Here is a 55,718-nt window from a genome sequence, read left to right as displayed (position 1 = left end):
ACCACCCGCTGTAAGCGCGGCCCGGCCGGCTGGCCGAAAACGCCCGCGGCGGGGGAACCCGGCCGCGGGCTTGGCGTTTCCCCCGCGCAAAGCGGAGAGGGGGATGCATGCCGCCGGATCGGGAACACCGCAGCCACATGTTTCCCTTTGCCGCACCCGCCGACAAGGGCGGGGCCAAGGTGGCCAACTGGGCCGTGATCGGCATCTTCCTCATCCTGCTGTTCAGCTTCTTCGCGCAAGCGCGCAGTTTCCTGATGCCGGTGACGCTGGCGATCCTGCTGTTCTTCGTCTTCGTGCCCTTCCGCCGGCTGATGGAGCGGCTGGGCATCGGGGCCATCGTCACCGCGGCCATCGTCTCGCTGGGCCTGGTGGTGGCGGTGGTGCTGATCGGCTTCGCCATCTCGGGCCCGGCCAATCGCCTGATCGAGAACGCGCCGCAGATCACCGAGCGGCTGGAACAGCGATTCGCCGAGATTCGCAGCAATTTCCATGGCCTGGAACGCGCCGCCGAAAAAATCGACGAGATCGCCGGCGGCGGCGCGGCCCCGCCCGGGCCCGCCACATCGCCCGGCGAGACGCCGCCGGATGCGACGCTGACCGGCACGCTCAGCGCCATCCCCGCCCCCGGCACGCCGCAACCGCCCGACCAGCAGATCCAGGTCGAGGTGAACGCCACCCCCGAGACCTCGACCCTGGCCAGCGTGCTGAACCTGGGTCCGGCCTTCGCCGGCCAGATCATCTTCACGCTGTTTTTGCTGTTCTTCCTGATCTCCTCGGGCGACCTGCTGTATCTCAAGATCGTGCAGAGCTTCGATTCCATGCGCGAAAAGCGCGCGGCCTACCTGGCGCTGCGCGAGATCGAGGACAGCCTGGGCGCCTATCTGGGCGCGATCACCCTGATCAATGCCTGCCTGGGGCTGGCCATCGGGCTGGCCATGTGGGTCTGGGGCATGCCCAGCCCGGTGCTGTTCGGACTGGCGGCCTTCCTGCTGAACTTCATCCCCTACCTGGGCTCGGTCGCCGGCATCGTCATCGCGACGCTCGTCGGGGTCTTCGTCTTCGACGACCTGTTCACGCCGCTGATGATCGGCCTGACCTACCTGGGCCTGACCGCGCTGGAAGGACAGCTCATCACCCCCTATCTCGTCTCGCGCCGCTTGCAGCTGAACACGGTGGTGGTGTTTCTGACCGTCGCGCTCTGGGCCTGGCTTTGGTCGGTGATCGGCATGATCGTCGCCGTGCCGCTGCTGGTGGTGATGCGGGTGCTTGCCGAACATATTCCCGGCCTGCAGAAATTCGGCAATTTCCTGGCCGGCGAGGATCCGCCTGCGCTGGAGGACGAGGACGAAGAGGAGGCGCGCGAACTGGTCGAGGCCGGCGGCAATGCGCAGGATGCCGCCCAGGCCGGCACCGCCACGATGGTCCTGGCCACCAAGGAGTGATCGCGCTCTGGATCACGCCGCAAAACATGGCATCATCGCGACGCCATCCATGGACGAATCGCGACAGATGCCCGAACCCGACCTTACGCCCGACCCCAGCCAGCCGCGACTGCGCATCGGCTTCCTGCTGACGCCGCGCTTCACGCTGTCGGCCTTTGCCACCTTCGTGGACGTGCTGCGGCTGGCGGCCGACGATGGTGACGGCTCGCGCCCGATCCGCTGCCGCTGGCGGGTGCTGTCGTCGGACATGGCGCCGGTACAATCCTCCTGCGGGATACGCATCGAGCCGGACGAGCGGCTGGGCGACCCCGCGCGCTTCGACTATATCATCACCGTGGGCGGGCTGATCGACGGCGGCCCCGGCCTTTCGCCGGAACAGGGCGCCTTCCTGCGCCGCGCCGCCCTGGCGCGGGTGGCGCTTGGCGGGCTTTGCACCGGGGTCTTCGCCATGGCCCGCATCGGGCTGATGGACGGCTATCGCTGCTGCGTCAGCTGGTTCCATCACCAGGATTTCCTGGCCGAGTTCGAGCGGATGCGCCCGGTCTCGGACCAGATCTTCGTGGTGGACCGCGACCGGCTGTCCTGCTCGGGCGGGGTCAGCGCCGCGCATCTGGCCGCCTTCCTGGTCGACCGCCACCTGGGCCGGGCCGCCGCGCGCAAGGCGCTGTCGATCCTGATGATCGACGAGCCGATGGCCGGTGACCGCCCGCAGCCCGGCCTGCCGCTGGAACTCAACGCCCGCGACCCGCTGGTGCGCCGCGCGCTGCTGGCCATGCAGCAGAACCTGCATGCGCCCTTGTCCATCGCCCGCATCGCCAGGGATCTGGGCGTCGGGCGGCGCAAGCTGGAACGGCATTTCAACGCCGACCTGGGCATCCCGCCCGCCGATGCCTCGATCCGCATCCGGCTGGCGCAGGCGCGCATGCTGCTGGCGCGCACCGACCGCACCGTCACCCGCATCGCCGAGGAGACCGGCTTCTGCGACGCCTCGCACCTGATCCGGGTCTTCCGCGAGACCGAGGGCACCACCCCCGACCTTTGGCGCCAGAACCGCGTCCCCCTGGCGCAGGACGCGCCCTGACCGGCCGTTGCACGGCGCCACCCGGCAACGTGCCGGGCCGCGCCCGATAATGCGTGGCGATTTCGGATGAGGAGAGGGTGAGATGCCGAACAAGGCCACGGTCAGGGGCGTTTTGATGGATGCGACGCTTGCGCCGATCGCTTCGGGCAAGATCGTCGCGACGCTTCAGGGCTCGGACATATTCGACGGCGGGCTGCGGGTGGTGACGCAGCAGGTCGAGGCGACGACGGATGCGCAGGGCGGCTGGTCGCTGGATCTGATCGTGAACGGCGAGGGGGAGCGGGCGGGCACGACCTGGACGATCGCGGGCTACAACCAATATGTGGCCAAGGTGTTCGAGGCGAAATCGCTGTTTTTGGCCTCGGCGCTGGCGACGACGCTGGGCGATCTGGAGCGGAGCAGCGCGCAGAACCTGCGGGCCGCGCGCGAGGGCAACGCGGCGCGGCTGATCAGCGTCCCGGATTACGACCGCTACCTGGCCCTGCCCGAAAGCCAGAGGCGGCCGAACGACCTGGTGCTGGTCAAGCCGCAGTAGCGCCTCGCCGGGTGGGCGGTGCAGGGCGGTCCCGCTTGGCGGGGCCGCCTTTTTTCATGCGCGGGTTCGCGGCGATGCGCCGCACGCGGCACATGGGCGCCGCGACCGCCCCGGCAGGATGGCAACACCGGCGCGGGCAAAGGGAACCTTCGCACCGACCTCTCGTTGAACTCGGCGGCAAACGGCCTATTCTGCAACCGGGCCCTTGTTCCATCACGAAAGGACGAAGCCGGATGACCAACCAGACGCAGGCCAGCGCCCAAGCTGCCTTGGACGAAATCCAGACCGTGACCGCGGTCGTCCTGCCCGAACCCCCCGCCGCCGCGCCGACGCTGACCGAGGCAGAACCCGCCGTCGCCGAGGAAATCCGCAAGCGCATGGCCGAGGTCGACATCCGCGATTCGGGCTCGATCGTGCATTTCGGCGCCCGCGCCCAGAACGAATTGCAGGAAATCAGCCAGGCCATGCTGGCGGATGTCAAGAACAAGGACGTTGGCCCGGCCGGCGAATCGCTGCGCGAGATCGTGACCACCATCCGCGGCTTTTCCGTCAGCGAACTCGACGTGCGGCGCGAGCGCAGCTGGTGGGAAAGGCTGCTGGGCCGCGCCGCACCCTTCGCCAAGTTCGTGGCGAATTACGAGGAGGTGCAGGGCCAGATCGACCGCATCGCCATGGACCTGGACCAGCACCAGCACCGGCTGCTCAAGGACATCAAGTCGCTGGACCTGCTTTATCAGCGCACGCTGAACTTCTATGACGAACTGGCGCTCTATATCGCCGCGGGCGAAGAGAAGCTGGCCCAGATCGACCGCGACGAGATCCCCGCCCGGGAAGCCGCCGTCGAATCCGCGGCCGAGAACGACAAGGTCATGGCGGCGCAGGAGCTGCGCGACCTGCGCTCGGCCCGCGACGACCTGGAGCGGCGGGTCCACGACCTCAAGCTGACGCGGCAGGTGACGATGCAGTCGCTGCCCTCGATCCGGCTGGTGCAGGAAAACGACAAGTCTCTGGTCACCAAGATCAATTCGACGCTGGTGAACACCGTGCCGCTGTGGGAGACGCAGCTGGCCCAGGCCGTCACCATCCAGCGCAGCGCCGAAGCCGCCCGCGCGGTCAAGGAGGCGAACGACCTGACCAACGACCTTCTGACCGCCAACGCCAAGAACCTGCGCGAGGCCAATGCCCAGATCCGCACCCAGATGGAGCGTGGCGTCTTCGACATCGAGGCGGTGCGCACCGCCAATGCCGAGCTGATCTCGACCATCGAGGACAGCCTGCGCATCGCCGACGAGGGCCGCACCCGGCGCGCCGCCGCCGAGGAAGACCTCAAGGCGATGGAGGCCGAGTTGCGCAAGACGCTCGCCTCGGCCGGCGCCCGATCCGCAACCCCCGCAGCCAAGACGCCGTGACCCTGCCAGCCCGATCCCACCTGCCTCTTTCCGCAGCCCTCGCGGCGCTGGCGCTGCTTGCCGCCTGTACGCCGGAGCCGCCGGCCGAGGCGCCGCCCCCCGCGGTCGAGGCACCGCCGCCGCCCGAACGCCCCGACCCGCCGGTCGACCTGGCGGCGCTGCGCCGCGAGCGCGCGGAAAGCGCCCGTGCCGCCAAGGCGCGCGCCGAGGCCGCCGCCGCCTCGCCCGCCAGCCGCAACATGCGCGACTATCTTGCCGGGGTCGAGCAGGCGCTGATCGCCCGCGGCAGGCTGCGCACTGACAGCGGCGACGAAATCGCGCTGACGCCGGAAAAGCTGGCCGACACCTTCATCGAGGTCGCGCTTTACGACGAATATGTGCGCGAGGGCGGCAAGCTGGTCTCGCGCCCGACGCCGGCGCCCTTGCGGCGCTGGCAGCAGCCGGTGGCGCTGCGGCTGGAATTCGGCGATTCGGTCGCCCCCGACCAGCGCGCCCGCGACCGCGCCGAGATCGCTGGCTTCGCCGCCCGGCTTGCCCGCATCAGCGGCCATCCGGTCGCGCTGACCGGCGGCGCCGGCAATGTCACCGTGCTGATCCTGAACGAGGACGAGCGCCGCGCCATCGGCCCGCGCCTGGCCGCGCTGGTGCCCGGCATCCCGCCCGGCGACATCGCCGCCCTGCGCGATCTGGCGCCGCAGAACTATTGCACGGTCTTCGCCTATTCCAACGGCAATTCCCCGGTCTATGCGCAGGCGGTGGCGCTGATCCGGGCGGAGTTGCCGCCGCGCATGCGCCGGTCCTGCATGCACGAGGAACTGGCGCAGGGCATGGGGCTGGCCAATGACAGCCCCCGCGCGCGCCCCTCGATCTTCAACGACAACGAGGAATTCGCCTATCTGACCCGGCATGACGAGCTGCTGCTGCAGATCCTCTACGATGCCCGGCTGCGCCCCGGCATGACCGAGGCCGAGGTCCGCCCCATCGTGCTGCAAATCGCCCGCGAACTGCTGGACACCGAAGCATAGGCCCGCCGCTCGGGTCTTGACGCCGGGCGGCTGCGGGGCACTATCGCAGGCAGGCGTCCCGCAGAGCGAAAGGCAGCCCCCATGAGCATCTTCGACATTCTCGGCGGCGAGTTCATCGAGATCATCGAATGGACCGACGACACCCGCGACACCATGGTCTGGCGCTACCCGACCGTCGGCAAGGCGATCAAATACGGCGCCAAGCTGACCGTGCGCGAGGGCCAGGCCGCCGTCTTCATCCACGAGGGGCAGCTGGCGGACGTGTTCCAGCCCGGCCTCTACATGCTCGAGACGAACAACCTGCCGGTCCTGACCCGGTTGCAGCACTGGGACCACGGCTTCCGCAGCCCCTTCAAGTCCGAGATCTATTTCGTCAACACCACCCGCTTCAACGACCTGAAATGGGGCACCAGGAACCCGGTGATCGCGCGCGACCCGGAATTCGGCCCGGTGCGCATCCGCGCCTTCGGCACCTATTCCATGCGCGTGACCGACCCCGGCCGCTTCATGACCGAGATCGTCGGCACCGACGGCGAATTCACCCGCGACGAGATCAGCTTCCAGCTGCGCAACATCATCGTGCAGGAGTTTTCGCGCATGATCGCCGGCTCGGGCATCCCGGTGCTGGACATGGCGGCCAATACCGGCGATCTGGGCCAGATGGTCGCCAAGGCGATCGGCCCGACCGTCGCCGCCTATGGCCTGGCCATCCCGGAATTCTACATCGAGAACATCAGCCTGCCCGACGAGGTGGAAAAGATGCTCGACAAGCGCACTTCGATGGGCATCGTCGGCGACCTGAACCGCTTCGGCCAATATGCCGCATCCGAGGCGATGCTGAACGCCTCGAACCAGCCCGGCGGCATGGGGGCGGGAATGGGCGCGGGCATCGGCGCCGGGCTTGGCGCGGGCATGGGCGCCGCCATGGCGCAGCGCGGCCCCTGGGGCGCCGTGCCCCAGCAGCAGGCGCCGCAGACCCCGCCGCCGCTGCATCCCGAAACCGTCTGGCACATCGCCGTGAACGGCCAGGCCGACGGCCCCTATGGCCGCGCCCATCTCGGCCGCCTGGTGCGCGAGGGCGGCTTCACCCGCGAAACGCTGGTCTGGACCCCCGGCCAGGACGGCTGGAAACCGGCCGAGGAGGTCGCCGAACTCGCCCAGCTCTTCACCGTCGCGCCGCCGCCCCCGCCGCCGATCCCGAAGGCGGAGTAAGCCGCCGGAATGCCGACCCCGCCCTCGGAATACCGCTATCCTTGCGAGAATTGCGGCGCCAGCCTGGAATTCTCGCCGGGCCAGCAAAGCCTGGTCTGCCCCTATTGCGGGCATGAAAGCCATATCGGCCCCGGCCCCGCCCGCGCGCCCTCGCGCCAGGCGCAGCAGGGGCCATGGGGCGAAAGCGCCATCCTGCTCGACCCGGCGACCGGGCGGGCGCTGCAATGGGACGGCGGGCACAAGGCGCCGCAATTGCAGGAACTGCCGCTGGAACACGGGCTGTCGCTGGACCGGCACAGCGACCTGACCGAGACGATACGCACCCTTTCCTGCCCGAATTGCGGCGCCAAGGTCGAGATCACCAGCGACCGCCACGCCTCGGCCTGCCCGTTCTGCGCCACCGCCGTCGTCACCGACACCGGGACGACGCGCCACATCAAGCCGCAGGGCGTGCTGCCCTTCGTCATCACCGAGGCGCAGGCGAAAGCCGCGCTCGAGGACTGGCTCAAGGGGCTCTGGTTCGCGCCGACGGGCCTGACCGCCTATGCCCGGCGCGGCAAGAAGATGAGCGGGGTCTATTCGCCCTTCTGGACCTTCGACGCCGACACCGCCTCGCGCTACAGCGGCGCCCGCGGCGACTGGTATTACGAAACCGTCTATGTCACGCAGATGGTGAACGGCCGCCAGCAGCGGGTGGCGCAGCAGGTGCGCAAGACGCGCTGGACCCCGGTTTCGGGCCAGGTGGCGCGGAATTTCGACGATGTGCTGGTGCTGGCCTCGACCTCGCTGCCGCGCCGCATCACCGATGCGCTGACGCCTTGGGATCTGTCGCATCTGGTGCCCTACCGGCCCGAATACCTCGCCGGTTTCCTGGCCGAGGGCTATACGATCCCGCTGGGCTCCGGCCATGACATCGCCCGGCAGGAAATGGCCGGGGTAATCGCCATGGACGTGCGCCGCGCCATCGGCGGCAACGAACAGCGCGTCACCGGCATCGAGACCCGCTTCGCGAACGAGACCTTCAAGCATATCCTGCTGCCGGTCTGGACCGCCGCCTATCGCTACAACGGCAAGAGCTATCGTTTCGTGGTCAACGGCCAGTCCGGCCGCGTGCAGGGCGAACGGCCCTGGTCTGCCTGGAAGATCGCCCTTGCCGTGCTGCTGGCGCTGGCGCTGCTTCTGGCGGCGCTGTGGCTGAACGAGCGCGGCGGTTTCATCCGCATCGGCGCGGCCCCGATCACGCAGGATATTTCCATCGCCGACAGTTACCGCTATCAGGAGACAGGAACGGGCTGACGAAGGAAGGGGAGGGCCATGATCCTTTGCGCCGGGGAATCGCTGATCGACATGGTGCCCGAGGGCGCCAATTACCGGCCGCTGCCCGGAGGCGCGGTCTACAACACCGCCATCGCGCTCGGCCGCATGGGGGCGCAGACGGGCTATCTCTGGCCGATCTCGCGCGACACGTTCGGCGAGACGCTGCTGCGCCCGCTGGCCGAGGCCGGGGTGGATACCGGGCTTTGCCCGCGCAGCGACCGGCTGACCACACTGGCCTTCGTGACCCTGACCGGTGGCGAGGCACGCTATTCCTTCTATGACGAGGGCTCGGCCGGGCGCATGTTCGCCCCCGAAGACCTGCCCGAGATCCCCGATACCGTCTCGGCGCTGTTCATCGGCGGCATCAGCCTGGTGCCGGACCCCTGCGGCGCCGCCGTCGAGGCGCTGGTGGAGCGCGTGCGCCACCGCGTGCCGGTGATGCTGGACCCCAACATCCGCCCCTTCTTCATCGCCGACGAGACGGCCTATCGCGCCCGGCTCGACCGGCTCATCGCCATGGCCGACCTGGTCAAGCTCTCGGGCGACGACCTCGACTGGCTGATGCCGGGCGCAAGCTTCGAGGAGGCCGCCGCCGCGATCCTGTCCCGCGGGCCGCGGGTGGTCTTCCAGACCGGCGGTTCGGCCGGCGCGCGCGCGCATTGGTCGGGCGCGCCGCTCTCTGCCCGGGCGGTGCGGGTCGAGGTCGCCGACACGATCGGCGCCGGCGACACCTTCAATGCCGGCGTCCTGGCCGCGCTGGACCGCGCCGGGGTGCTGACGCGCCAGGGGCTGGAGACGCTGGCGCCGGAATCCATCGCCCAGGCGCTCGCGCTCGGCACAAGCGCGGCGGCGATCACCGTCTCGCGCCCCGGCGCCGACCCGCCCTGGGCGCATGAACTGGCCGCCCTGCCGGGCTGAAGGACGGCAGCGCCGGCGCTTTCACCGTTTCCCAAATACCCCGGCGCAAGGCGGCAACTCCGGCGCCGCGCGCCTTCCGGGCAACCCGTCCGGCAAGCCGCTGGCGGGGGGCGACAGCCGGGCCGGGCATTTCCGGACAAGGCGTCTTGAAACCCCGGCCGCCTGTCCCAAGATAGAACCACCGAACCGCGGCAACCGTCAGGAGACCGAATGCCTGCACAAGGCAAAGGCCCGCCTTCCGGCGATCCCGATCCCGGTCCGGCGGCCGGGAACCAGGATCTGCGGCCGGGAAACGGCCCGCCTTGGCGGCGTGAGCATCTTTCGGACGTGCTGACCCGAATCGCCGGCGACACCAGCCGCGACAGGCTCAGCGTCACCGACCTGCTGATCCTGCTGGAGGGGCGTGCGACCGCCGGGCTTCTGCTGCTGTTCGCCTTTCCTAACATCCTGCCCATGCCGCCGGGCACCTCGGGCATCCTGGGCCTGCCGCTGGTCTATCTCTCGTTCCAGATGATGCTGGGCCAAAGGCCCTGGCTGCCGCGCTTCATCGCCCAGCGGTCGCTGCCGCGCGCGGATTTCGCGGCGATCCTCGCGCGCTGCGCGCCCGCCCTGGTCCGGGCCGAAAGGCTGCTCATCCCCCGCATCCTGCCCCTGTCCTCACCCTTGGCGGTGCGGCTGGTGGGCGGGCTTTGCCTGGGACTTTCGATCGTGCTGCTGCTGCCGATCCCGCTCGGCAACATGCTGCCGGCGCTGGCCCTCGCCATCCTCGCGCTTGGCGTGCTGGAGCGGGACGGGCTGTGGATCGTCGGGGGCGGCCTGCTGGCCATCCTGGCCTTTGCCATCATCTGGGGCGTCATCTGGGCATTCATCCGCGGCCTGTCCCTGCTGTTCGCCTGAGCCATCCGGGCCGGGCGATCACCCGCCGGAAGATGCCAGGGACGGCGGCACAGGCCGGAAAGCCGAAGGCGGGCCGCAGCCGGAACAGCCGGACATGCCGCGCGGCCGGGCCGGACGAAAAGCGCCATGGTGCCGGCGACCTCCTCCAGCGTCACCGCCTGCAATGGCCCGGTATCAGGGTCGCCAGCCCGCGGATCAACCCGCCGGCCACCCAGCCGCTTGCCGGCTGGAAAGGCCGAGACCTGATGCCGGTCCACCGCAATGACCGGGAAACGCAGCGCCCGACGCGTCCCCGCCGCCGCACAGGCGCGAAACTGGGCCTCGGCCCCGGCGACCGGGACGGCCGAGGCATCCTGGCAAGCATTGTCCCGGAGCGTGCCCACGCAGCCTACCGCCGCGTCGATGTCGCGAAGATGCGACTGCCGGCCTCCGACCCGGTGGCCTGCCGGAAATCCGCACAGACCCGGTGCGAGACCGTGCCAGGCAGCGCCGGCACAGCGCGGCGAACGGCTATCCAGGACGGGACGAACCTCCGGCAGGCGGCATTGTGCAGCGCCGGGCCGCGGAGCCGGAACAATGTCCGCCCAGGGTGGTTATACACGCATAACGTGTCCGAAGATCGCCGGCGCAACCCCGTTCAAGGCTGCCGCGACCCGCATTTCGATCGTGCTTTCGTCAAGGTTTTTCCAGTCGTGCCGCAGGCGTTCTTCCATCGCACCAGGAGGAAAACACCATGCCGCACCGGATCCCGCCCCCCCGAGGCAAGGCGCTTGCAGCCTGCCTGCTGCTTGCCGCCTGCACCGCGACGCCGACCGCAGGCCCGGACAAGGGCCATGACATACAGGTCTCGTCGCCGGGCCTGGTCGAGTGCAGCGCCCCCAGCCCGCAGGTCGTCCAATCCGGCCTGAACGCGACCAACCGCGCGCGCAGCCGGGCCGGGCTGCCGGCGCTTCAGGCCGATGCCCTGCTGTCGCAGGCCGCCGCCGCCCATGCCTGCGACATGGCGCAGCGCGGCCGGATGAGCCATGCCGGCAGCCGCAGCAGCGGCCCGGCACAAAGGCTCAAGGCGCTGGGATATGCGCCGCGCATCACCGCCGAGAACATCGCCGCGGGGCCCTATGGCACCGAACAGGTGCTGGGGGAATGGAACAGCTCCAGCGGGCATCTGGCCAATATCCTGATCCCGCAGCTGCGGCAGTTCGGCATCGGCCATGCCACCGGCGCGGATGGCCGGACCCGCTTCTGGTCGGCGGTCTATGCCGCCCCGGCCGGGCGCTGAGCGCAGGGGATCGGCCGCAGCGCCGCCGCCCTATCGCGCCGCGGCCTGCATGCCCTGGCCTGCCTGAACCGCGGTGACGGCGGCCGCGTCGACGATGTCCTGCACCGAGCAGCCGCGCGACAGGTCGTTGGCGGGTTTAGCGAGGCCCTGGAGGATGGGTCCGATGGCGGTAAGGCCGCCGAGGCGCTCGGCAATCTTGTAGCCGATATTGCCCGCGGCCAGGTCGGGAAAGACAAAGACGTTCGGCCGCCCCGACAGCCGGCTTGCCGGCGCCTTCCTGGTCCGGATCGCCTCGTCCAGCGCCGCGTCAAACTGCATCTCGCCGTCCACCTCCAGCTCGGGGGCGGCGGCGCGGATCAGCGCCAGCGCCTCGCGGATGCGGCCAAGGCTCGGGTGATCGGCCGAACCCGCGGTCGAGAAGGACAAAAGCGCCACCCGCGGCTCCTCGGCCAGCAGCCGGCGGCAGCTTGCGGCGGCCGAAAGCGCGATGGCGGCCAGTTCCTGCGCATCGGGCTGGATCACCAGCCCGCAATCGGCGAAGATCATGCCGCCCTTGATCGGCGCATCGGGTCCGCAGGACAGCATCAGGAAAAAGCTGGACACGATCCCCGCATCCGGCGCCCGGCCGATGATCTGCAACGCGGCGCGGACGGTATCGGCGGTGGTGGCGACGGCGCCGCCCAGCGTGCCGTCGGCCTGGCCCAGCCGCACCCGCATCGCCGCCTGGCGGATCGGGTCGCGCATCTCGTCGCGCGCGCGCTCGGCGGTCATGCCCCTGGCCGCGCGCAGCCGGTGCCAGTGGTCGGCCAGTTCCGCCAGGTCCGGCGCGCCCGCCGGGTCGATGCGGCCGGCGCCGGGGATCCGGGGCCCGCCCATCAGGGTGACGCGGGCCAGCCCCTCGGCCAGCAGCCGGCGGGCGGCCTCGGCCACGCGCGGGTCGTCGCCCTCGGCCAGGATGATGTGGCGATCCAGCGCCCTGGCGGTCTCGTGGATGCGGTCGAGCGGTTTCATGGCGTTACCCCAAAAGATGCAGGCCGGCGGTGACGAAGACGGCCAGGAACACGGTCTCGGCCAGGATCAGCGCGATGGCGCCGGTGCCGACCTCGAGCATCTTGCCGAGCGAAGTCTTGATGCCGACCGCGGCAATGGCGATCAGCAGCGCCCAGCGAGAAAGCTGGCCGGCGAAATCCGAGACCCCCTGCGGGATCAGCCCCAGGCTGTTCAGCCCCGCCAGCGCCAGAAAGCCGATGACGAAGCCCGGCAAGAGCGGCGGCGCCTTGCCGCCATCGGCATCGGCCAGCCCGCGCGCCCGGATCGCCAGCGAAAAGCACAGCACCACCGGCGCCAGCATGGAAACGCGGATCAGCTTGACCAGTGTCGCGGTCTCGCCCGTCTCGGGGCCGATGGAAAAGCCGGCGCCGACCACCTGGGCCACGTCATGGATGGTGCCGCCCAGGAAGACGCCGGAATCGCGCGCCGTGAAGCCGAAAAGCCCGGCCAGCATCGGGTAAAACACCATGGCCACGGTCGAAAGCACGGTAACGGACAGCACGGTGAAGACCAGGTCGCGCTCGGATTTCTCGTACCGCGGCAGAACGGCGGCGATGGCCATGGCCGCCGAGGCGCCGCAGATCGCCACCGAGCCGCCGGTCAAGAGCGCAAAGCGCCAGCCGCGGCCGACCAGCCGGCTGGCGGCAAGGGCAAACAGGATGGTCAGCACCACGCCCGCCACCACCAGCGCGATGGCGCCCGGCCCCAGCGCCGCCAGCATGCCGGCCGAGATGCGCGCGCCCAGAAGCGCCACCCCCAGCCGCAGAACGGTGCGGGCGGTAAAGGCGATGCCGGGGGCGGTGCGGGTGCCGTCCTCGGCCAGGAAGTTCAGCGCCAGGCCCAGGAGCAGCGCCAGCAGCATGGCGGGGGCGCCGTAATGATCCGACAGGAATTGCGCCGTGGCCGCGACCAGGGCCGAGACGGCGAAGCCCGGAAAGGCTTCCTCGATCAGGCCGCGCGAAGGGATCATGGTGGAAATCATCGTCCTCACCGGGATGCGGGGATGGGCCGGGGCGCTTGCCGCGCGCCGGGCGATGTCATGGGGGTCGCGGGTGGCACCGGGCCGCCGAAGGGGGCTCTGCCCCCCGCGCTTGCGCGCGCCCCCCGGGAGTATTTGGGAAACGGTGAAAGGCAGGGAGCGCCGCTGCCTTCCGCCGCCTCCCCCCGGTCAGGCCGCGCCCTGCTGCGGGCGCATGTCGGCCGGGTCGATGCCGGCCACAACCACCGGCTTCTTCATCGCGTCGCGGCGGAAGGGCTCGCCCAGTTCCTGGTTCAAGAGCACCTCGATGAAGGTGGTCTCGCGGTTCTTCATCTGCCGCTCGACCGCATCGTGCAGCGCCGCGGTCAGTTCGTCCTGGCTCTTCACCTGCACGCCCCGCAGCCCGCAGGCCTCGGCGATCTTGGCATAGGAGGTGTCGCGGTCCAGTTCCGTGCCGACGAAATTGTTGTCGTACCACAGCGTCGTGTTGCGCTTTTCCGCCCCCCATTGGTAGTTGCGGAAGATCACCATGGTGATCGCCGGCCAATCGTCGCGGCCGCAGGCGGTCATCTCGTTCATCGAGATGCCGAAGGCGCCGTCGCCGGCAAAGCCGATCACCGGCACGTCGGGATTGCCGATCTTGGCGCCCAGGATCGCCGGGAAGCCGTAGCCGCAGGGGCCGAACAGCCCCGGCGCCAGGTATTTCCGCCCCGCCTCGAAACTGGGATAGGCGTTGCCGATGGCGCAGTTGTTGCCGATGTCCGAACTGACGATGGCCTCCTTCGGCACCGCCTGCATGATCGCCCGCCAGGCCTGGCGCGGGCTCATCAGCCCGGCGTCGCGCTTGCGCGCATCCGCGTTCCAGACCGTGCCGGGATCGTCCTCCTCGTGGTCGAGGCTCGACAGTTCCTGCGCCCAGCGGGATTTGGTCTGCGCGACCAGCGCCTTGCGCTCGGCGCGGCCGGCATCGCCCGCCTGGGGGGCAAGCTGCGCCAGGATCCCCCGCGCCACCTTGGCCGCGTCGCCCTGGATGCCGACGGTGACCTTCTTGGTCAACCCGATGCGGTCGGCGTTGATGTCGACCTGGATGATCTTCGCCTCTTTGGGCCAATAGTCGATGCCATAGCCCGGCAGGGTCGAGAACGGGTTGAGCCGCGTCCCCAGCGCCAGCACCACATCGGCCTTGGCGATGATCTCCATCGCCGCCTTCGAACCGTTATAGCCCAAGGGGCCCATGGCCAGCGGGTGCGAGCCGGGGAAGCTGTCATTGTGCTGGTAGTTCGAGCACACCGGCGCATCCAGCCGCTCGGCCAGCCGGACCAGATCCGGGATGGCGCCCGACAGCACCACGCCGGCGCCCGACAGGATCACCGGGAACTGCGCCTCGCTGAGCAGCCTGGCCGCCTCGGTCACCGCCTGCTCGCCGCCCGCGGGACGCTCGAAACCCACGACCTGCGGCAGTTCCACGTCGATGACCTGGGTCCAGAAGTCGCGCGGGATGTTGATCTGCGCCGGGGCCGAGTTGCGCCAGGCCTGCATGATCACCCGGTTCAAGACCTCGGGGATGCGCGAGGCGTCGCGCACCTCTTCCTGGTAGCAGACGCAATCGGCGAAGATGCGCATCTGCTCCATCTCCTGGAAACCGCCCTGGCCGATGGTGCGGTTCGCCGCCTGCGGCGTGACCAGCAGCAGGGGCGTGTGGTTCCAGTAGGCGGTCTTGACCGGCGTCACGAAGCCGGTCACGCCGGGGCCGTTCTGCGCGATCGCCATCGACATCTTGCCGGTCGAGCGGGTGAACCCGTCCGCCATCATCCCGGCATTCGTCTCGTGCGCGCAGTCCCAGAAGGTGATGCCCGCCTTGGGGAACAGGTCGGACACCGGCATCATCGCCGAGCCGATGATCCCGAAGGCATGCTCGATCCCGTGCAGCTGGAGGGTTTTGACGAAAGCTTCCTCGGTGGTCATTTTCATGGCGATGGCTCCTTATTTGCGCTCGTCGCGGAAGTGATAGAGTTTGTAGAGGCCCCATTGGCCGAGGCGCCGGAACGGCGTCCGCCAGCCCTCATGCGGCAGTTCGGTGTTGAAGATCGGCAGGTCGGGCACCGCCTCGCCGGCGACCAGCTGCGCCATGCGCCGCCCGGCCATGGCGGAATACATCACGCCGTTGCCGCCGTAGCCCAAGGCGTAGAAGGCGCCGGGCAGGTCCGGCAGGCCGGTGATGCGCGGCATCATGTCGTGGCTGACATCCACCCAGCCCCACCAGCTGTAGTCCAGCGCGATGCCGCGCAGGGCCGGGAACTTGCGGGCCATCCCCTCGCGCAGCGCGTCCAGATGCGCCGGGTTCGCGGCATCGCGGCCGGTAATCGCGGCGCGCGAGCCGATCTGCAGCCGGTTGTCGGGCAGCAGCCGGTAGTAATGCCGCAGCGTCCGGGTGTCGGTCAGCGGCGAGCGTTTTTGGATGCCGACCGCTTCCAGTTCGTCGGGCGTCAGCACGCGGGTAACGATGCTGTTCGACATGATCGGCATCAGCCGGTCCCGAAGCCGCGGATGCAGGCTGCGCGGCGCATAGGCCGCCGTCGCCACCGCCACCCGCTTGGCGCGCACCGTGCCGCCCGGCGTGCGCAGGTGATGCAGGCCGTTCCGGTAGTCCCAGCCCTGCACCGGGCTGTCGACATGCACCCTGGCGCCCAGTTCGCGGACGACGCGCAGATAGCCGAAGGCCAGTTTCGCGGCATGGATACCGACGCCGTCCGCCTCCCACATGGCGCCATGCGCCTCCTGGTCGCGCACCACCTCGGCATGCAGCTCGTCGCGCGAGATCATGCGGGCATCGTAGCCGAAGGTGTCGCGCAGCAGCGCCGCCTCGCTTTCCAGGGCCGGCAGCACGCTGGCCTTGTGGGCGATATAGTAATGCCCGCCATCCTGCGGATCGCAGTCGATCGCATGGTCGCGGATCAGGCCGCGGAACAGATCGAAGGCCTCGCAGACCTCGGCATGCAGGCGCTTCGCCACCTCGAGGCCCCAGCGTTCGATCCACTGGCTGCGCTTGAGCCGACCCGAGCTGATCTGGGCCTGGCCGCCGTTGCGGGTCGAGCAGCCATAGGCAACGCCGTTCGCTTCCAGCACCACGGCCTTGATGCCGTGCATCTTGGCCAGGTGAAGCGCGCAAGACAGGCCCGTATAGCCCGAGCCGATCACCACCACATCGGCATCCATGTCGCCCGTGACCGGGCCGTCATCCGGCGGCGGGGTGCCGGCGGTGCCGATCCAGTAGGTCGGCGCGTAATCGCTGCGCGGGCCCAGGCTGCGGGCCGTGATGGGGTCGTAGAACGGGTCGTAGGGCTGGGCGCCCGCTCGTTTCTCGATCGCCTGCATGGCGGGCCTCATTTCTCGACAAGGGCGGGTGCAGAGGCGGGGATGGCCGGGCGCTGCTTGCGGATCGCCTGCTTCTCGACGATCCGGCCGCCCGCGATGCGGAACAGGTCGACGCCCTGCACCTCGGTCCGGCTGCCGTCCGGGTTGGTGGCGCGGAAGGTCCATTGCGAGACGCCGCGGCTGCCGTCCTCGGACAGGAAATGCGTGTGATCGGCCCATTCGACGTCCGGCATCGTGGTCCAGACCGCCTCGAAGGCCCTGGCGATGGCCGCCTTGCCCTCGACCTTGTTGCCGTATTCATGCTCGCCGGCGACGGTGTAGAACACGCAGTCCTCGGCGAAATGGGTCATCACGCCGTCGATGTCGTGGCGGTTGAAGGCGTCGAAGGTGGCCTTCAGGTCGTCGGCGGTCAGTTTGCGGGTCATCGGTGGATACTCCTTTCCCGGTCGGCGGCGCGCAGGCGCGCCTCCGGGACGTTTGCGGTGAATGGTGGCGGGTCAGGTCCGGGGCGGGATCAGACCTTGCCCTTCCAGGGGATCAGTGCCCGCTCGATGCGGCGGATCAGCAGGTCGAAGGCAAAGGCCAGGATACCGATCACGATGATCCCCATGATCACGGCGTCGCTGGCCAGGTATTCGGCCGAGTTCAGCACCATGAAGCCCAGGCCGCGATGGGCGGCGACCATCTCGGCCGCGACCAGCGTCGTCCAGCCCACGCCGATGCCGATGCGCATGCCGGTAAAGATCTCGGGCAGCGCGGCCTTGAGGATGACGTGGAAGATCACCTGCAGCTTGCTGGCGCCCATGGCGTAGGCGGCATGGATCTGCTCGATCGAGACCGAGCGCACGCCGGCGCGCGCCGCGATGGCCATGGGGGCAAAGATCGCCAGGAAGATCAGAAAGACCTTGGGAAACTCGCCGATGCCCAGCCAGATGATGATCAGCGGCAGATAGGCCAAGGGCGGCAGCGGGCGGTAGAACTCGATGACCGGATCCAGCAGGCCGCGGATCACCCGGTTCACCCCCATCAGGATGCCGACCGGCACCGCGATGGCCAGCGCCAGGAAGAAGGCGCCCAGCACCCGGCCGAGGCTTGCCAGCGTGTGCTGGGCCAGGGTCGAGTTCGACACGCCCTCGGTCGCGGCCAGCACGAACTTGCCCCAGACCGCGGCGGGCGAGGGCAGGAACAGCGGCCTGACCCAGCCCATGCCGGTGACCAGGAACCACAGCGCGATCAGCGCGACCGCCGTGGCCAGGCTGATAAGCGCGCTGGAGCCGTCGCCGGGGGCGCCATAGGATACGCCGGGCCGGGCCGGGCGTGCTTTCGTCAGCCGGTCAAGCATGGATCTTTTCCCGCTCGCCGGCGCGTTCGTCGCCATAGATGATGCCAAGGATCTGCTCCCTCATCTCGATGAAATCGGGGCTGGACTTGATGGCGCGGGCATTGCCCTCGGCCAGGAAGCGGCGGTTGAAGTCCAGCTCGTAGGTGTGGGTGATGCGGCCCGGCCGCGGCGACATGACGATCAGCCGCGAGCCGAGAAACAGCGCCTCCTCGACGCTGTGGGTGATGAAGAAATACATCTTGTCGGTCTGCTGCCAGATCTGAAGCAGCAGTTCCTGCACCGTCTCGCGGGTCAGCGCGTCCAGCGCCGCCATCGGCTCGTCCATCAAGAGCATGGCCGGGTCGCAGGTCAGGGCGCGGGCGATGCCGACGCGCTGCTGCATGCCGCCCGAGAGGTGATAGATCATGTGCTTGTGGAAATCCTGCAACCCGACCAGCGCCAGGTTTTTCACCGCGCGCTCGCGCCGCGTCCTGGCGTCCACGCCCTGCAGCTTCAGGCCGAACTCGACATTGTCGATCACGTTCAGCCAGGGCAGCAGCGCGTGTTTCTGGAACACCACGCCACGGTCGGCACCGGGGCCGGTGACCGGCCGCCCGCCTAGGGTGATCTGCCCGGCCGAGGGCGCCATGAACCCGGCCATCAGGTTCAGAAGCGTGGTCTTGCCGCAGCCCGAGGCGCCCAGCGCCACGACGAAATCGCCGCTCTTGACCTCCAGGTTCACGCCTTTCAGCGCGGTGACCGGGGCACCCTTGTGGTGGCCGGGGTAGATCAGGCTGACGTCGGAAACTTTCAATGTCTGCATATCAGCGGTCTTTCCGAGAAAGGGGTTACAGGCAGGCGGGATGCGGCCCCGAGGGGGCCGGCCGCCTATTGTGCCGCGGCCTGGGCGAAGCTCGGGTTCACGAAGGGCGCGTAATCCTCCAGCGCGGCGTCGATCTGCTTCTGCTCGACCAGGAAGCGGGCGCTTTCGCCCAGCGCGCGGACCGCGCCGCCGGTCAGCCAGGTCTCGGATGCCTGCTCGGCCGCGTCGGGAAAGGACAGCATGTTCAGCGCCTCGATCGTGCCGGCGGCATCGCCACCGATGGTCTTGACGATGCCTGCGACCTGCGGCGAATCCTCGGTCCAGGCCGCCTTGTCGGCGTTGTAATCGGCATAGGCCCCGGCCAGCGCCCTGGTAAAGGCGACCATGAACTCCGGGTTCTCGGCGGCGAATTTCTTGTCCGCCACCAGCCCGTCAAAGGTCGGCACGCTGGCCGCGCCGATCTGTTCGCTGTCGGCGATCACCGTGCCTTCCTTCATCAGCTCGGTCAGCACCGGCGGCCAGACATAGGCGGCATCGATGTCGCCGCGCTGCCAGGCGGCCAGGATCTGCGGCGGCTTCATGTTCAGGATGTTGACGCCGCGCGGGTCGATCTTCCAGACTTGGTCCATGCCGACGAGCAGGTGGAAATGCGCGGTCGAGACGAAGGGCACGGCGACCTTCTTGCCGGTCAGATCCCCCGGCGCCTCGATGCCCGAGCCGTTGCGGGCGACCAGCGCCTCGGACTTGCCGATATTGTCGAGGATCCAGAACAGCTCGAACTCCACCCCCCGCGTCGCCGCGGCGGCGATCCCGGTCGAGCCGATCACCCCCACCGGCACGTTGCCCGAGGCCAGCGCGGTCGAGATGTCGCCCCCGGACGAGAACTGCCGCCAGTCGATCTTGTAGCCCGCCTCCTTGGCGGCGGCGTCCAGCCGGCCGTCGGCGATGGCGGCGATGAAGGGGCCGACGATCTGCTGGTAGCCCACGACCACGGTGGTCTCGGCATGGGCCGGGGCCGGGCCGAGGCCGGCGCCAAGCGTCATCGCGGCCAGGAAGATTCCGGCCCGGTTCATATTGGTCATTGTCGTGACTCCCTGTCTTTCGATTGTTGGTCTTCCGACGCGGCCGAGCCCTTGGGCTCAGCCCTTTCTCTGTTGGCTTGCAGCTCTGCATGGCTGCTTCTTGCGACAAAATGTTGCAGGTGGCGGGGCACAACGATATGTCCAGTTGAAAGCAAAGATAAGTCCAGATGAGCGACCGGATTCCCGTCGAGATGTTCTTCCTGCGCGACAGCGAGGCAGGGACGCTGCAAGCGCGGCTGGCGGCGGCCATCGTGCGGGCAATCCTGGAAACCCGCGCACGGCCTGGCACCCGGCTGCCCTCGTCGCGGGGTCTGGCCGAAACGCTGGGCATCTCGCGCATGACGGTGACGCTGGTCTATCAGGAACTGATCAGCCAGGGCTATCTGGAGACGCGGCCGCGCTCCGGCGTCATGGTCGCCGCCACCGTGCCGCACCGCCGGCTGAAGGTGCAGGAACCGCTGCCGCATGAAACCGCGCTCGACTGGGACAGCTGGCTTGCGGGCGAGCTGCCGCGCCAGCGGGTGATCCGCAAGCCGGCGAACTGGCGCGATTTCCGCTATCCCTTCATCTACGGGCAAAGCGACCCGGCGCTGTTTGACCACAACGCCTGGCGCGACTGCGCCCGCCGGGCCTGGGGGACGCGGGATTTCGGCGAGCTGGCCTCGGATCTTTATGGCGCCGACGACCCGATGCTGATCGACTATATCTGCTCGCATTCCCTGCCCCGGCGCGGCATCCAGGCCGAGCCGGACGAGGTGCTGGTGACGCTGGGCGCGCAGAACGCGCTCTTCATCACCGTCGAGCTGCTGGCGCGGGGCGACCGGCTGGCGGTGACCGAGGATCCGGGCTATCCCGATTTCGCCGAAACCCTGCGCCGCGCCCACAGCCCGACCACCTTCCTCGACGTGGACGAGGGCGGGCTGAACCCCGAGCTGCTGCCGCAGGGCACGCGGCTGGTGATCGTGACGCCCAGCCACAACATCCCGACCGGCGCCACCATGCCGCTGGCGCGGCGCCGCGACCTGCTGGCCCGCGCCGCCGCGCATGACTTCCTGATCGTCGAGGACGATTACGATTTCGAGATGTCCTATCTCGCGCCCCCCGCGCCGGCGTTGAAATCGCTCGACCGCTCGGGGCGGGTGATCTATGTCGGCAGCTTCTCGAAATCGTTGTTTCCGGGGCTGCGCATCGGCTACATGGTGGCGCCGGCGCCCTTCATCGCGCGGGCCCGCGCGCTGCGCGCCATCATGCTGCGCCACCCGCCGAACCATCTGCAAAGGATCACCGCCTATTTCCTGGCGCTCGGCCATTACGACGCACATATCGTGCGGCTGCGCGGCGCGCTGAAACGCCGCCGCGCGCTGATGGAGCAGGCGCTGGCGGCCACCGGGCTGCGCATCGCCGGGGCGGCGCGCTCGGGCGGATCGAGCCTGTGGGTCGAGGGACCGGCCGGCATCGACAGCACCGTCCTGGCCGCAAGGCTGCAAGAGGACAGCGTGCTGATCGAACCGGGCGAAGTCTTTTTCGAAACCCCGCCGCAGCCCTGCGCCTTCTTCCGGCTGGGCTATTCCTCGATCCGCGAGGACGACATCGCGCCGGGCATCGCCCTGATCGCCCGCCGGACCCGCGAGCTGGCCGCGGAACAGGCCGGCTGACCGCCTGTTCCGCAGGCAGATGTCGCGGCCGCTGCAGGGCTGGGGGCTTTGCCCCCGCGCGTTCCGCGCTCCCCCAGGATATTTGGACATGGAAGAAGCCGGGGCGCGACATCCCGCCGCCCAGTTCTTTCTTGCATAAATATCCTGCGGGGGTCCGGGGGCGCAAAGCCCCCGGCTGCGGTGCCGGCCAAGCCGTACAAGGCCAATCCCCTCTGCCGGGCAGCAGGGTTGCGGCAAATCGTCCGCCGCGCTTCCGTCTTGCGCAACCGCCGGCCCATCCACCGCAAAAACCCGCAAAACCTGCGCCCTTGCGCCTTGCCGGGACGGAATGATAGACCCGAAGGCAAGTTTGGCGCGGGCCTTGCCCGGCAGCAGCCACAGCAGATAACGCAACGTCGGATCAGGGGAACCCACACGCATGACGATGACACGGACCAGCTTTGACAAGGAAGATCTGCTGGCCTGCGCCCGTGGCGAGTTGTTCGGCCCCGGAAATGCCCAATTGCCCGAGCCGCCGATGCTGATGATGGACCGCATCACCGAGATTTCCGCCGATGCCGGCCCGCATGGCAAGGGCCATGTCGTCGCCGAATTCGACATCCGTCCCGACCTGTGGTTCTTTGCCTGCCATTTCCCCGGCAATCCGATCATGCCCGGCTGCCTGGGCCTTGACGGGCTGTGGCAGCTGACCGGCTTCAACCTGGGCTGGCGCGGCTGGCAGGGGCGCGGCTACGCGCTCGGCGTGGGCGAGGTCAAGCTGACCGGCATGGTCCGGCCCGACCGCAGGCTCTTGCGCTATTTCGTCGATTTCACCAAGGCGGTCCAGACCCGTCGCCTGACCATGGGCGTCGCCGACGGCCGTGTCGAGGCCGACGGCGAAACCATCTACGAGGTCAAGGACATGAAGGTTGCCCTGTCGGCCGCCTGACACATGAACAAGGAGCACGCCATGCGCCGTGTCGTCATCACCGGGCTGGGCATCGTCTCTCCCATCGGCAACAATGCCACCGAGGTCACCGAAAGCCTGCGCGCCGGCCGCTCGGGCATCGTCTTCGCCCCCGAATATGCCGAGCACGGCTTTCGCAGCCAGGTCCACGGCATGCCGCAGATCGTGCTCGAGGACCATGTCGACAAGCGCAACCTGCGCTTCATGGGCGCGGGCGCGGCCTATAACTTCATCGCCATGCAGCAGGCGATCGAGGATGCGGGGCTCTCGCCCGAGGATGTCTCGAACGAACGCTCGGGCCTGGTCATGGGCTCGGGCGGGCCGTCGACCGCCAACCTGTTCGAGGCGCATCGCACCGTGATCGAGAAGGGCGCGCCCAAGCGCATGGGCCCCTTCATGGTCACGCGCTGCATGTCCTCGACCAATTCGGCCTGCCTGGCCACGCCCTTCAGGATCAAGGGCGTGAACTATTCGATCACCTCGGCCTGCTCGACCTCGGCGCATTGCATCGGCAACGGCGCCGAGCTGATCCAGATGGGCAAGCAGGACATCGTCTTCGCCGGCGGCGGCGAGGAGCTGGACTGGACGCTGTCCTGCCTCTTCGATGCCATGGGGGCGATGTCGTCCAAGTATAACGACACGCCGCAGACCGCCTCGCGGCCCTTCGACGCGACCCGCGACGGTTTCGTCATCGCCGGCGGTGCCGGCGTGGTGGTGCTGGAGGAACTGGGCCACGCCCTGGCCCGCGGCGCCCGCATCTATGCCGAGGTCACCGGCTATGGCGCGACCAGCGACGGCTATGACATGGTCGCGCCTTCCGGCGAGGGCGGCGAGCGCTCGATGCGGCTGGCGCTGTCCACCCTGCCCGAGGGGCGGCGCGTCAGCTATGTCAATGCGCATGGCACCTCGACCCCGGTGGGCGACGTGGGCGAGATCAAGGCGCTGCGCCGGGTCTTCGGCGAGGGCGCGGTGCCGCCGGTGTCGTCGACCAAGTCGCTGACCGGGCATTCGCTGGGCGCGACCGGCGTGCATGAGGCGATCTATTCGCTCTTGATGATGCAGCAGGGCTTCATCGCCGCCTCGGCCAACATCACCGAGCTGGATCCCGAGATCCGCCCCGCGGAGATCGCGCAGACGCGCATGGATGATGTCGATTTCGATAGCGTCCTTTCCAACAGTTTCGGTTTTGGCGGCACCAATGCCACGCTGGTCATGTCGAAATACCGCGAATAAACCAAGAAAAGGTTAAGCCATGGGCGAATTGATGAAAGGCAAACGCGGCCTGGTGATGGGGGTCGCGAATGACCGCTCGATCGCTTGGGGGATTGCGAAGGCGCTGGCGGATCAGGGCGCGGAACTGGCCTTTTCCTATCAGGGCGAGGCTTTCGGCAAACGGGTCGCGCCGCTGGCGCAATCGCTGGGCTCGGACTTCCTGATGGATGTCGACGTGCTGGACGACGACTCGCTCGACCGTGCCTTTGCGGCGATCCGGTCGCGCTGGGGCGGGCTGGATTTCCTGGTCCATGCCATAGCCTATTCCGACAAGAACGAGCTGACCGGGCGCTTCATCGATACGACCCGCGACAATTTCAAGAATTCCTTGACGATTTCCTGCTATTCGCTGATCGACCTGGCCCGGCGGGCGCAGCCCCTGATGACGCATGGCGGCTCGATCATCACGCTGACCTATGCCGGTTCGAACCGGGTCACGCCGTTCTACAACGTCATGGGGGTGGCAAAGGCCGCGCTGGAATCCTCGGTCCGCTACCTGGCCAACGACCTGGGCCCCGAGGGGATTCGCGTCAATGCGATCAGCCCCGGCCCGATGAAGACCCTGGCCGGCGCGGCCATCGGCGGCGCCCGCAAGACCTATCGCCATACCGAGGCGAACGCGCCCATGCGCGCCAATGCCACGCTGGAGGCGATCGGCGGCACGGCGGTCTGGCTGTGTTCGGACTGGGGCGCCTGCACCACGGGCGAGATCGTGCTGGTCGATGGCGGCTATCACGTGCTGGGCATGCCGCAATCGGAAAACCTGTGATGCCCGTCCGCTTCTTCCGGGCCGAGGACGGCGCCCGGCTGGCCTATCGCGACGAGGGCGAGGGCTTGCCGGTCCTGGCCCTGCCGGGGCTGACCCGGACGGGGCGGGATTTCGACTATCTGGTGCCGCATCTGACCGGCGTGCGGCTGATCCGGCCGGATTACCGCGGCCGCGGCGATTCGGACTGGACCGGTGCCGACAGCTATACCGTCCCGCAAGAGGCGCGGGACGCGCTGGCGCTGCTGGATCACCTGGGCATCGCGCGGGTGGCGGTGCTGGGTACCTCGCGCGGGGGGCTCATCGGCATGCTGCTGGCCGCGACGGCGCGCGACCGGCTCCTGGGCCTGTGCCTGAACGATGTCGGCCCGGTCCTGCAGCGCAGCGGGCTGGAGCGGATCTTCGACTATGTCGGCCGGAACCCGGCCGCGAAAAGCCTGGAGGACATGGCGCAGCGCCTGCCCGCGCTCATGCCCGGCTTTGCCGGCGTGCCGGCAAGCCGATGGCTTGAGGAAGCCCGGCACCATTACGTCGAGACGCCCGCCGGCCTGCGCATCAATTACGACCCTGCCCTGCGCGATGCGTTCCTGGCCGCCTTCGACGGACCCGAGGTCGATCTGTGGCCGCTGTTCGACGCCACGCAGGGGCTGCCCCTGGCGCTGGTCCGCGGCGCCAATTCGGACTTGCTGTCGCATGATACCGCGATCGAGATGCAATGCCGGCAGCCGGGGATGATCCTGGCCGAGGTGCCCGGCCGCGCGCATGTCCCCTTCCTGGACGAGCCCGAATCGCTGGCCGCGATTCGGGGCTGGCTTGCCGCCATGCGGCAGGCCCACCCGCCGGCCGCGCAATTTCCGGCATGACCGAAAAGCCCGCGGCGGTTTGGGCGGGGCGGCCCTGCGCCCAGGGCACCGGCCCTTTCTGCGGCTGGGCCATGGCAGGCCCGGCAAGGCCGCGCGCCGCCAGCGTCTCGACCTCGGGCCAGAGGGCCGAGCTATGCACGCAACCGTCGACGGCCAGCACCGCCAGCCCCGGCTTGTCGGCCCACCCGGCCAGCACCGGCAGGCCCAGCTTGAAGGCGGCGGGGGAAAAGCCGGCGCCGGCCTCGACCCGGATCACGGCGCTGCCCTCGTCGATCAGCTCCGGCCGCGCATCGGGCGAGACCTTGCCGGTCGCCAGGGTGCGCAGGCAGTCTTCGATGCGATAGATGTCATGCGATTTCGCGCCGTCGCGTTCGGCGGCGGTGATGATGCGGGCGATGGCATCGGCCTGCTGGGCGTTGAAGCCGGCGCGCGTGAACAGCGATTCGACCGTCCGGCCAAACTCGGCCACCGTCACCGTCGTCCCGTCGTCCATGCGCCCTTTCCCTGGCTGATGCCCGCCAGAAAACCGGGCTTTCCGGCCTGGGCCAAGCGTTCAGGCCGGATCGCCGCCACCCGGACGGCGCCGGCCGATGCCGCGGTCCCGCCAAGCCACGGCCATCGCGCGCCAGGGCAGCAGCCCGGCGGGCAGTCGGGCATGGCGCGCGGGCGACGGCTCGGCTAAAGCGACGCAAAAGGGAGGGCGCATGGATCTGAAATGGCTTGAGGACTTCCTGAGCCTGGCCGAGACGCACAGCTTCTCGCGCTCGGCCGAGCTGCGCGGCGTCACGCAGAGCGCCTTCAGCCGCCGCATCCGCGCGCTGGAGGAATGGCTCGGCACCGACCTGCTGTCGCGCGACAGTTATCCGGTGACGCTGACGCCCGAGGGCGTGCTGTTTCGCGAAACGGCCGAGGAGGTGGTGCGCATGATCCATGCCCGCCGCGCCGAGTTCCGCGACCATGCCCGCAGCCGCGGCGGCGAGATTTCCTTCGTGGCGCTGCACAGCCTGACCGTGACCTTCCTGCCCGGCTGGCTGATGCGGCTGAAGGCGGCGGCGGGCCAGATGACCAGCCGCGTCAAGCCCGAGAATTTCGACCGCTGCATCGAGGCGCTGACCGAGGGCGGCTATGACTTCTTCCTGACCTATGCCCATCCGCAGGTGAACATCCCGCTGGACCCCTCGGGCTATCCGCATCTGGTGGTGGGCCATGACAGCCTGGTCGCCGTCGCCCGTCCGGGCTGGCCCGAGGAATGGCTGACCGAGGGCATGCCGATGTTGAAATATTCGCGCGGCTCGTTCCTGAACGCCATGGCGCGCATCGCGCTGGCCCAGCCCGGCGCGCCCAGGGTCTATGTCGCCCATACCGACGAAGCCAGCATGGCCGAGGCGATGAAAAGCATGGCCGTGGCCGGGCATGGCCTGGTCTGGCTGCCCCGCCGCCTGGTCGAGGCCGAGATCGCGACCGGCCGGCTGGAGGTCGTGGCCCCCGAACTGCCGATGGAGATCCGGCTTTACCGCAATGCCGCGCGCGGGCGCGGCATCACCGGCCGGGTCTGGCAGGCCGCGCGCGAGCTGGGCGAAGGTTATGCAGGATCGGAATAACCCAGCGCGACTTCGCATTGGAAAATACGCGCGATCCTGCCTAAATCTTTGACACACGGGGCGCGCGAACGCCCTGCCATCGCAACAGATCCGACAGAAATGCGCATCGCGCCCGCACCGCCGCCCCGGCGGGCGGCGCGCCTGTGCCCGAGGTGAACATGACCAAGACCCGCATCGAACACGACCTGCTTGGCGACCGCGAGGTGCCTGCCGACGCCTATTGGGGCGTCCACAGCCTGCGCGCCGTCGAGAATTTCCCGATCTCGGGCCGGCCGATCGGCGAAATTCCCGAACTGATCCGCGCCCTGGCCGCGATCAAGCAGGCGGCGGCGCTGGCCAATGCCGATCTGGGGCTGCTCTCGGCCGAGCGCCGCGACGCCATCGTGGCCGCCTGCGAGGAGATCCGCGCCGGCCGGCTGCACGACCAGTTCGTCGTGGACCAGATCCAGGGCGGCGCCGGCACCTCGACCAACATGAATGCCAACGAGGTGATCGCCAACCGTGCGCTGGAGATCATGGGCCATGCCAAGGGCGAGTACCAATACCTGCACCCCAACGAGCATGTGAACATGAGCCAATCGACCAACGACGTCTATCCGACGGCGTTGCGGCTGGCCTCGTGGCGGGGCTTGCAGAACGTGATCGCGGCCCTGGCCTCGCTGCGCGGCGCCTTTGCCGAGAAGGGTGCGGAATTTGCCGAGATCCTGAAAATGGGCCGCACCCAGCTGCAAGAGGCGGTGCCGATGACCCTGGGCCAGGAATTCAACGCCTTCGCCATCACCATCGGCGAGGACGAGTTGCGCCTGGCCGAGGCGGCCGCCCTGATCTGCGAGATCAACCTGGGCGCCACCGCCATCGGCACCGGCATCACCACCCATCCCGACTATGCCGAGCGGGTGCGGGCGCGGCTGGCCGAGATCACGGTGATCCCGGTCGTCACCGCCCCCGACCTGGTCGAGGCGACGCAGGATTGCGGCGCCTTCGTGCAGGTCTCGGGCGTGCTCAAGCGCGTGGCGGTCAAGCTGTCGAAGATCTGCAACGACCTGCGGCTCTTGTCCTCGGGGCCGCGGGCCGGTTTGAACGAGATCAACCTGCCGGCGAAACAGGCCGGCTCCTCGATCATGCCGGGCAAGGTGAACCCGGTCATCCCCGAGGTGGTCAACCAGGTCGCCTTCGAGGTGATCGGCAACGACATGACCATCACCATGGCCGCCGAGGGCGGGCAGTTGCAGCTGAACGCCTTCGAGCCGGTGATCGCCTACAGCATGTTCCGCTCGGTCAGCCACCTGATCGCGGCCTGCAACACGCTGGAGCATAATTGCGTGCGCGGCATCACCGCCAATCGCGACGTGCTGAAGGAAACCGTGCGCCGCTCGATCGGTATCGTCACGGCGCTGAACCCCTATATCGGCTATGCCGCCGCCACCGAGCTTGCGACCGAGGCGCATCTGACCGGCCGCGGCGTCTATGAGCTGGTGCTGGAAAAGGGCCTGCTGCCGAAAGAGCGTCTGGACGCCATCCTGCGCCCCGAAAGCCTGACCAAGCCGCAGCTTTTCGTGAACTAGGGCGGGCGCGGCGGGGTTCCGGCCCCGCCGCTTCGCTCAGCGCAGCCCCTCGCAGAAGGCCCTGATGCGGGCGCAGGCATCCGCCAGCACCGCGTCCGAGGTGGCATAGGAGATGCGGAAATGCGGCGAGAGCCCGAAGGCCGCGCCAAAGACCACCGCCACCCCGGTCTCGTTCAGCAGCGCGGTGGCGAAGGCTTCGTCATCCACGATCTGCGTGCCGCCGGCCGAGGTCTTGCCGATCAGCGCCGCGATCGAGGGATAGACATAGAACGCCCCCTGCGGCACCGGGCAGTCGATGCCGGGACAGGCGTTCAGCCCCGCGACCACCAGGTCGCGGCGGCGCTGGAACACGGCGCGGCTTTCGGCGATGTAGTCCTGCGGCCCCTGCAACGCGGCCAGCGCGGCATATTGGCTGATTGAGCAGGGATTCGAGGTCGATTGCGACTGCAGCTTGGCCATGGCGCGAATCAGTTCCTCGGGGCCGGCGCCATAGCCGATGCGCCAGCCGGTCATCGCATAGGCCTTGCTGACGCCGTTCATGGTCAGGGTGCGCGATTTCAGCCCCGGCTCGACCTGCGCCGGCGTGACGAAGCGGAAATCGTCAAAGACCAGGTGCTCGTATATGTCATCCGCCAGCACCCAGACCTGCGGGTGGCGCATCAGCACCTGGGTCAGGGCGCGCATGTGTTCGACGGCATAGCCCGCGCCGGTGGGGTTCGAGGGCGAATTGAGGATCAGCCATTTCGTCCGCGGCGTGATCGCGGCCTCCAGCTGTTCGGGGGTGATGCGATAGCCGTTCTGCATCGCGCCCTCGACCACCACGGGCGTGCCGCCGGCCAGCAGCACCATGTCCGGGTAGCTGACCCAATAGGGCGCCGGGATGATCACCTCGTCGCCCGGATTCAGCGTCGCCATCAGCGCGTTGTAAAGCACCTGCTTGCCGCCGGTGCCGACCGTCACCTGCGCGGGCGCATAGTCCAGCCCGTTTTCCCGCGCGAACTTGTCGCAGATGGCGCGTTTCAGTTCCGGGATGCCGTCCACCGCGGTATAGCGGGTATGGCCGGCGTCGATGGCGGCCTTGGCCGCCTCGCGGATATGGGCAGGCGTGTCGAAATCGGGCTCGCCGGCGGACAGGCCGATAATGTCCCGCCCCTCGGCCGCAAGCTCGCGGGCGCGGGTGGTGATGGCGATGGTGGGCGAGGGTTTGACGCGGGCGAGCGTCTGCGACAAAAAGCTCATCGAATTCATCCTGCGGCTGGCTGTCCCGTCATAGGGGCGGCGCCGCGGACAGGCAAGCCGGGGGCAAGCGTGGACGAGAACGAAGCAAGGCTGAAGCGGCTGCGGATGCGCAGCTGGCGGCGGGGCACCAAGGAGATGGACCTGATCCTGGGCCCCTTCTCGGACAGCGAGCTTGATGGGCTGAGCCCCGAGGAGCTGGACCTTTACGAGGCGCTGCTGAGCGAAAACGACCAGGATCTGTATCCCTGGATCACCGCCCGGCTGGGCGACGCCCGCCCCGGACCGCAGGCGCTGCTGCCCATCCTGGACCGCGTGGCGGGTTTTGCCCATCAGCGGCTGGCACGGAAATAGGCGCAATTTTAGCAAACTGCACGGCGATTAACCGAAGATTGGCAAATCTGCGCCATGGTGGCGGAAACGAGGCCAAGAACGGAACCCGCTTATGCAACAGCGCAGCTCTGCCCACACGGTGCCGGCCCTGCGGCCCGTGCCGCCGCGGACCAACCGGGCCGACGCCTATCTGGAAAGCCTGCAAATGCTGGAGCGGCTGCATCGGCTTTTGCTGGACCTGGTCAAGGACGAGTTCGAGCGGCTGGGCCGCTCGGACCTGACGCCGGTGCAGGCGCTGCTGATCTACAATCTCGGCACGTCGGAGGTGACGGCGGGCGAGCTGCGTTCGCGCGGGATGTATCAGGGCTCGAACGTCTCCTACAATCTCAAGAAGCTGGTCGAGCTGGGCTATGTCCACCATGAACGCTGCGAGATGGACCGCCGCGCGGTCCGGGTGCGACTGACCCCGGCAGGGCAAGAGGTGCGCGATTGCGTGGCGCGGCTGTTCGCCCGCCATGCCGAAGGGCTGGAACTGTCCGGCGTGCTGGACGACCCGCCGATCGAGGCGGTGAACCTGCAATGGCGCCGGATCGAAAGGTTCTGGGCCGAGCAGATCCGCTACATCTATTGAGGGGTGGGCGGCGTCTTCATCCGAGGATTTCCAGGCGTTTCCGTTTCTGATTCAAGATCGAAAGCCGCAGGCGATCTTGAGCAGGCGAACGTTGACTGACGGGCGATGAGAGCGAATCGGGCCGCTGCTGCCCGGCAAGGCCGGTGCTCGGGGCCGCAGCGGTGCCGACGACCGGCCGTTCACGGACGCGATCCTCTGGCTGGCACGGGGCGCTTAGCCCTGGCGCGACCCGCCACCGGCGCCGGGACATTGGCAGACGGTCCGCACCTGGTTCCGGCGGTGGACCGCGCCGAGGCATGGGAACGGCTTTTCAAGGCGTTGGGCGCCGGTCCCGCTTCCGAATGGGTGCTGATCGAGGCGACGATCTCGAAGGTCCATGCCGACGCGACCTCGCAGAAGGGGGCTTGAGGCCCACGCCATCGGCCGGTCCCGCGGCGGGCTGACGACGCAACCCCATGCGGCCGCGGACGCGTTCGGCCGGCCGATCCGGGTCACGATCACGCCCGGCCACTGGGCCGACAGCCCGCAGGCGAAAGGGCTGATCTGCGGCCTCACCGGCATCGGCCATGTCATCGCAGATATCGGATGCGACACCGATGCCCTGTGCCGGTTCATCGCCGAGGAGATGCGGGCCACCGCCCAGATCAAGCCCAACCACAGCCGGACCAACGCTTCCGACGCATCGCCCTTGGAAGCGAGAAGATCGTCGGATCCTTCAAAGCCTTCACAGACCGCGCATGCGCCATGGCCTGGATCAATCAAATGAAGACGTCGTCTAGAGCGAATTTGACGAACACCGGGTCGCTTTGAGGATTCACGCGATGAACAATGTCTGATTCACTGCTCCTGTGATTTGCCAGGAGGAGATGATGACGAGGAGCCTGAGACGAGGAGCCTGAGCGGAGACCTTCGCGGTCGGGTAATTGCAGCGATCGAAGATGGGGTTTCGACGCGGGAGGCGGCACGACGCTTCCGCATCGGCATCTCGACGGCCGGGGCCTGGTATCGCCGCTATCGCGAGACCGGCGAGATGGAAGCGCGCAAGCAGGGACAGCCGTCGCGCTCGAAGCTTGATACGCACGCGGCCTTCATTCCGGGCCTCATCGAGAAGACACCGGACATCACTCTTGCTGAGATCGGCGAGCGCCTTGCTGGCGAGCGCGGCGTGCGGGTGGCGCCCTCGACGGTCTGGCTGTTTCTTGACCGGCGCGGCATCACGTTCAAAAAAAGACGGCCAAAAAAAGACGGCGCATGCCTCAGAGCAGCAGCGTCCCGATGTCTTGCGCCGCCGCATAGCCTGGTTCGACGGCCAGCTCGATCTCGATCCCGAGAGGCTCATCTTCATCGATGAGACCGCGGCATCCACGAAGATGGCGCGGCTGCGAGGACGAGCGCCATGTGGCGAGCGATGCCGGGCGCCCATTCCACACGGACATTGGAAGACCACCACCTTTACCGCGGGCCTGCGGCTATCTGGCATGGCGGCACCGATGCTGCTCGATGGGCCAATGAACGGACCAGCCTTCCTCGCCTATGCCGAGCAGGTGCTCGCACCAGAGCTGCGCCCCGGTGACGTCGTGGTCATGGATAATCTGCCCGCCCACAAGATCAGCGGCGTGCGCGACGCCATCGAAAAAGTTGGAGCACGGCTCCTGTTCCGCCCGCCATACTCGCCGGACTTCAACCCCATCGAGATGGCTTTCTCCAAGCTCAAGGCACTGCTCAGAAAGGTCGCTACCAGAACCGTTGACGATCTCTGGTCAGCCGTCGCCGACTGTCTATCCGCCTTCACCCCCGAGGAATGCCGGAACTACTTCGAGCCCGCCGGATATGACCCGGACTAAGTCGAATCCGCGCTAGCCCATGGTGTCCCGCAGCTTCATCGCGACATACCAGGTGATCGGCAAGGCGATGACCGCGCCCCCGGCGGCAGCCAGGAGAATGGCGCGCAGATCGTAAAATCCCATCGCCAGGACGATGATCACGCCGATCCCGGCAAGCGTGGTCAGGCTGATCGACAGCAGAATCATGAAAAGTCGGGTCATTTCCATCCTCGGACAATTGCCACATCGTAAGGGCACATTTCGAGGCGGCAGGCTTTGATAGGGATCAAAGCGGCCAGGCCCGGCCGGACAGGGGACCAAGGCAGACCCGCGGGCAACAGCGCGATTCCGCGGGGAAACCCGCCCGGCGTACCGGCCTTCCTGCGGCGATCCGCCTCACGCGGGAATGGTGCGGGTGGAGGGACTTGAACCCCCACGCCTTGCGGCGCCAGAACCTAAATCTGGTGCGTCTGCCAATTTCGCCACACCCGCAACGGCGCGTTCTCTAGCAAAGCCGCGCTTCACATGCGAGCGGTAATTTCATCCCCCCGGCCGGCGCAGCACCGCGGGCAGCGCCTCGGGCAGGTCGTCGGCGATCAGGCCGGGGCCGACATGGCGCGCGGCCCTGGCATGGACCAGCGTGCCCAGGCTGGCGGCGTCCAGCGCCGGCAGGCCGCGGGCCAGCAGGCCGGCGATGATCCCGGCCAGCACGTCGCCGGCACCGGCGGTGGCAAGCCAGGGAACATCGAAGGCGGAATGGATGCGCGCGCGCCCGTCGGGGGCGGCGATCACCGTGTCGGGGCCCTTCAGCAGCACCACCGCGCCACAGCGCGCCGCAGCGTCGCGGGCGGCGTCGAGGCGCGAATAGAGCGGCCCGCGCATTTTCGCCAACGCCTCGCGATAAGCGGCCAGTTCCGCCAGGCGCCGCGCCATCCGCGCCGGATCGGAGGCCTGGTCGCGGCCACCCGCGGCGGGCGGACGCGGATGCTCGAGGCGCTCGGCAAGGTCGGGAAAGACGCGCCCGAATTCGCCCGCATGCGGGGTCAGCACGCAGTTTTCGTGCAAAAGCGCCATCAGGCCGGGGTCGCGCGACAGGGCGGTCAGCGCATCGGCATCCAGCACCGTCGCCCGCCCCGCGCCCAGGATCGCGGGCAGCAGCGCCGCCGCGCGCTCGACCCCGCAGCCGGGACCGATGCAGAGCGCGTTGACCCGCGGGTCGGCCAGCATGTCCCGCAGCGCGGCCGGATCGTCGACGCCTCGGCGCATCAGCGCATCGGGCGGGCCGGCATGCTCCGGCAGGGCCTCGGCCGGCGGCGCCAGCGTCACCAGCCCGGCACCGATACGCAGCGCGGCGCGGGCCGAGAGGCGCGCCGCCCCGCCCCTGGCCGGCCCCCCAGCGACGATCAGCGCATGGCCGTGGCTGAACTTGTGGCCGCTGCCGGCCTCCTGCTTGCGCAGCCAGGATGCCTGCCGGCGGGCGGCCATCGGGTACCGGCGCGAATCGGGAACGGCGAAACCGGGCCAGAGGGCCTCGACGGCGGGAAAGCGGGTGATGCTTGACGGGGTCGCGCCCTCGTTCGGCTGGCGGATCCGCCACGCCGCCAGGCCGATATCGGCGATGACCAGCTCGCCGCAGCATTCCGGCCCGCGCTCCAGCAGGTGCCCCGGCTTGGGGCTGTCGAAGGCGACGGTCAGGCGGGCGCGCAGGTCGAAATCGCCGGGCTCGCGCGGCCGGCCGGGAAAGGCGCCGCTGTCCAGGCACAGCCCGCTGGGGCAGTCCACCGCCACCAGCCGCTCGCGGAAGAACGCCCAATCCCCACCCGAACCGCCCAGATAGTCCAGGATCGCGGCAATCTCGCCCTCGGGCGGGCGGGTGAGACCGGTGCCGAAGACCGCATCCACATAGACATCCGCATCGGGCCCGGCGCGCAGGGCGTCCTGGGTCAGGGGCAGGACGGGGCCCAGCGCCTGCCATTCGGCCTTCATCCGCGCCGCATCCGGCCCCGGCCGGTTTTCCATCCCCAGCACCCGCACCTGCCAGCCCGCCTGGTGCAAAAGCCGCGCCACCACATAGCCGTCGCCGCCGTTGTTGCCCGGTCCGCACAGCACCGCCACCAGGCCCGGCCTGGCCCAGCGCAGCCGGATCTGGCCGGCGACGGCGCGGCCGGCGCGCTCCATCAGTTCCGCGCCCGTCACCTGCCCGCTGGCCATGGCGGCGGATTCGATGGCGCGCATTTGGGCGGTCGTCAGGATTTCGGTGCCGTGAAGCATGCTGTCTGCCTAAATTATAATCTTGCTGCACGAAATATGCGCATATCGGCCGGGCAGATGCGATCCGCCGCGCGATCCGGGCCCTGCCCCATTTACCCGCATCATCAAACCCGCCAATCAGGTCGCAGGCAAGTCGCGAGAGAAGGATCAGGCGATGAAGAAAGTCGAAGCCATCATCAAGCCCTTCAAACTGGACGATGTGAAAGAGGCGCTTCAGGAAGTCGGCGTCCAGGGTCTCTCGGTCACCGAGGTCAAGGGCTTCGGCCGGCAGAAGGGCCATACCGAACTTTATCGCGGCGCGGAGTATGTCGTGGACTTCCTGCCCAAGGTGAAGATCGAGATGGTGCTGCCCGACGACCTGGTCGAGGCCGCCGTCGATGCCATCGTCTCGGCCGCGCGCACCGAGAAGATCGGCGACGGCAAGATCTTCATCATCCCGGTCGAACAGGCCATCCGCATCCGCACCGGCGAGACCGGCGACGACGCGGTCTGATCCCGCCCGACCCGCACAAAGAAACCGATGACCCTTGCCCCGCGGCGGCGCCGGGCAGACTGATGGAGGAAGGATCCCAATGACAGTCAAGGACGTTCTGGATCTGATGAAGACGGAAGAGGTCGAATATGTCGACGTCCGCTTCACCGATCCCAAGGGCAAGCTGCAGCACGTGACCCTGGTCGCCGACCTGGTGGACGAGGACTTCTTCGAGGAAGGCTTCATGTTCGACGGCTCCTCGATCGCCGGCTGGAAGTCGATCGACCAGTCCGACATGAAGCTGATGCCGGACGCCGCCTCGGCCTATATCGACCCGTTCTATGCCGAAAAGACGCTCTGCGTGCATTGCAACGTCGTCGAGCCCGACACGGGCGAGCCCTATGCCCGCGACCCGCGTGGCACCGCGCTGAAGGCCGAGGCCTATCTGAAATCCAGCGGAATCGGCGATACCGCCTATTTCGGCCCCGAGGCCGAGTTCTTCCTGTTCGACGACGTGCGCTATTCGGTGACGCCGCAGAAGGTCTCGTTCGAGCTTGATTCGGTCGATGCCGCCTGGAACACCGACACCGTCTACGAGGACGGCAACCTCGGCCATCGCGCGGCCCACAAGGGCGGCTATTTCCCGGTGAACCCGATCGACGCCGCCCAGGACATCCGCGGCGAGATGCTCTCGACCATGAAGCGCATGGGCATCAAGGTCGACAAGCACCACCACGAGGTCGCCACCGCCCAGCACGAGCTGGGGATGATCTTCGGCGGGCTGGTCGAGCAGGCCGACAACATCCAGAAATACAAATACGTCATCCACAACGTCGCCGCCGCCTATGGCAAGACCGCGACCTTCATGCCCAAGCCGATGAAGGGCGACAACGGCTCGGGGATGCATGTGAACATGTCGATCTGGAAGGACGGCAAGCCGCTGTTCGCCGGCGACAAATATGCCGACCTCAGCCAGGAGGCGCTGTATTTCATCGGCGGCATCCTCAAGCACGCCAAGGCGCTCAATGCGCTGACCAACCCGGCGACCAACAGCTACAAGCGGCTGATCCCCGGCTTCGAGGCCCCGGTGCTGCGCGCCTATTCGGCCCGCAACCGCTCGGGCTGCGTGCGCATTCCGTGGACCGAATCGCCCAAGGCCAAGCGCGTCGAGGCCCGTTTCCCCGATCCGGCCGCGAACCCCTACCTGGCCTTCGCGGCGCTCTTGATGGCCGGCCTTGACGGCATCAAGAACAAGATCGACCCCGGCCCGGCCTCGGACAAGGATCTCTACGACCTGCCGCCCGAGGAGCTGGCCGAGATCCCGACCGTCTGCGGCAGCCTGCGCGAGGCGCTGGAGGAACTGGAGAAGGACATGGACTTCCTGCTGGCCGGCGATGTCTTCACCCGCGACCAGCTGGAAGGCTACATCAAGCTGAAATGGGAAGAGGTCTATGCCTATGAGCATACCCCCCATCCCATCGAATACGCGATGTATTACAGCTGCTGAACGGCTGGGACAGCGACGGAAAGCCGCCCTTCGGGGCGGCTTTTTCATTCGGATCAAGGGCAACAAGCGGCGATCCGGCGCATCACCGGCAGGATCTGCGACGCCGCGGTCTCCAAGGCCTTGCCCTGGGGCGGGACGGGCCGCCGCAAAGCGGGCGGCGCGGGCCGTCCGCCATGCCGCCGCCGCAGGACCGCCTTCCCGCCCGCGATGCGGCGCCGAAGCACCGGTCACGCCCAGGCGCAGCGACGCCTGGCCCGCGCGCAAGGCCGCCACGGTGCCGCACGCTGATGGCGTCGAACACGGGGCGCCACCGGCCGAGGCCGGGTCAGCCAAAGGCCGGACCCATCGCCTTGACCCATGCGCTGCCCCTTTCGTGACAAGAGCCCGCCGGCCGCAGATGCAGGCCAGCGGACCGGTCCGATCCGTCGGACCCGGCAAAAGCGCGAAAAGGATCAATTTGTCTGAAAAAATGCGAGAATCTGGGCGCGGAACCGCGCTTGCCCCTTGCCATGCCCTGCGAACCGTCTTTTGTATGGCGCGCGGCAGCCACCGGCCCCCTGATCGGCGGATGCCTGCTTTCAGCCTCCGGCATGGGCAAGACCCGGCCTGCTACAGGATCCTAGAATGCCTTTTTTCACTGAAATACCTGATGCGACCATCGACCTGGAGGCCGCGACCCCGGTTCTCAGTCTCGGCAGCAATCTCCTGCTGAACAGACTCGCCGGCTCGACCCAATTTGCGCAATATGACGTGGATGCCTCGCAGGCCACCACGCTGCGCCGGGGCGACGATGTCTCGCTGGTGGATGGCGAGGGCAATCCGCTGCTGTCGGGCGGCACCTTCGCAGGCACCGGCACGCTGTCCTCGGCAGCGGCCAGCGTGGGCGTTCCATTGGTTGCCCAGCTCAAGGTGCAACTGAACCCGATCAACGGCTCTTTCGTCGTGGACGGCGAGGACACCTATTTCGTCTCCGACCAGCCCCTGGACAAGGACCATATCGGCGTCAAGATCACCGGCACCATCCTTGGACAGCAAATCAATCTTGCGAATGTGAACATCTCGGACCTCGGCGGTGTATTGACCGGCCCGGTTCTGTCAGCGGTGCAGAACCTGCTTGACACGCTGGTGGTCAACATCGCCTACAATCCCGCCGGCACGCTGGTCCTTGACGACGACGACGTCTTTCCCTGCTTCACCGCCGGCACGCTGATCGACACGCCCGATGGCCCGGTTCCGGTCGAATGCCTGTCGGTGGGCGATCTGGTGCTGACGGCCGACCACGGCCCGCAGCCGGTCCGCTGGATCGGCCGCCGCCGCTTTGCCGCCGACCGGCTGGCCGCCCATGACGCCCGGCTGATGCCCGTCCGCATCAAGGCCGGGGCACTGGGGCCGAACATGCCCTCGGCGAACCTGACCGTCTCGCCGCAGCACCGGATCCTGCTGCGCTCGCGCATCGCGCAGCGGATGTTCGGCACCGACGAGATCCTGGTCGCCGCCAAGCAGCTCTTGCAGATCGAGGGCGTCGAGCGCGCCACAGACCTGGCCGAGGTGGAATATGTCCATATCCTCTTCGACCGGCACGAGGTGGTCCGGGCCAACGGCGCCGCGACCGAATCGCTCTATCTGGGCCCGCAGGCCCTTGCCGCCCTGCCCGCCCCGGCGGTCGGGGAAATCCTTGCCATCTTCCCCGAACTGGCCGCGCGCAGCCATGCCCCCGAGGGGGCGCGGATGCTGGCCTCGGGGCGCAAGGCGCGCAAGCTGGCGCAGCGCCATGCGCAGAACGGCCAGCCGCTGGTCCTGGCCTGAATCGGCAGCGGCCGTGCAGGGGCCGCCGTGCCCCTGCCGGCTGCGGTTGCGGGTGCGGGGCCTTGTCGCTAAAACCCCGGCAAACCCAAGGAGCCCCGCATGATCCCGCGCTATGCCCGTCCCGAAATGGTCGCCATCTGGTCGCCCGAGACCAAGTTCCGCATCTGGTACGAGATCGAGGCGCATGCCTGCGACGCCCAGGCCGACCTGGGCGTGATCCCGCGCGAGAATGCCGAGGCCGTCTGGAAGGCCAAGGACGTCGAATTCGACGTCGCCCGCATCGACGAGATCGAGGCCGTGACCAAGCATGACGTCATCGCCTTCCTGACCCACCTGGCCGAGCATATCGGCGCCGAGCAGGCGCGCTTCGTCCACCAGGGCATGACCAGCTCGGACGTGCTTGACACCACGCTGAACGTGCAGCTGGTGCGCGCCGCCGACATCCTGCTGGCCGACATGGACAAGGTGCTGGCCGCGCTGAAGAAACGCGCCTACGAGCACAAGGACACCGTGCGCATCGGCCGCAGCCACGGCATCCATGCCGAGCCGACCACCATGGGCCTGACCTTCGCCCGCTTCTACGCCGAGATGGCGCGCGGCCGCGAACGCCTGCTGCGCGCCCGCGAAGAGGTGGCGACCGGCGCCATCTCGGGCGCGGTCGGCACCTTCGCCAATATCGACCCGGCGGTCGAGGAACATGTCTGCGCCAAGATGGGCCTCTCGCCCGAGCCGATCTCGACCCAGGTCATCCCGCGCGACCGCCATGCGATGTTCTTTGCCACGCTGGGCGTGATCGCCAGCTCGATCGAGAACATCGCCATCGAGATCCGCCACATGCAGCGCACCGAGGTGCTGGAGGCCGAGGAATATTTCAGCCCCGGCCAGAAGGGCAGCTCGGCCATGCCGCATAAAAGGAACCCGGTCCTGACCGAGAACCTGACCGGCCTGGCCCGCCTGGTGCGCATGGCCGTGGTGCCGGCGATGGAGAACGTGGCGCTGTGGCACGAACGCGACATCAGCCATTCCTCGGTCGAGCGCGGCATCGCCCCGGATGCGACGATCACCCTGGACTTCGCCCTGAACCGCCTGGCCGGCGTGATCGAAAAGCTGGTGGTCTACCCCGAGAACATGCTGAAGAACATGAACAAGTTCAAGGGGCTGGTCATGTCGCAGCGCGTGCTTCTGGCCCTGACCCAGGCCGGCGTCAGCCGCGAGGACGCCTATCGCCTGGTGCAGCGCAACGCCATGAAGGTCTGGGAACAGGGCGCCGATTTCAAGACCGAGCTGCTGGGCGACGCCGAGGTGACGGCCGCGCTTTCCCCCGCCGAGATCGAGGAGAAGTTCGACCTCGGCTATCACACCAAGCATGTGGACACGATTTTCGCCCGGGTCTTCGGGGAAAACGGCGCGCATTAACCGCCTGTTCGCTTTTCCCTGCCAGATTGCCCCCGACAGGTTTGGAATCGGGGGCAATCCATGGGTGTTCCGGCGCTCGGGGCGACGGCGGGGCTCAGTCCGCGGCAAAAGGCGGCGGTGATCGTGCGGCTGGTGCTGGCCGAGGGCGGGGATATCGACCTGGCCCGGCTGCCGCCCGAACTGCAGACCGACCTGGCGCAGGAAATGGCGCTGATGGGCATGATCGACCGCGAGACGCGCAATGCCATCGTGGCCGAGTTCTGCGACCGGCTGGAGGCGGTCGGCCTGTCCTTTCCGGGCGACATCGACGGCACCCTGGACCTGCTCGACGGCCATCTCTCGCCCGATACGACCGACCAGCTGCGGCGCATGGCGGCGCTGCACGGGGCCGGCGATCCCTGGGACAGCATCGCCGCCCTGCCGCCCGCGCTCCTGGCCGAACTGGCCCGGACCGAAGCGGTCGAGATCGGGGCGGTGATGTTCTCGAAACTGCCGGTGCCGCGCGCGGCCGAGGTGTTCGGCCTGCTGGACCAGGAACGCGCCCGCCAGATCGCCTATGCCATGTCGCTGACCGGCGGCATCACCCCCGAGGCGCTGCAACGCATCGGCCGGGCGCTGATCCAGGCCGCCGACGCCGTGCCGCAGCCGGCGCTGGAGGGCAAGGCCGGCGAAAAGGTCGGCGCGATCCTGAACTTCTCGCCCTCCAGCATGCGCGACAGCGTCCTGGCCGGGCTCGAGGACGATGATGCCGCCTTTGCCGGCGAGGTGCGCAAGACCATCTTCACCTGGGCGCATATCCCGCGCCGCATCGACCGGCGCGACATCGCCCGCATCCTGCGCGAGGTGGACAATCCCGTGCTGCTCAAGGCGCTGGCCGGCGCCCGCGGCCCGGCGCGCGAGACCGTGGATTTCCTGCTCGGCGGCATTTCCTCGCGCCTGGCCGAATCGATGCGCGAAGAGATCGAGGCGCTCGGCAAGGTCTCGGCCCGCGATGCCGAGGAGGCGATGGACCAGGTCGTGGTCACGATCCGCCGCATGGAGGCGGCGGGCGACCTGTTCCTGATCGCCCAGGAGACCGAGGAGGAGGGAGAGGAGGAAGAACCGCAAGCCCCGCCCGGCTGATGGGCGCCGGCACCCGCGATCCGGCAGGCCGTGGCAAGGCCGCCGCCACGCGCCGCGGCCTCGCCGACCACCCGACGCGGCCCCGGGCCGCCACGCGCCGCACGGGTCGCCCCGCACGGCATCGTACCGCATCGGCTTCGCGCAGCAGCAGGCCGCCCGGCGCGGCATCCGGTCCGGGTCACCCGGCACGGCATCCAGGCAGGCCGGGCGCGCCGCCTGCCGGCACATGGCAGACGGCAACCGGGACCGCATGGCAACCGGGCCCGTGGCACGCGACGGCCGGGCCGTCCGGCACATCGCGTCAAGGCCGCCCGGCGCTGGTGCCCTCGCCGATCGCGGCACCGCGTCCGGCGGCCAGCCGCAAAGGCTTGCCCGGCCCCGGCCTCTGCCCTAGCAGGGGGCGGGAGCGGCGCATCGCGCCAGGGGACGGCGGGCCAGGGGACGGCGGGCCAGGAAAACGGCAAGGACGGGACGGATGGCATGACAAATCGGATCGCGCTGGTGCTGGGGCTTCTGATCCTGGGCCTTTTCGCCGCGGATGCGCTGGTGCTGCATTGGAACCTGCCGCTGTTCCTGGGCAAGGAATTCGCCGGCCTGATCGAATATCTCAGCTTCTGGCGCTGAGGCGCCCGGCGCGGCGATTCGCCGCTCTGCAGCATCGGCCCTCGCGGCAGGCGGCCCGCCCCGCCGGCGCCAGACATCCGCGCCGCCGGCCGGACGCCGCGGCAGCGACCATATGTCGCAACAATGCCCCGGCATGGCCCTTTCGGCCCGGTTTCCGCCCCTTCCGCTCGCAGGCATTTGCATTTCCCCGGCGATGCGGGCTATTTGCAGCGCGAACATCATCAGCGGCGGAGGAAACCTATGGCTGTCAAGGTAGCGATCAACGGCTTTGGCCGGATCGGTCGGAACGTGCTGCGCGCGATCATCGAATCGGGGCGCAATGATATCGAGGTCGTGGCGATCAACGACCTGGGCCCGGTCGAAACCAATGCGCATCTGCTGCGCTACGACTCGGTCCATGGCCGCTTCCCCGCCGAGGTCAAGGTCTCGGGCGATTCGATCGACGTCGGCCGCGGCCCGATCAAGGTCACCGCGATCCGCAACCCGGCCGAACTGCCCTGGGGCGACATCGACGTCATCATGGAATGCACCGGCATCTTCGCCTCCAAGGAAAAGGTGCAGCCGCACCTGTCGACCGGCGCCAAGCGGGTGCTGATCTCGGCCCCCGGCGACAATGCCGACAAGACCATCGTCTTCGGGGTGAACCACGACACGCTGACCAAGGACGACATCGTCGTCTCGAACGCCAGCTGCACCACCAACTGCCTGTCGCCGGTGGCCAAGGTGCTGAATGACAGCATCGGCATCGCCCGCGGCTTCATGACCACGATCCACAGCTATACCGGCGACCAGCCGACGCTGGACACCATGCACAAGGATCTCTACCGCGCCCGCGCCGCGGCGCTGTCGATGATCCCGACCTCGACCGGCGCGGCCAAGGCCGTGGGCCTGGTGCTGCCCGAACTCAAGGGCCGCCTGGACGGCGTGGCGATCCGCGTGCCGACGCCCAACGTTTCGGTCGTGGACCTGGTCTTCGAAGCCGCCCGCGACACCTCGGTCGAGGAAATCAACCAGGCCATCCGCGCCGCCGCCGACGGCCCGCTGAAAGGCATCCTGGGCTATACCGACGAGCCGCTGGTCTCCTCGGACTTCAACCACGACAGCCACAGCTCGGTCTTCCACATGGACCAGACCAAGGTGATGGAGGGCAAGCTGTGCCGCATCCTGACCTGGTATGACAACGAATGGGGCTTCTCGAACCGCATGTCCGACACCGCGGTCGCCATGGGCAAGCTGATCTGAACCCGCATCTGAACCCGCAAGGGCTCGATCCGAAAACCGAAACGCGCCCTCGCCGGGGCGCGTTCTTCCTTTCCGGCGGGCCGGCCTGGCCGGTCGCCCGTCAGTCCTTGCCCGAAAGGCGCCGCACATTGGCGCGGGTGCGCTTGCGATAGGGCCGCAGCGCCGCCGCCATCACCCGGTCAGCCCGCTCGCCCCGCCCGGCGGCGCGCAGCGCGGCATGCAGCGCCTCGGAGGCGGCATCGGCCTTCTCGACCACCATGCGCTGCGGCTCGGCCGCGTCCTGGCGCAACAGCCCCATCATCCCCGCCGTCCGCAGGGCGATGACCATCTGCGATTCCCAGGCCATGCGCGCCATCTGCTGCCACAGCAGCAGCGGCGCCTGCATCGCCGCATAATTCATCTTGCCGAAACCCATCACGAATTCCCTTTAAGCGAACAACAGGCGGGCAAGGCTGCGCCCATGGCGACGAAATGCCAAGAGCCCCGGTGGACGGGATCTTTGCCCTATGGCCTTGCTGCCGCACCCGGTATAGAGGGAAAATCATGACCAAATCCGTGACGCTCCGACGCCCCGACGACTGGCACCTGCATCTGCGCGATGGCGCCATGCTGCAGGCAGTGGCTTCATTTTCCGGCCATTTCGGCCGGGCGATCATCATGCCGAACCTGGTGCCGCCGGTGGTGACCGGGGCGCAGGCCGCGGCCTATCGCGACCGCATCCGCGCCGCCCTGGCCCCGGAAATGACGTTGCGTCCCTTGATGACGCTCTACCTGACCGAAACCAGCGATCCGGCCGATGTGCTGGCCGCCCATGCGCAGGGAATCATCTCGGCGGTCAAGCTCTACCCGGCCGGGGCGACCACCAATTCGGCCTCGGGCGTGCGCGATTTCGACAAGGTGCGCGGCGTGCTCGAGGCCATGGCCCAGGCCGGCATCCCGCTCTGCGTCCATGGCGAGGTCACCGATCCGGCGGTGGACATCTTCGACCGCGAGGCCGTGTTCATCGACCGCGTCCTGGACCCGATCCGCCGCGCCACCCCCGGCCTGCGGGTGGTGATGGAACATGTCACCACCTCGGACGGGGTGGATTACGTCGCGGCGAACGAGGATATCGGCGCCACCATCACCACGCATCACCTGGTCATCAACCGCAACCACATCCTGGCGGGCGGCATCCGGCCGCATTACTACTGCCTGCCGGTCGCCAAGCGCGAAACCCACCGGCTGGCGCTGCGCCGCGCCGCGACCTCGGGGGACGCGCGTTTCTTCCTGGGCACCGATTCGGCGCCGCACCCGGACCGCGCCAAGGAATCGGCCTGCGGCTGCGCCGGCTGCTTCACCGCGCCGAACACCATGTCGATCCTCGCGCAGGTCTTCGAGGAGGAGGATGCGCTCGACCGGCTGGAAGGCTTCGCCTCGCTCCACGGCGCCGGCTTCTACGGCATGGCGCCGAACCAGGACCGCATCCGCCTGGTGAAGCGCGACACGCCTGCCGCATATCCGACCCATATCCCGGCCGGCGACGAGACCGTCACCGTCTTCGACCCCGGCTTCCCGCTCTACTGGCACCTCGAGGATCCCGCATGACCCTGCCCTTTCCCCCGCGCGAGGAAATCGCCCGGCTGACCGCCCGCATGCTGCTGGAGATCAAGGCGGTGCATTTCAACGCCGCCGAGCCCTATACCTATGCCTCGGGGCTGAAGGGGCCGACCTATATCGACTGCCGCAAGCTGATCAGCTTTCCGCGCATCCGCGCGACGCTGATGGATTTCCTGGCGGCGACGGTGCTGCGCGAGGCGGGCTTCGCCGCCTTCGACAACGTCGCCGGCGGCGAGACGGCGGGCATCCCCTTCGCCGCCTGGGTGGCCGAGCGGCTGGAACTGCCGATGACCTATGTGCGCAAGAAGCCCAAGGGCTACGGCCGCAACGCCCGCATCGAGGGCGCCATGACCGAGGGCCAGCGCGTGCTGCTGGTCGAGGATCTGACCACCGACGGCGGCTCGAAGCTGAGCTTCGTCGACGCGATCCGCGAGACCGGCGCCACCTGCGGCCATACGGCGGTCATCTTCTATTACGGCATCTTCCCGGAAACCACGCAGCGCCTGGCCGACCATGGCGTCCGGCTGCACCATCTCTGCACCTGGTGGGACGTGCTGGCCGAGGCCAAGGCGCAGGGCTTCTACGACCAGGCAACGCTCGCCGAGGTCGAAAGCTTCCTGACCGATCCCCGCGCCTGGCAGGCCGCGCATCCCTGATCCGGCGCCAGACGCGCAACCACGGCGCCTCTCGGCACGGCCGCATGGGTATTTGATGAACGAAGAAGACGGGCGCGGCGCTCCATTCTTCTCTGTTGCCCAAATACCCATGCCGCCCTGGCCACCGGCGCGAGGGGCGGCATTCCGTCCACAGCTTATCCACAGCATATCCCGATGGACCGCGGGGCGCATAAGGTGGATAACGGCTCCCAGCCGAGTCGAAGGTCGGAGACCATGGGATGAGCGAGTTGCGCGCCGTCGAAATCAGGAAGCCCGGCGAGATCGCCGAGGCCGCCGCCGCCCAGGCGGTGCCCTTCTCGATCGAGGCCGAGCAGCAATTGCTGGGCGCGCTGCTGACCAATAACGAGGTCTACGACCACGTCTCGCGCATCATCCAGGCCGGGCATTTCTACGACCCGGTCCACCGCCGCATCTACGAGATCTGCGCCGAGCGCATCGCCAGGAACGCCCTGGCGAGCCCGGTCACGATCAAGGCCTTCATGGAGCATGACGCCGGCCTGAAGGAACTGGGCGGCCCGGCCTATCTGGCGCGGCTGGCCGGGGCGGCGATCTCGTCCCATGCCGCGCGCGATTATGCGCAGATGATCCGCGAATTCGCCCTGCGCCGCGAGCTGATCGGGCTGGGGCAGGACATCGCCGCGCGTGCCGCCACCGTCACGGTCAGCGATTCCGCCGAGGAGCAGATCAAGGAGGCCGAGCAGGTTCTCTACAAGCTGGGCGAGCAGGGCGTGGCCGAGCGCGGCTTCCAGAGCTTCCTGGCCGCCGTCACCGGGGCGCTGAACGCCGCCAATGCCGCCTTCAGCCGCGGCGGCGGGCTGTCGGGCATCTCGACCGGGCTGGTCGACCTGGACGGCAAGATGGGCGGGCTGAACCGCTCGGACCTGATCATCCTGGCCGGGCGGCCCTCGATGGGCAAGACCTCGCTGGCCACCAACATCGCCTTCAACGTCGCCAAGGCGCATCGCCTGGGCGAGCTGCCCGACGGCACGCATGGCACGGTGGCGGGCGGCGTCGTCGGCTTCTTCAGCCTCGAGATGTCGGCCGAGCAGCTGGCCGCGCGCATCCTCTCGGAGGCCGCCGAGGTGCCCAGCGAGGCGATCCGCCGCGGCGACATGACCGAGGACGAGTTCCGCCGCTTCGTCAAGGCCGCCCACGACCTGCAGAACTGCCCGCTTTACATCGACGACACGCCCGCCCTGCCGATCAACCAGCTGGCGGCGCGGGCCCGCAAGCTCAAGCGCACCATGGGGCTGGACCTGCTGATCGTGGACTATCTGCAGCTGCTGCGCGCCGCCTCGGCCAAGGACAGCCGCGTGAACGAAGTCAGCGAGATCACCCAGGGCCTCAAGGCCGTCGCCAAGGAGCTGGACATCCCGGTCATCGCGCTCTCGCAGCTGTCGCGCCAGGTCGAGAGCCGCGAGGACAAGCGCCCGCAGCTGTCCGACCTGCGCGAATCCGGCTCGATCGAGCAGGATGCCGACATCGTCATGTTCGTCTTCCGCGAGGAATATTACCGCGAGCGCGAAAAGCCCGCCGACCACGACCTCGACAAGATGGCCACCTGGCAGCAGGTCATGGAATCCTGCCACGGCAAGGCCGAGGTCATCATCGGCAAGCAGCGCCACGGCCCGATCGGCACGGTCGAGCTGTCCTTCGAGGGCCGCTTCACCCGCTTCGGCAACCTGGAAAAGCATCGCAGCTGGGATCGCGCTGAATGAACCTGCCGGTGCCCTTCGTCACCATCGGCCTGCTGATCCTGTCGAACCTGTTCATGACCGTCGCCTGGTACGGGCATCTGAAATTCAAGGCCGCGCCGCTTCTGCTGGTGATCCTGGTCAGCTGGGGCATCGCCTTCTTCGAATATGTGCTGCAGGTGCCGGCGAACCGCAGCGGCTACGGCCATTTCAACGCCGCGCAGCTCAAGACCATCCAGGAGGTGATCAGCCTGTCGGTCTTCGTGCTGTTCTCCTGGGCCTGGCTGGGCGAGCGGCTGACCTGGAACGTGGCGGCGGGCTTTGCCTGCATCTGCCTGGGCGCCTTCCTGATCTTCCACGATTTCGGCAGTTCTGCGCATTGACGCGAAACAGAGCCCTGTAAACAGGCGATTGCCTTTGCCCGCCGACCGGGCAAAGGTGCGGGCATGAGCAGCGCGACCCCCTCCCTTCCCCGCCGGCCAAGCATTCTGACCCTGGTTTCGATCTCGGCCGCCGGGGCGCTTTCCATGAACATCTTCCTGCCCTCGCTGCCGGCCATGGCGCGGGATTTCGGCGTGGAATACGGCTTCATGCAGCTTTCCGTCTCGGCCTTCCTGGGGGTCAGCGCGGTGCTGCAACTGCTTTGCGGCCCGATCAGCGACCGCTATGGCCGCCGGCCGGTGGTGCTGGGCTCGTTTGCGATCTTCCTGCTGGCGACCGTGGGGGCGCTGCTGGCCAGGGATGCCGCCTGGTTCATGGTCTTCCGCCTGATCCAGGCCGTCGCCACCACCGGCTTCGTCATCAGCCGCGCCGTGGTGCGCGACATCGTGCCGGCCGAGCAGGCGGCCAGCATGATCGGCTATGTCACCATGGGCATGTCGCTGGTGCCGATGATCGCGCCGACGCTGGGGGGCGTGCTGGACGAGACCCTGGGCTGGCGCGCCAGCTTCGTCGCCATGGGCCTGACCGGGCTGGCGGTCATGGCGCTTTGCGCCTTCGACCTGCCCGAGACGGCGCGCGGTGGCGGCGTGCCGCTGCGCCGGCAGGTCGCGACCTATCCGGTTCTGGCCCGCTCGCAGCGGTTCTGGGGCTATGCGCTGGCGGCGACGCTCAGCGCCGGGTCGTTCTATGCCTATCTGGGCGGCGCGCCCTTCGTCGGCCAGGTGGTGCTGCACCTGTCGCCGGCCGAGGTCGGCTATTGGTTCGCCGGCCCCTCGATCGGCTATGCGCTGGGGAATTACCTTTCGGCGCGGTTCTCGACCCGCATCGGCATGAACCGGATGATCCTGTCGGGGGCGCTGATCTGCTCGGTCTTCCTGGCGCTGGCGCTGGCGGTGGACCTGATGGGCGGGCTGACGCCGCTGGTCTTCTTCGGCGCGGTCGGGCTGATGGGGCTGGGCAACGGCATGGTGCTGCCCAATGCCAATGCCGGGATGATGAGCGTGCGCCCCGAACTCGCCGGCACCGCCAGCGGGCTGGGCGGCGCCATGGCGGTGGCGGGCGGCGCCGGGCTGGCGGCGCTGGCCGGCGCGCTCTTGCACGACGAATCGGGGGCGGCGCCGCTTCTGGTCATCATGGCCGGGTCGGCCCTGGCCTCGATCGGCTTCATCCTCTGGGTCATGATCCGCGAAAGGCAGGTCATCGCCGGCCGCTAGATCCCCCTTGCGGCAACGCCTTTGCAAAGCGTATGGCTGCTTTGCAAAGAGGACTCGCATGGCCACACAAAAGATCTATGCCGGCGTCGCCCTGCGCGAGACGCGGGCCCGCGCCGGCCTGACCCAGCGCGCCTTTGCCGACCGGCTGGGCGTGTCGCTGCCCTATCTGTCGCAAATGGAGAACAACCATCGCCCGGTCTCGGCCGGGGTGCTGCTGAAGCTGGCCTCCGAGTTCTCGGTGGACCTGGGTGCCATGGCGGTCGGCGATGCCGAGCGCATGGTGATGGACATGGCCGAGGCGCTGGCCGATCCGCTGTTCGACAGCGCGCCGCCCCGCGCCGACCTGCGGCTGGCCGCGACCAATGCGCCGGCGCTGGCGCGCGCCTTCCTGGACCTTTATCGCGCCCATCGCGAGGGGCAGGAACGGCTGGCCGCGCTGGACGAGGCGCTGGGGGCCGGGGCGCAGAACGCCACCCCCTCGCCCTGGGAGGAGGTGCGCGACTTCTTCCACTATTGCGACAACTATATCGACGCGGTGGACCACGCCGCCGAGCATTTCGCCCGCATCCGCCCCGAGTTGCGCCCGCTGGACCGCGCCATCGCCGCCCTGGCCGAGCGCGGCATCGAGGTGGTGATGGCCGAGCTGGGCAGCGGCCCGGTCTATCTGCGCGACGGCAAGCGCATCACCCTGAACGCCGCCGCCGAGCCCGCCACGCAAGCCTTCCAGCTCTTGCACCTGCTGGCACTGGAGACGCGCGGCGACCTCCTGGAGGCGACGCTGGAACTGGCGCGGTTCCGCAGCGCCTCGGCCCGCGACATCGCCCGGCTGGGGCTGGCGAATTACTTCGCCGGCGCGGCGATGATGCCCTATGCCCGCTTCCTGGCCACCGCGCGGGCCGAACGGCACGATCTGGAGCGGCTGGCGCATCTGTTCCACGCCTCTCTGGAGCAGGTGGCGCATCGGCTCTCGACCCTGCAGCGCGGCGGCGACCGCGGCGTGCCGTTCTTTTTCGTCCGCGTCGACCAGGCCGGCACCATCACCAAGCGCCATTCCGCCACGCGCATGCAATTCGCCCGCTTCGGCGGCGCCTGTCCCTTGTGGAACGTGCACCAGGCCTTCGAGACCCCCGGCCGCTTCCTGCGCCAGCTGGCCGAGACCCCGGACGGCAAGCGTTACCTGCTGCTGGCGCGGGACGTGTCCAAGCCCGCCGGCGCCTTCGGCGCGCCGGTGCGCCGCTTTGCCATCGGCCTGGGCTGCGAAATCAGCCATGCCCGCGACGTGGTCTATGCCGACGGGCTGGACATCGGCAATCCGCAGCTGTTCGAGCCGATCGGCGTGTCCTGCCGGATCTGCCCGCGGCCGAACTGCCACCAGCGTTCGGTGCCGCCGGTGGACCGCCATATCCGCATCCCGGCGGATCGCCCCGGCCCGCTGCCCTATGAGATCGCCTGAAACCGCCGCAAACGCCGCCGCAAGCCGCGCGGTTCCGCCGCCCCGGGGGCGAATCCCGCGCGCCATCGCCCGATCTGCCCCTGGGCCGGACCGGCCTGCCTAATTCATGGGCAGAAATCCTGGCCGGCCGCCGCAAGCCCCCGCCGCCACGCGGGATGCGGATCGAACCGACCAGTGCATCAAATTATCTTCAAACTTTCACATATTGATTGGACTGGTTCAGTCTTGCAATCCACGGTTGTATCAAAAGGGGCCTTTGCTCCGGCACAGATCCACCCGCCTGGCGGGGGCGATCGGCATCAATCCGCCCAAGCGGCACATAAACCCTCCGCCCCTGTTGCGCTTTGATCACAGGTCGGATTTATCCGTGCGCAGCCATGACCGCCTTTGCCCGGCAGGTCGGCCGAAACAACATGGACCTGGGACATTGCGGATCACCCACAGCCTGAATTCGGTGCTTGAGCGCTGGCTGCCAGAACAGCGCCTATTCCTGAAGTCGGACAAGACCACCCGCTTTCTGCGGCTGCGTCCGGCCACGCAGCTTCTTGCCCTGGGCGGCCTCGCGCTGGTCTTCGGCTGGACGATCATCGCCAGCTCGATCCTGGTCATCGACGCGATCGGCGCCGGCTCGGTGCGCCAGCAGGCCCGGCTGACGCAAGGCGCGCTGGAAGCGCGGCTGACCGATCTGTCCGCCGAACGCGACCGCCGCGCCGCCGAGGCGGTGGCGGCGCAGAACCGCTTCGCCGTGGCGCTGGACCAGGTCTCGCACATGCAGTCGCTGCTTTTGGAAACCGAGGCGCAGCGCCGCGAGCTGGAAACCGGCCTGGGCGCGGTGCAGGCCGAGCTGCACGGCGCGGTCAAGGCCCGCCAGCAGGCCGAGGCGCTGGCCGCGCCCGAAGGCGCTGCCGGCCCCGCCCGCACCGCCGAATTGCAGGCCGCGCTGGACATCCTGGCGGGCGAGTTGAAACAGGCCGCCGGCCAGCGCATCGAGGCGGTGCAGCAGGCCGAGGACGCCCGCCGCCTGGCCGAGGCCGTCACGCTGGAGCGCGACCAGATCATCGCCCGCAACGACGCCATCCTGTCGCAGCTGGAAGACGCCGTGACCGTCTCGGTCAAGCCGCTGGACGACATGTTCCGCAGCGTCGGCATGAACCCGGACGAGATCCTGCGCACCGTGCGCCGCGGCTATGTCGGCCAGGGCGGCCCGCTGAACCCGGTCGGCTATTCCTCCAGCGGCAATGCCGAGATCAGCCAGGGCGAGGCCAAGGCCAGCGAGATCCTGATCACCCTGGACCAGATGAACAGCTATCGCATCGCGGTCGAGAAGATGCCGCTGGCCATGCCAGTGAAATCGGCCTTCCGCTATACCTCGCCCTTCGGCCGCCGCTGGGGCCGCGCGCATGAGGGCATCGACATGGCCGCCCCGGTCGGCACGCCGATCTATGCCACGGCCGAGGGCACGGTGATCTTCGCCGGCTGGCAACGCGGCTATGGCAACCTGATCAAGATCCGGCACGAGCTGGGCACCGAAACCCGCTATGGCCACCTGTCCAAGATTCGCGTGAAGGTGGGCCAAAAGGTATCGCGCGGCAGCCAGATCGGTGATATGGGCAATACCGGCAGATCGACCGGCCCGCATCTTCACTATGAAGTCCGCGTGAACGGCCGTGCCGTGAATCCCATGAGCTTCATCAAGGCAGCCCAAAATGTTTTCTAAGACCCGTGTTACCGAACCCGGCCCCCGCACCCAGCCGACCCCCGAGCCCGAATCGGCGCGCAGCCTTGACACGAGTTACGACCTTCCGCCGGCCGCGGCCCCGCGGGCACGCACCGCGCCTTCGGTGCTGTCCTCCGACCTGACCGTCACCGGCAATATCCGGACCGAGGGCGACATCCAGGTCGAGGGCACGATCGAGGGCGACATCCGCGCCCACCAGCTGATCGTCGGCGAAAGCGCCACCATCCGCGGCGAGATCGTCGCCGAGGAAGTGGTGGTGAACGGCCGCATCGTCGGCCGCCTGCGCGGCCTCAAGGTCCGCCTGACCGCCACCGCGCGGGTCGAGGGCGACATCATCCACAAGACCATCGCCATCGAATCCGGCGCCCATTTCGAAGGCTCGGTCCAGCGCCAGGAAGACCCGCTGGCCAATGGCGTGACCCCGAAACTGGCGCCGCCGCCGGCCCGCGCGGCCAATGACGACGCCGAGTGATCCTGGGGATCCCGGCGTCACCGCAATGATCGGCGGCCCTCGGGCCGCCGTTTTTCATGGTTCGGGCTCGGGGTCCGGCATCAGCAGCCGATACATGTGCCAGCTGGCATGGCCCAGCACCGGCAGGGCGACGAACAGCCCCAGAAACAGCGGCACGATGCCCAGAAACAGCAGCGCGGCGATGACCACGGCCCAGGACAGCATCACCGGCAGGTTCGCCCCCACCGCCTGGAAGCTGGCGATGATGGCCGAGATCAGGTCCACCTCGCGGTCCAGGATCAGCGGCAGCCCGACCACGGTGATCGAGAACAGCACCGCGGCAAAGCCCGCCCCGATCGCCGTGCCCGCCGCCAGCATGACCAGCCCGCGGCCCTGCAGCAGCACCTCGGGCGAGGAGGTGATGTTGGTCAGCGCCGAGACGCCCATGAACAGCGCGAAGGTGGTATGGGCGACAAAGACCCAGAACATGAACATCAGCAGGATGACCATGGCCATGGACGGCACCTGCCGGTCCTTTTGCGCGATGACCACGGCCAGCACCTCGCGCCAGATCAGCGGCCGGTCCGATTCGATGCGCCGGCTGACCTCGTAAAGCCCGACGGCGGCGAAGGGCGCGATCAGCGGAAAGCCGACGATAAAGGGCATCAGCCACCATTCCTGCCCTGCCGCGGTGGCGACCGCGGTCAGCACCAGCCCGCCCGCGACATAGAAGGCCGCGAACAGCAGGCCGAATGCGGGCGCGCGGCGGAAATCCCGCCAGCCCGCCGCCAGCGCCGCCGGAATGGCCTCCAGCCCGATCACCGCCGGCAGCGGGATCTCGTCCGGGCCCGGATCGGGCAAGGGGTCGGGCAGCGGCTGCCGCTCGGGCTCGGGGATGGGACTGGGAATGGGCTTGGGATCCGAATCGGTAAATACCATCTGCTCCTCCGTCAATGCGACGAAGGTTAGCAGGCCCGCGGCAAAGAAAAAGCCTTAGCGCGCGAAGCGCGCCATCAGCGCCTCGCGGACGGTGGGCGAGACGAATTTCGACACGTCCCCGCCCAGCCGCGCGATCTCCTTGACCAGTTTCGAGGCGATGGCCTGGCGCCGGGCATCGGCCATCAGGAAGACCGTCTCGATGCTGTCGTCCATGGCCCGGTTCATGCCGACCATCTGGAACTCGTATTCGAAATCGGCCACCGCCCGCAGGCCGCGCACGATCACCGTGGCGCCGACATCGCGGGCGCAGTCGATCAGCAGGTTCTCGAACGGATGGACCACGATCTCGCCGCCGCGCCTGGCGACGATGCGGTCGCATTCCTCGCGCACCATGGCGACGCGATCCTCCAGCGCGAAAAGCGGACTCTTGTCGCGGTTGATGGCAACGCCGATCACCAGCCGGTCCACCAGTTCCAGCGCACGCTGGATGATGTCCTGGTGGCCCAGGGTGATGGGATCGAAGGTGCCTGGGTAAAGCCCGATGCGCATGGGTTGCCGTCTCCTCGCCGAATGCCGGCAGTCAAACAGGGTTTCGCCAAGGAATGCAAGACCATGCGCCCGGCCCGCCTTGCGCGCGGCGGGCGGGCGGGCCGGGTCAGTTGCCCATGATCATCCCGGTCAGCGCCTCTTTTTCCGCCGCCAGTTCCTTGAGCCGGGCCGAGACCGCGTCGCCGATCGAGACGATGCCGACCATCTCGCCCTGCTCGTTCACCACCGGCAGGTGGCGGAAGCGGCCCTGGGTCATGCGGTCCAGGATCACCAGCGCATCCTCGCCGGTGGTGCAGGTCGCCAGCTTGCGGGTCATCAGCTCGGTGATCGGCTGCTCCAGGATCGCGGCCCCCCGCTTGCCCAGTTCGCGCACCACGTCGCGCTCGGACAGGATGCCCAGCGGGATCTTGCCATCCTCGGACACCACGATCGCACCGATGCGCTTTTCCGAAAGCAGCCTGGTGGCCTCGGCCACGCTGGTTTCCGGGGCGACGGTGAAAATCTCGCCGCTGGCCTTCATCGACAGGATCTGGTTGACGAGCATCGCTGTTCCTCCTCAGGGTTGGCGCAAGCAGGGCTGGCGCAAGCGTCCTGGCGCCCAGCGTCACCTCAACCTCGGCTTGCGTCAAGCCCGATGTTGCAGTGCAGCGATCAAGGTATGACCAGCGCCTGCAGCCGCGCCACCTCGGCCCGGATGCCCTGCGCCAGCGCATCCGCCAGCCGGTTCATCCGCTGCGAGCGGCGGTCGTCGGCATGCCGGATCAGCCAGAAGCTGCGCGTCAGCGAAACCTGGTCGGTCAGCACCCGCCGCACGCCGGGGCAGAAGGGAATCGCGAAGTCATGCACGATGCCCAGCCCCGCGCCCACCCGGATCGCCTGCATCTGCACCGAGACCGAGTTCGAGGTCAGCGCCGCCCATTCCGCCCCCGTCTCGGTCAGGTAGTCCAGCTCGCGGTCGAAGATCATGTCGGCGATATAGCCGATCATGCGATGGCCGCGCAGATCCTCGCGCGAGCGGATCGGCGGATGGGCGCGCAGATAGTCCTCATGCGCCGCCAGGTGCAGCTGGTAGTCGGTCAGCCGCTGCACCACCAGCCGCCCGGCCTGCGGCTGCGAGACGGCGATGGCCATGTCCGCCTCGCGCTTGGACAGGTTGAAGACCCGCGGCAGGGCGACGATCTGGATCTCCAGCCGCGGATGCGCCTCGGACAGGCGCGCGCAGACCTGCGGCAGCAGGTAGTTGGCGCAGCCGTCCGGCGCGCCGATGCGCAGCTGCCCGGTCAGGTCGCCGGGGCCGCTCAGCGCCTCTTCGGCGCCGCTCAGCGCCGCCTCGACCGCCTCGGCATGGGGCAAGAGCCGCTCGCCCTCGGGCGCCAGGCCATAGCCCTGCGGCGTCTTGACGAAAAGCTTGGCGCCCAGCGCGCCTTCCAGCCGCGCCACCCGCCGGCCCACGGTCGAGGCGTCGATGCCCAGCCGCCGCCCCGCCCCCGACAGGCTGTCGGCCCGCGCCACGGCCAGAAAGATGCGCAGGTCGTCCCAGTCCATGCCCGTCGCCTTTGCAGAAATGCAAAACCCTTTTGCCAGACTTCCTCTTTTTCCGGCAATGCTGCAAGTCTATGATCCCTCCGAAACCTGAACCCCTCGGGAGGCACCCATGGAAGAACTGAGCCACTGGATCGACGGCAAAGAGGTCAAGGGCACCTCGGGCCGCTTCAGCGATGTCTACAATCCCGCGACCGGCGAGGTGATCGCCCGCCTGCCGCTGGCCACCCCGGCCGAGCTGGACGCCGCCGTGAAGAGCGCCGAGAAGGCGCAGGTCGCCTGGGCCGCCACCAACCCGCAGCGCCGCGCGCGGGTGATGATGAAATTCGGCCAGCTGATCCAGGACAACATGGACGCGCTGGCCGAGCTGGTCTCGCGCGAACACGGCAAGACCCTGCCCGACGCCCGCGGCGACGTGCAGCGCGGCCTTGAGGTGATCGAGGTCTGCATGGGCGCGCCGGCGCTGCTCAAGGGCGAATATACCGACAATGCCGGCCCCGGCATCGACCTTTATTCCATGCGCCA

Annotated in this window: 53 protein-coding genes, 1 tRNA gene and 2 pseudogenes (2 of these 56 running past the window's edge); 38 read left to right on the top strand and 18 right to left on the bottom strand. The window is 68.4% G+C overall.

Going from position 1 to position 55,718, the window contains the following annotated elements; all coding sequences use genetic code 11:
* The 11 genes from ACNKFW_RS11995 to ACNKFW_RS11945 all read left to right on the top strand — a co-directional run.
* Positions 1-14, top strand: the end of a protein-coding gene (locus tag ACNKFW_RS11995; protein WP_147428547.1) for a saccharopine dehydrogenase family protein. The gene continues 1,210 nt to the left of window position 1, outside the view; the window shows 14 of its 1,224 coding nt (coding positions 1,211-1,224); its start codon lies beyond the left edge, outside the window; its stop codon occupies positions 12-14.
* Positions 15-107: 93 nt separating this feature from the next.
* Positions 108-1,442, top strand: coding sequence for an AI-2E family transporter (locus ACNKFW_RS11990; RefSeq protein WP_147428549.1), 1,335 nt, complete (start codon positions 108-110; stop codon positions 1,440-1,442).
* Between the two features lie 67 nt (positions 1,443-1,509).
* On the top strand, positions 1,510-2,523 hold the full coding sequence (locus ACNKFW_RS11985; RefSeq protein ID WP_024845789.1) for a GlxA family transcriptional regulator: 1,014 nt from the start codon (positions 1,510-1,512) through the stop codon (positions 2,521-2,523).
* An 82-nt stretch (positions 2,524-2,605) separates the two neighbouring features.
* Positions 2,606-3,058, top strand: coding sequence for a hypothetical protein (locus ACNKFW_RS11980; RefSeq protein WP_147428551.1), 453 nt, complete (start codon positions 2,606-2,608; stop codon positions 3,056-3,058).
* A 233-nt stretch (positions 3,059-3,291) separates the two neighbouring features.
* Complete coding sequence (locus tag ACNKFW_RS11975) at positions 3,292-4,467, top strand: toxic anion resistance protein (protein WP_024845507.1); 1,176 nt, start codon at positions 3,292-3,294, stop codon at positions 4,465-4,467.
* A complete protein-coding gene (locus tag ACNKFW_RS11970; RefSeq protein ID WP_024845508.1) occupies positions 4,464-5,492 on the top strand; it encodes a DUF2927 domain-containing protein in 1,029 nt (342 codons plus the stop codon). The genes ACNKFW_RS11975 and ACNKFW_RS11970 overlap by 4 nt, the downstream gene beginning before the upstream one ends.
* An 81-nt stretch (positions 5,493-5,573) precedes the next feature.
* Positions 5,574-6,704, top strand: coding sequence for an SPFH domain-containing protein (locus ACNKFW_RS11965; protein ID WP_147428553.1), 1,131 nt, complete (start codon positions 5,574-5,576; stop codon positions 6,702-6,704).
* A 9-nt stretch (positions 6,705-6,713) separates the two neighbouring features.
* Positions 6,714-8,000 (top strand): zinc ribbon domain-containing protein, encoded by a 1,287-nt coding sequence (locus ACNKFW_RS11960; RefSeq protein ID WP_147428555.1) that lies wholly within the window; start codon positions 6,714-6,716, stop codon positions 7,998-8,000.
* An 18-nt stretch (positions 8,001-8,018) separates the two neighbouring features.
* A complete protein-coding gene (locus ACNKFW_RS11955; protein ID WP_147428557.1) occupies positions 8,019-8,939 on the top strand; it encodes a carbohydrate kinase family protein in 921 nt (306 codons plus the stop codon).
* Positions 8,940-9,149: 210 nt separating this feature from the next.
* Positions 9,150-9,836 (top strand): exopolysaccharide biosynthesis protein, encoded by a 687-nt coding sequence (locus ACNKFW_RS11950; RefSeq protein WP_024845512.1) that lies wholly within the window; start codon positions 9,150-9,152, stop codon positions 9,834-9,836.
* 733 nt (positions 9,837-10,569) lie between these two features.
* Positions 10,570-11,115 (top strand): CAP domain-containing protein, encoded by a 546-nt coding sequence (locus tag ACNKFW_RS11945; protein ID WP_024845513.1) that lies wholly within the window; start codon positions 10,570-10,572, stop codon positions 11,113-11,115.
* Positions 11,116-11,145: 30 nt separating this feature from the next.
* Here the strand turns inward: ACNKFW_RS11945 and ACNKFW_RS11940 are convergent, their stop codons facing one another.
* The 8 genes from ACNKFW_RS11940 to tauA form a co-directional block, all read right to left on the bottom strand.
* Positions 11,146-12,126, bottom strand: a complete 981-nt coding sequence (locus tag ACNKFW_RS11940) for a phosphate acetyltransferase (RefSeq protein ID WP_024845514.1) — start codon at positions 12,124-12,126, stop codon at positions 11,146-11,148.
* A 4-nt stretch (positions 12,127-12,130) separates the two neighbouring features.
* A complete protein-coding gene (locus ACNKFW_RS11935) occupies positions 12,131-13,147 on the bottom strand; it encodes a YeiH family protein (protein ID WP_147428559.1) in 1,017 nt (338 codons plus the stop codon).
* Between the two features lie 186 nt (positions 13,148-13,333).
* On the bottom strand, positions 13,334-15,115 hold the full coding sequence (gene xsc / locus ACNKFW_RS11930) for a sulfoacetaldehyde acetyltransferase (protein WP_147428561.1): 1,782 nt from the start codon (positions 15,113-15,115) through the stop codon (positions 13,334-13,336).
* A 12-nt stretch (positions 15,116-15,127) separates the two neighbouring features.
* Entirely contained in the window at positions 15,128-16,519 is a 1,392-nt protein-coding gene (locus tag ACNKFW_RS11925) for an NAD(P)/FAD-dependent oxidoreductase (RefSeq protein ID WP_147428563.1), read from the bottom strand.
* Between the two features lie 8 nt (positions 16,520-16,527).
* Complete coding sequence (locus tag ACNKFW_RS11920; RefSeq protein ID WP_147428565.1) at positions 16,528-16,944, bottom strand: nuclear transport factor 2 family protein; 417 nt, start codon at positions 16,942-16,944, stop codon at positions 16,528-16,530.
* A gap of 89 nt (positions 16,945-17,033) precedes the next feature.
* Entirely contained in the window at positions 17,034-17,861 is an 828-nt protein-coding gene (locus ACNKFW_RS11915) for an ABC transporter permease subunit (protein ID WP_024845519.1), read from the bottom strand.
* Positions 17,854-18,663: a taurine ABC transporter ATP-binding protein gene (locus ACNKFW_RS11910; RefSeq protein WP_024845520.1), complete on the bottom strand. Its 810-nt coding sequence runs from the start codon at positions 18,661-18,663 to the stop codon at positions 17,854-17,856. The genes ACNKFW_RS11915 and ACNKFW_RS11910 overlap by 8 nt, the downstream gene beginning before the upstream one ends.
* 65 nt (positions 18,664-18,728) lie before the next feature.
* Positions 18,729-19,706: a taurine ABC transporter substrate-binding protein gene (gene tauA / locus ACNKFW_RS11905; protein ID WP_418025554.1), complete on the bottom strand. Its 978-nt coding sequence runs from the start codon at positions 19,704-19,706 to the stop codon at positions 18,729-18,731.
* 206 nt (positions 19,707-19,912) lie between these two features.
* Between tauA and ACNKFW_RS11900 the strand changes: the two genes are divergently transcribed.
* From ACNKFW_RS11900 to ACNKFW_RS11880, 5 genes are all read left to right on the top strand, one after another.
* Positions 19,913-21,400, top strand: a complete 1,488-nt coding sequence (locus tag ACNKFW_RS11900; RefSeq protein ID WP_024845522.1) for a PLP-dependent aminotransferase family protein — start codon at positions 19,913-19,915, stop codon at positions 21,398-21,400.
* Positions 21,401-21,818: 418 nt separating this feature from the next.
* Positions 21,819-22,328: a bifunctional 3-hydroxydecanoyl-ACP dehydratase/trans-2-decenoyl-ACP isomerase gene (gene fabA, locus ACNKFW_RS11895; protein ID WP_024845523.1), complete on the top strand. Its 510-nt coding sequence runs from the start codon at positions 21,819-21,821 to the stop codon at positions 22,326-22,328.
* Between the two features lie 21 nt (positions 22,329-22,349).
* On the top strand, positions 22,350-23,579 hold the full coding sequence (gene fabB, locus ACNKFW_RS11890; RefSeq protein ID WP_147428569.1) for a beta-ketoacyl-ACP synthase I: 1,230 nt from the start codon (positions 22,350-22,352) through the stop codon (positions 23,577-23,579).
* Positions 23,580-23,598: 19 nt separating this feature from the next.
* Entirely contained in the window at positions 23,599-24,387 is a 789-nt protein-coding gene (locus tag ACNKFW_RS11885; protein ID WP_024845525.1) for an enoyl-ACP reductase FabI, read from the top strand.
* Positions 24,387-25,247 carry an alpha/beta fold hydrolase gene (locus ACNKFW_RS11880; protein ID WP_147428571.1) on the top strand — a complete coding sequence of 287 codons (861 nt, stop codon included), beginning with the start codon at positions 24,387-24,389 and terminating at the stop codon, positions 25,245-25,247. The genes ACNKFW_RS11885 and ACNKFW_RS11880 overlap by 1 nt, the downstream gene beginning before the upstream one ends.
* 97 nt (positions 25,248-25,344) lie before the next feature.
* Here ACNKFW_RS11880 and ACNKFW_RS11875 read toward each other — a convergent pair.
* Positions 25,345-25,740, bottom strand: a pseudogene (locus tag ACNKFW_RS11875) (Ldh family oxidoreductase); the annotation flags it as partial.
* Between the two features lie 211 nt (positions 25,741-25,951).
* Between ACNKFW_RS11875 and ACNKFW_RS11870 the strand changes: the two are divergent.
* Positions 25,952-26,848: a LysR family transcriptional regulator gene (locus tag ACNKFW_RS11870; RefSeq protein WP_024845529.1), complete on the top strand. Its 897-nt coding sequence runs from the start codon at positions 25,952-25,954 to the stop codon at positions 26,846-26,848.
* 158 nt (positions 26,849-27,006) lie between these two features.
* Positions 27,007-28,413 carry an aspartate ammonia-lyase gene (gene aspA / locus ACNKFW_RS11865; RefSeq protein ID WP_028710771.1) on the top strand — a complete coding sequence of 469 codons (1,407 nt, stop codon included), beginning with the start codon at positions 27,007-27,009 and terminating at the stop codon, positions 28,411-28,413.
* Between the two features lie 36 nt (positions 28,414-28,449).
* Here the strand turns inward: aspA and ACNKFW_RS11860 are convergent, their stop codons facing one another.
* Positions 28,450-29,652, bottom strand: a complete 1,203-nt coding sequence (locus ACNKFW_RS11860) for a pyridoxal phosphate-dependent aminotransferase (RefSeq protein ID WP_147428572.1) — start codon at positions 29,650-29,652, stop codon at positions 28,450-28,452.
* Between the two features lie 105 nt (positions 29,653-29,757).
* Here ACNKFW_RS11860 and ACNKFW_RS11855 point away from each other — a divergent pair, with 105 nt between their 5' ends.
* The 4 genes and pseudogenes from ACNKFW_RS11855 (at position 29,758) to ACNKFW_RS11840 (ending at position 32,457) form a co-directional block, all read left to right on the top strand.
* Positions 29,758-30,003, top strand: coding sequence for a succinate dehydrogenase assembly factor 2 (locus tag ACNKFW_RS11855; RefSeq protein ID WP_051419801.1), 246 nt, complete (start codon positions 29,758-29,760; stop codon positions 30,001-30,003).
* A 91-nt stretch (positions 30,004-30,094) separates the two neighbouring features.
* Entirely contained in the window at positions 30,095-30,613 is a 519-nt protein-coding gene (locus ACNKFW_RS11850) for a MarR family winged helix-turn-helix transcriptional regulator (RefSeq protein WP_028710773.1), read from the top strand.
* A gap of 115 nt (positions 30,614-30,728) precedes the next feature.
* Positions 30,729-31,423 (top strand): annotated as a pseudogene (locus ACNKFW_RS11845) (IS5 family transposase).
* 43 nt (positions 31,424-31,466) lie between these two features.
* Positions 31,467-32,457, top strand: a protein-coding gene (locus ACNKFW_RS11840) for an IS630 family transposase (protein ID WP_418025218.1) whose coding sequence is annotated in 2 segments (ribosomal slippage) — positions 31,467-31,832 and positions 31,834-32,457 — 990 coding nt in all. Because the reading frame shifts where the segments join, the coding sequence is not laid out codon by codon here.
* Between the two features lie 12 nt (positions 32,458-32,469).
* Here the strand turns inward: ACNKFW_RS11840 and ACNKFW_RS11835 are convergent.
* From ACNKFW_RS11835 to ACNKFW_RS11825, 3 genes are all read right to left on the bottom strand, one after another.
* A complete protein-coding gene (locus tag ACNKFW_RS11835) occupies positions 32,470-32,658 on the bottom strand; it encodes a hypothetical protein (protein WP_024843761.1) in 189 nt (62 codons plus the stop codon).
* 185 nt (positions 32,659-32,843) lie between these two features.
* Positions 32,844-32,928, bottom strand: a tRNA-Leu gene (locus ACNKFW_RS11830).
* A gap of 48 nt (positions 32,929-32,976) precedes the next feature.
* Positions 32,977-34,707 carry an NAD(P)H-hydrate epimerase gene (locus ACNKFW_RS11825; RefSeq protein ID WP_147428573.1) on the bottom strand — a complete coding sequence of 577 codons (1,731 nt, stop codon included), beginning with the start codon at positions 34,705-34,707 and terminating at the stop codon, positions 32,977-32,979.
* A 154-nt stretch (positions 34,708-34,861) separates the two neighbouring features.
* Here ACNKFW_RS11825 and ACNKFW_RS11820 point away from each other — a divergent pair, with 154 nt between their 5' ends.
* The 7 genes from ACNKFW_RS11820 to gap all read left to right on the top strand — a co-directional run bounded on the left by ACNKFW_RS11820 (position 34,862) and on the right by gap (position 42,896).
* Positions 34,862-35,200 carry a P-II family nitrogen regulator gene (locus ACNKFW_RS11820; protein ID WP_024843759.1) on the top strand — a complete coding sequence of 113 codons (339 nt, stop codon included), beginning with the start codon at positions 34,862-34,864 and terminating at the stop codon, positions 35,198-35,200.
* 79 nt (positions 35,201-35,279) lie between these two features.
* Entirely contained in the window at positions 35,280-36,686 is a 1,407-nt protein-coding gene (gene glnA, locus ACNKFW_RS11815) for a type I glutamate--ammonia ligase (protein ID WP_024843758.1), read from the top strand.
* A gap of 624 nt (positions 36,687-37,310) precedes the next feature.
* Positions 37,311-38,492 carry a Hint domain-containing protein gene (locus ACNKFW_RS11810; protein WP_147428574.1) on the top strand — a complete coding sequence of 394 codons (1,182 nt, stop codon included), beginning with the start codon at positions 37,311-37,313 and terminating at the stop codon, positions 38,490-38,492.
* 99 nt (positions 38,493-38,591) lie between these two features.
* Positions 38,592-39,908, top strand: a complete 1,317-nt coding sequence (gene purB / locus ACNKFW_RS11805) for an adenylosuccinate lyase (protein ID WP_024843756.1) — start codon at positions 38,592-38,594, stop codon at positions 39,906-39,908.
* 60 nt (positions 39,909-39,968) lie between these two features.
* A complete protein-coding gene (locus ACNKFW_RS11800; RefSeq protein ID WP_024843755.1) occupies positions 39,969-41,030 on the top strand; it encodes a flagellar motor switch protein FliG in 1,062 nt (353 codons plus the stop codon).
* A 480-nt stretch (positions 41,031-41,510) separates the two neighbouring features.
* Positions 41,511-41,654 (top strand): hypothetical protein, encoded by a 144-nt coding sequence (locus ACNKFW_RS11795; RefSeq protein ID WP_024843754.1) that lies wholly within the window; start codon positions 41,511-41,513, stop codon positions 41,652-41,654.
* Between the two features lie 240 nt (positions 41,655-41,894).
* Positions 41,895-42,896 (top strand): type I glyceraldehyde-3-phosphate dehydrogenase, encoded by a 1,002-nt coding sequence (gap, locus tag ACNKFW_RS11790; protein ID WP_024843753.1) that lies wholly within the window; start codon positions 41,895-41,897, stop codon positions 42,894-42,896.
* A 100-nt stretch (positions 42,897-42,996) separates the two neighbouring features.
* Here gap and ACNKFW_RS11785 read toward each other — a convergent pair whose 3' ends face one another.
* On the bottom strand, positions 42,997-43,311 hold the full coding sequence (locus ACNKFW_RS11785; RefSeq protein WP_051419482.1) for a hypothetical protein: 315 nt from the start codon (positions 43,309-43,311) through the stop codon (positions 42,997-42,999).
* A 128-nt stretch (positions 43,312-43,439) separates the two neighbouring features.
* Here ACNKFW_RS11785 and pyrC point away from each other — a divergent pair, with 128 nt between their 5' ends.
* From pyrC to ACNKFW_RS11745, 8 genes are all read left to right on the top strand, one after another.
* On the top strand, positions 43,440-44,483 hold the full coding sequence (gene pyrC / locus ACNKFW_RS11780) for a dihydroorotase (protein ID WP_024843751.1): 1,044 nt from the start codon (positions 43,440-43,442) through the stop codon (positions 44,481-44,483).
* Entirely contained in the window at positions 44,480-45,151 is a 672-nt protein-coding gene (locus ACNKFW_RS11775) for an orotate phosphoribosyltransferase (RefSeq protein WP_024843750.1), read from the top strand. The genes pyrC and ACNKFW_RS11775 overlap by 4 nt, the downstream gene beginning before the upstream one ends.
* Before the next feature lie 239 nt (positions 45,152-45,390).
* A complete protein-coding gene (locus ACNKFW_RS11770) occupies positions 45,391-46,890 on the top strand; it encodes a replicative DNA helicase (protein ID WP_024843749.1) in 1,500 nt (499 codons plus the stop codon).
* Positions 46,887-47,249 carry a DMT family protein gene (locus ACNKFW_RS11765; RefSeq protein WP_024843748.1) on the top strand — a complete coding sequence of 121 codons (363 nt, stop codon included), beginning with the start codon at positions 46,887-46,889 and terminating at the stop codon, positions 47,247-47,249. The genes ACNKFW_RS11770 and ACNKFW_RS11765 overlap by 4 nt, the downstream gene beginning before the upstream one ends.
* Positions 47,250-47,312: 63 nt before the next feature.
* Positions 47,313-48,521: a multidrug effflux MFS transporter gene (locus ACNKFW_RS11760; RefSeq protein WP_024843747.1), complete on the top strand. Its 1,209-nt coding sequence runs from the start codon at positions 47,313-47,315 to the stop codon at positions 48,519-48,521.
* 58 nt (positions 48,522-48,579) lie between these two features.
* Positions 48,580-49,974: a helix-turn-helix domain-containing protein gene (locus tag ACNKFW_RS11755; RefSeq protein ID WP_024843746.1), complete on the top strand. Its 1,395-nt coding sequence runs from the start codon at positions 48,580-48,582 to the stop codon at positions 49,972-49,974.
* A gap of 427 nt (positions 49,975-50,401) precedes the next feature.
* Positions 50,402-51,691, top strand: coding sequence for a M23 family metallopeptidase (locus ACNKFW_RS11750; protein ID WP_024843745.1), 1,290 nt, complete (start codon positions 50,402-50,404; stop codon positions 51,689-51,691).
* Positions 51,681-52,184: a bactofilin family protein gene (locus tag ACNKFW_RS11745; protein ID WP_147428575.1), complete on the top strand. Its 504-nt coding sequence runs from the start codon at positions 51,681-51,683 to the stop codon at positions 52,182-52,184. The genes ACNKFW_RS11750 and ACNKFW_RS11745 overlap by 11 nt, the downstream gene beginning before the upstream one ends.
* 54 nt (positions 52,185-52,238) lie before the next feature.
* Here the strand turns inward: ACNKFW_RS11745 and ACNKFW_RS11740 are convergent, their stop codons facing one another.
* From ACNKFW_RS11740 to ACNKFW_RS11725, 4 genes are all read right to left on the bottom strand, one after another.
* The gene (locus ACNKFW_RS11740; protein WP_081750460.1) at positions 52,239-53,102 is read right to left on the bottom strand and encodes a DUF2189 domain-containing protein; all 864 of its coding nucleotides are present in this window, start codon (positions 53,100-53,102) and stop codon (positions 52,239-52,241) included.
* A gap of 54 nt (positions 53,103-53,156) precedes the next feature.
* Complete coding sequence (coaD, locus tag ACNKFW_RS11735; RefSeq protein WP_024843742.1) at positions 53,157-53,651, bottom strand: pantetheine-phosphate adenylyltransferase; 495 nt, start codon at positions 53,649-53,651, stop codon at positions 53,157-53,159.
* 106 nt (positions 53,652-53,757) lie between these two features.
* Complete coding sequence (locus tag ACNKFW_RS11730) at positions 53,758-54,195, bottom strand: CBS domain-containing protein (RefSeq protein ID WP_024843741.1); 438 nt, start codon at positions 54,193-54,195, stop codon at positions 53,758-53,760.
* 107 nt (positions 54,196-54,302) lie between these two features.
* Entirely contained in the window at positions 54,303-55,196 is an 894-nt protein-coding gene (locus ACNKFW_RS11725) for a LysR family transcriptional regulator (RefSeq protein WP_147428577.1), read from the bottom strand.
* 109 nt (positions 55,197-55,305) lie between these two features.
* Here ACNKFW_RS11725 and ACNKFW_RS11720 point away from each other — a divergent pair, with 109 nt between their 5' ends.
* On the top strand, positions 55,306-55,718 hold the beginning of the coding sequence (locus ACNKFW_RS11720; protein WP_147428579.1) for a CoA-acylating methylmalonate-semialdehyde dehydrogenase. The gene runs 1,087 nt beyond the window's last position; the window shows 413 of its 1,500 coding nt (coding positions 1-413); the start codon lies at positions 55,306-55,308; the stop codon falls past the right edge of the window.

It is taken from the genome of Paracoccus sp. TD-10 (genome assembly GCF_048270675.1).
Lineage (GTDB): Bacteria > Pseudomonadota > Alphaproteobacteria > Rhodobacterales > Rhodobacteraceae > Paracoccus > Paracoccus pantotrophus.
The sequence above is the reverse complement of the archived record's forward strand: the minus strand, read 5'-3'. Positions and strand labels throughout refer to the sequence as shown.

Bases quoted from the DNA above. Each gene is read 5' to 3' on its own strand.
- ACNKFW_RS11870 (WP_024845529.1), top strand. From the start codon at position 25,952: ATGGATCTGAAATGGCTTGAGGACTTCCTGAGCCTGGCCGAGACGCAC.
- ACNKFW_RS11965 (WP_147428553.1), top strand. From the start codon at position 5,574: ATGAGCATCTTCGACATTCTCGGCGGCGAGTTCATCGAGATCATCGAA.
- ACNKFW_RS11910 (WP_024845520.1), bottom strand. From the start codon at position 18,663: ATGCAGACATTGAAAGTTTCCGACGTCAGCCTGATCTACCCCGGCCAC.
- ACNKFW_RS11950 (WP_024845512.1), top strand. From the start codon at position 9,150: ATGCCTGCACAAGGCAAAGGCCCGCCTTCCGGCGATCCCGATCCCGGT.
- ACNKFW_RS11885 (WP_024845525.1), top strand. From the start codon at position 23,599: ATGGGCGAATTGATGAAAGGCAAACGCGGCCTGGTGATGGGGGTCGCG.
- ACNKFW_RS11760 (WP_024843747.1), top strand. From the start codon at position 47,313: ATGAGCAGCGCGACCCCCTCCCTTCCCCGCCGGCCAAGCATTCTGACC.
- ACNKFW_RS11800 (WP_024843755.1), top strand. From the start codon at position 39,969: ATGGGTGTTCCGGCGCTCGGGGCGACGGCGGGGCTCAGTCCGCGGCAA.
- purB (WP_024843756.1), top strand. From the start codon at position 38,592: ATGATCCCGCGCTATGCCCGTCCCGAAATGGTCGCCATCTGGTCGCCC.
- coaD (WP_024843742.1), bottom strand. From the start codon at position 53,651: ATGCGCATCGGGCTTTACCCAGGCACCTTCGATCCCATCACCCTGGGC.
- ACNKFW_RS11785 (WP_051419482.1), bottom strand. From the start codon at position 43,311: ATGGGTTTCGGCAAGATGAATTATGCGGCGATGCAGGCGCCGCTGCTG.
- ACNKFW_RS11880 (WP_147428571.1), top strand. From the start codon at position 24,387: ATGCCCGTCCGCTTCTTCCGGGCCGAGGACGGCGCCCGGCTGGCCTAT.
- ACNKFW_RS11740 (WP_081750460.1), bottom strand. From the start codon at position 53,102: ATGGTATTTACCGATTCGGATCCCAAGCCCATTCCCAGTCCCATCCCC.
- glnA (WP_024843758.1), top strand. From the start codon at position 35,280: ATGACAGTCAAGGACGTTCTGGATCTGATGAAGACGGAAGAGGTCGAA.
- ACNKFW_RS11725 (WP_147428577.1), bottom strand. From the start codon at position 55,196: ATGGACTGGGACGACCTGCGCATCTTTCTGGCCGTGGCGCGGGCCGAC.
- pyrC (WP_024843751.1), top strand. From the start codon at position 43,440: ATGACCAAATCCGTGACGCTCCGACGCCCCGACGACTGGCACCTGCAT.
- ACNKFW_RS11940 (WP_024845514.1), bottom strand. From the start codon at position 12,126: ATGAAACCGCTCGACCGCATCCACGAGACCGCCAGGGCGCTGGATCGC.
- ACNKFW_RS11960 (WP_147428555.1), top strand. From the start codon at position 6,714: ATGCCGACCCCGCCCTCGGAATACCGCTATCCTTGCGAGAATTGCGGC.
- ACNKFW_RS11835 (WP_024843761.1), bottom strand. From the start codon at position 32,658: ATGACCCGACTTTTCATGATTCTGCTGTCGATCAGCCTGACCACGCTT.
- ACNKFW_RS11745 (WP_147428575.1), top strand. From the start codon at position 51,681: ATGTTTTCTAAGACCCGTGTTACCGAACCCGGCCCCCGCACCCAGCCG.
- ACNKFW_RS11955 (WP_147428557.1), top strand. From the start codon at position 8,019: ATGATCCTTTGCGCCGGGGAATCGCTGATCGACATGGTGCCCGAGGGC.
- ACNKFW_RS11810 (WP_147428574.1), top strand. From the start codon at position 37,311: ATGCCTTTTTTCACTGAAATACCTGATGCGACCATCGACCTGGAGGCC.
- ACNKFW_RS11900 (WP_024845522.1), top strand. From the start codon at position 19,913: ATGAGCGACCGGATTCCCGTCGAGATGTTCTTCCTGCGCGACAGCGAG.
- fabB (WP_147428569.1), top strand. From the start codon at position 22,350: ATGCGCCGTGTCGTCATCACCGGGCTGGGCATCGTCTCTCCCATCGGC.
- ACNKFW_RS11980 (WP_147428551.1), top strand. From the start codon at position 2,606: ATGCCGAACAAGGCCACGGTCAGGGGCGTTTTGATGGATGCGACGCTT.
- fabA (WP_024845523.1), top strand. From the start codon at position 21,819: ATGACGATGACACGGACCAGCTTTGACAAGGAAGATCTGCTGGCCTGC.
- ACNKFW_RS11775 (WP_024843750.1), top strand. From the start codon at position 44,480: ATGACCCTGCCCTTTCCCCCGCGCGAGGAAATCGCCCGGCTGACCGCC.
- gap (WP_024843753.1), top strand. From the start codon at position 41,895: ATGGCTGTCAAGGTAGCGATCAACGGCTTTGGCCGGATCGGTCGGAAC.
- ACNKFW_RS11975 (WP_024845507.1), top strand. From the start codon at position 3,292: ATGACCAACCAGACGCAGGCCAGCGCCCAAGCTGCCTTGGACGAAATC.
- ACNKFW_RS11825 (WP_147428573.1), bottom strand. From the start codon at position 34,707: ATGCTTCACGGCACCGAAATCCTGACGACCGCCCAAATGCGCGCCATC.
- xsc (WP_147428561.1), bottom strand. From the start codon at position 15,115: ATGAAAATGACCACCGAGGAAGCTTTCGTCAAAACCCTCCAGCTGCAC.
- ACNKFW_RS11855 (WP_051419801.1), top strand. From the start codon at position 29,758: ATGCGCAGCTGGCGGCGGGGCACCAAGGAGATGGACCTGATCCTGGGC.
- ACNKFW_RS11755 (WP_024843746.1), top strand. From the start codon at position 48,580: ATGGCCACACAAAAGATCTATGCCGGCGTCGCCCTGCGCGAGACGCGG.
- ACNKFW_RS11795 (WP_024843754.1), top strand. From the start codon at position 41,511: ATGACAAATCGGATCGCGCTGGTGCTGGGGCTTCTGATCCTGGGCCTT.
- aspA (WP_028710771.1), top strand. From the start codon at position 27,007: ATGACCAAGACCCGCATCGAACACGACCTGCTTGGCGACCGCGAGGTG.
- ACNKFW_RS11860 (WP_147428572.1), bottom strand. From the start codon at position 29,652: ATGAGCTTTTTGTCGCAGACGCTCGCCCGCGTCAAACCCTCGCCCACC.
- tauA (WP_418025554.1), bottom strand. From the start codon at position 19,706: ATGACGCTTGGCGCCGGCCTCGGCCCGGCCCCGGCCCATGCCGAGACC.
- ACNKFW_RS11990 (WP_147428549.1), top strand. From the start codon at position 108: ATGCCGCCGGATCGGGAACACCGCAGCCACATGTTTCCCTTTGCCGCA.
- ACNKFW_RS11820 (WP_024843759.1), top strand. From the start codon at position 34,862: ATGAAGAAAGTCGAAGCCATCATCAAGCCCTTCAAACTGGACGATGTG.
- ACNKFW_RS11770 (WP_024843749.1), top strand. From the start codon at position 45,391: ATGAGCGAGTTGCGCGCCGTCGAAATCAGGAAGCCCGGCGAGATCGCC.
- ACNKFW_RS11730 (WP_024843741.1), bottom strand. From the start codon at position 54,195: ATGCTCGTCAACCAGATCCTGTCGATGAAGGCCAGCGGCGAGATTTTC.
- ACNKFW_RS11765 (WP_024843748.1), top strand. From the start codon at position 46,887: ATGAACCTGCCGGTGCCCTTCGTCACCATCGGCCTGCTGATCCTGTCG.
- ACNKFW_RS11925 (WP_147428563.1), bottom strand. From the start codon at position 16,519: ATGCAGGCGATCGAGAAACGAGCGGGCGCCCAGCCCTACGACCCGTTC.
- ACNKFW_RS11985 (WP_024845789.1), top strand. From the start codon at position 1,510: ATGCCCGAACCCGACCTTACGCCCGACCCCAGCCAGCCGCGACTGCGC.
- ACNKFW_RS11850 (WP_028710773.1), top strand. From the start codon at position 30,095: ATGCAACAGCGCAGCTCTGCCCACACGGTGCCGGCCCTGCGGCCCGTG.
- ACNKFW_RS11920 (WP_147428565.1), bottom strand. From the start codon at position 16,944: ATGACCCGCAAACTGACCGCCGACGACCTGAAGGCCACCTTCGACGCC.
- ACNKFW_RS11945 (WP_024845513.1), top strand. From the start codon at position 10,570: ATGCCGCACCGGATCCCGCCCCCCCGAGGCAAGGCGCTTGCAGCCTGC.
- ACNKFW_RS11935 (WP_147428559.1), bottom strand. From the start codon at position 13,147: ATGATTTCCACCATGATCCCTTCGCGCGGCCTGATCGAGGAAGCCTTT.
- ACNKFW_RS11915 (WP_024845519.1), bottom strand. From the start codon at position 17,861: ATGCTTGACCGGCTGACGAAAGCACGCCCGGCCCGGCCCGGCGTATCC.